Source organism: Neiella holothuriorum, assembly GCF_019457915.1.
Taxonomy (GTDB): domain Bacteria; phylum Pseudomonadota; class Gammaproteobacteria; order Enterobacterales; family Neiellaceae; genus Neiella; species Neiella holothuriorum.
Map to the genome: position 1 here is coordinate 1 of NZ_JAHZSS010000028.1, position 52,305 is coordinate 52,305.

The 52,305-nt window shown below is 48.6% G+C and carries 49 protein-coding genes; 20 read left to right on the plus strand and 29 right to left on the minus strand.

Annotation, left to right across the window (positions count from 1 at the left end; translation table 11 throughout):
- Positions 1 to 151: 151 nt before the first annotated feature.
- Complete coding sequence (locus K0504_RS17025; RefSeq protein WP_220105365.1) at positions 152 to 709, plus strand: hypothetical protein; 558 nt, start codon at positions 152 to 154, stop codon at positions 707 to 709.
- 147 nt (positions 710 to 856) lie between these two features.
- Positions 857 to 1,774, plus strand: a complete 918-nt coding sequence (locus tag K0504_RS17030) for a hypothetical protein (protein ID WP_220105366.1) — start codon at positions 857 to 859, stop codon at positions 1,772 to 1,774.
- A 78-nt stretch (positions 1,775 to 1,852) separates the two neighbouring features.
- On the opposite strand, the gene K0504_RS17035 is transcribed toward K0504_RS17030, so the two are convergent.
- The 12 genes from K0504_RS17035 to rpmH form a co-directional block, all read right to left on the minus strand.
- On the minus strand, positions 1,853 to 2,356 hold the full coding sequence (locus K0504_RS17035) for a hypothetical protein (RefSeq protein WP_220105367.1): 504 nt from the start codon (positions 2,354 to 2,356) through the stop codon (positions 1,853 to 1,855).
- A 40-nt stretch (positions 2,357 to 2,396) separates the two neighbouring features.
- Complete coding sequence (locus K0504_RS17040; RefSeq protein WP_220105368.1) at positions 2,397 to 2,948, minus strand: 3'-5' exonuclease; 552 nt, start codon at positions 2,946 to 2,948, stop codon at positions 2,397 to 2,399.
- Between the two features lie 10 nt (positions 2,949 to 2,958).
- Positions 2,959 to 5,094 carry an AAA family ATPase gene (locus K0504_RS17045; protein WP_220105369.1) on the minus strand — a complete coding sequence of 712 codons (2,136 nt, stop codon included), beginning with the start codon at positions 5,092 to 5,094 and terminating at the stop codon, positions 2,959 to 2,961.
- Between the two features lie 94 nt (positions 5,095 to 5,188).
- Positions 5,189 to 5,902: a Sir2 family NAD-dependent protein deacetylase gene (locus tag K0504_RS17050; protein ID WP_220105370.1), complete on the minus strand. Its 714-nt coding sequence runs from the start codon at positions 5,900 to 5,902 to the stop codon at positions 5,189 to 5,191.
- A gap of 243 nt (positions 5,903 to 6,145) precedes the next feature.
- The gene (gene mnmE / locus K0504_RS17055) at positions 6,146 to 7,507 is read right to left on the minus strand and encodes a tRNA uridine-5-carboxymethylaminomethyl(34) synthesis GTPase MnmE (RefSeq protein ID WP_220105411.1); all 1,362 of its coding nucleotides are present in this window, start codon (positions 7,505 to 7,507) and stop codon (positions 6,146 to 6,148) included.
- Between the two features lie 54 nt (positions 7,508 to 7,561).
- Entirely contained in the window at positions 7,562 to 8,599 is a 1,038-nt protein-coding gene (locus K0504_RS17060) for a DUF2955 domain-containing protein (RefSeq protein ID WP_220105371.1), read from the minus strand.
- A gap of 11 nt (positions 8,600 to 8,610) precedes the next feature.
- A complete protein-coding gene (locus K0504_RS17065) occupies positions 8,611 to 9,720 on the minus strand; it encodes an HlyD family secretion protein (RefSeq protein WP_220105372.1) in 1,110 nt (369 codons plus the stop codon).
- 24 nt (positions 9,721 to 9,744) lie between these two features.
- The gene (locus tag K0504_RS17070; RefSeq protein ID WP_220105373.1) at positions 9,745 to 10,806 is read right to left on the minus strand and encodes an AI-2E family transporter; all 1,062 of its coding nucleotides are present in this window, start codon (positions 10,804 to 10,806) and stop codon (positions 9,745 to 9,747) included.
- Between the two features lie 176 nt (positions 10,807 to 10,982).
- Positions 10,983 to 12,608 (minus strand): membrane protein insertase YidC, encoded by a 1,626-nt coding sequence (yidC, locus tag K0504_RS17075; protein ID WP_220105374.1) that lies wholly within the window; start codon positions 12,606 to 12,608, stop codon positions 10,983 to 10,985.
- Positions 12,609 to 12,612: 4 nt separating this feature from the next.
- A complete protein-coding gene (gene yidD, locus K0504_RS17080; RefSeq protein ID WP_220105375.1) occupies positions 12,613 to 12,864 on the minus strand; it encodes a membrane protein insertion efficiency factor YidD in 252 nt (83 codons plus the stop codon).
- Positions 12,825 to 13,190: a ribonuclease P protein component gene (gene rnpA / locus K0504_RS17085; protein WP_220105376.1), complete on the minus strand. Its 366-nt coding sequence runs from the start codon at positions 13,188 to 13,190 to the stop codon at positions 12,825 to 12,827. Before rnpA ends, yidD begins: the two co-directional genes overlap by 40 nt.
- Before the next feature lie 16 nt (positions 13,191 to 13,206).
- A complete protein-coding gene (gene rpmH, locus K0504_RS17090; RefSeq protein WP_087504358.1) occupies positions 13,207 to 13,341 on the minus strand; it encodes a 50S ribosomal protein L34 in 135 nt (44 codons plus the stop codon).
- Positions 13,342 to 13,776: 435 nt separating this feature from the next.
- Between rpmH and dnaA the strand changes: the two genes are divergently transcribed.
- From dnaA to gyrB, 5 genes are all read left to right on the plus strand, one after another.
- A complete protein-coding gene (gene dnaA, locus K0504_RS17095) occupies positions 13,777 to 15,153 on the plus strand; it encodes a chromosomal replication initiator protein DnaA (RefSeq protein WP_220105412.1) in 1,377 nt (458 codons plus the stop codon).
- Positions 15,154 to 15,194: 41 nt separating this feature from the next.
- Positions 15,195 to 16,298 carry a DNA polymerase III subunit beta gene (gene dnaN / locus K0504_RS17100; RefSeq protein WP_220105377.1) on the plus strand — a complete coding sequence of 368 codons (1,104 nt, stop codon included), beginning with the start codon at positions 15,195 to 15,197 and terminating at the stop codon, positions 16,296 to 16,298.
- Positions 16,299 to 16,466: 168 nt separating this feature from the next.
- Entirely contained in the window at positions 16,467 to 18,065 is a 1,599-nt protein-coding gene (locus tag K0504_RS17105) for a hybrid sensor histidine kinase/response regulator (protein ID WP_220105378.1), read from the plus strand.
- 76 nt (positions 18,066 to 18,141) lie between these two features.
- Entirely contained in the window at positions 18,142 to 19,248 is a 1,107-nt protein-coding gene (recF, locus tag K0504_RS17110) for a DNA replication/repair protein RecF (RefSeq protein ID WP_220105379.1), read from the plus strand.
- 10 nt (positions 19,249 to 19,258) lie between these two features.
- Entirely contained in the window at positions 19,259 to 21,676 is a 2,418-nt protein-coding gene (gene gyrB / locus K0504_RS17115) for a DNA topoisomerase (ATP-hydrolyzing) subunit B (protein ID WP_220105380.1), read from the plus strand.
- A gap of 128 nt (positions 21,677 to 21,804) precedes the next feature.
- Here gyrB and K0504_RS17120 read toward each other — a convergent pair whose 3' ends face one another.
- The 5 genes from K0504_RS17120 to glyQ all read right to left on the minus strand — a co-directional run bounded on the left by K0504_RS17120 (position 21,805) and on the right by glyQ (position 28,178).
- Positions 21,805 to 23,400 (minus strand): methyl-accepting chemotaxis protein, encoded by a 1,596-nt coding sequence (locus tag K0504_RS17120; RefSeq protein WP_220105381.1) that lies wholly within the window; start codon positions 23,398 to 23,400, stop codon positions 21,805 to 21,807.
- A 435-nt stretch (positions 23,401 to 23,835) separates the two neighbouring features.
- Positions 23,836 to 24,318 carry a hypothetical protein gene (locus K0504_RS17125; protein ID WP_220105382.1) on the minus strand — a complete coding sequence of 161 codons (483 nt, stop codon included), beginning with the start codon at positions 24,316 to 24,318 and terminating at the stop codon, positions 23,836 to 23,838.
- 196 nt (positions 24,319 to 24,514) lie between these two features.
- Positions 24,515 to 25,024, minus strand: coding sequence for a hypothetical protein (locus K0504_RS17130; RefSeq protein WP_220105383.1), 510 nt, complete (start codon positions 25,022 to 25,024; stop codon positions 24,515 to 24,517).
- 149 nt (positions 25,025 to 25,173) lie between these two features.
- Positions 25,174 to 27,246, minus strand: a complete 2,073-nt coding sequence (gene glyS / locus K0504_RS17135) for a glycine--tRNA ligase subunit beta (RefSeq protein WP_220105384.1) — start codon at positions 27,244 to 27,246, stop codon at positions 25,174 to 25,176.
- Positions 27,246 to 28,178 (minus strand): glycine--tRNA ligase subunit alpha, encoded by a 933-nt coding sequence (gene glyQ, locus K0504_RS17140; RefSeq protein WP_220105385.1) that lies wholly within the window; start codon positions 28,176 to 28,178, stop codon positions 27,246 to 27,248. Before glyQ ends, glyS begins: the two co-directional genes overlap by 1 nt.
- Before the next feature lie 125 nt (positions 28,179 to 28,303).
- On the opposite strand from glyQ, the gene K0504_RS17145 reads away from it, so the two are divergent.
- On the plus strand, positions 28,304 to 28,900 hold the full coding sequence (locus tag K0504_RS17145) for a DNA-3-methyladenine glycosylase I (protein ID WP_220105386.1): 597 nt from the start codon (positions 28,304 to 28,306) through the stop codon (positions 28,898 to 28,900).
- Between the two features lie 45 nt (positions 28,901 to 28,945).
- On the opposite strand, the gene tusA is transcribed toward K0504_RS17145, so the two are convergent.
- The 3 genes from tusA to fadB all read right to left on the minus strand — a co-directional run bounded on the left by tusA (position 28,946) and on the right by fadB (position 32,694).
- Positions 28,946 to 29,200, minus strand: coding sequence for a sulfurtransferase TusA (gene tusA / locus K0504_RS17150; protein ID WP_220105387.1), 255 nt, complete (start codon positions 29,198 to 29,200; stop codon positions 28,946 to 28,948).
- A gap of 144 nt (positions 29,201 to 29,344) precedes the next feature.
- On the minus strand, positions 29,345 to 30,511 hold the full coding sequence (gene fadA / locus K0504_RS17155) for an acetyl-CoA C-acyltransferase FadA (RefSeq protein ID WP_220105388.1): 1,167 nt from the start codon (positions 30,509 to 30,511) through the stop codon (positions 29,345 to 29,347).
- 17 nt (positions 30,512 to 30,528) lie between these two features.
- Complete coding sequence (gene fadB, locus K0504_RS17160; RefSeq protein WP_220105389.1) at positions 30,529 to 32,694, minus strand: fatty acid oxidation complex subunit alpha FadB; 2,166 nt, start codon at positions 32,692 to 32,694, stop codon at positions 30,529 to 30,531.
- A 236-nt stretch (positions 32,695 to 32,930) separates the two neighbouring features.
- Between fadB and pepQ the strand changes: the two genes are divergently transcribed.
- The 4 genes from pepQ (at position 32,931) to hemG (ending at position 36,967) form a co-directional block, all read left to right on the plus strand.
- Positions 32,931 to 34,253, plus strand: coding sequence for a Xaa-Pro dipeptidase (gene pepQ / locus K0504_RS17165; RefSeq protein ID WP_220105390.1), 1,323 nt, complete (start codon positions 32,931 to 32,933; stop codon positions 34,251 to 34,253).
- A gap of 7 nt (positions 34,254 to 34,260) precedes the next feature.
- Positions 34,261 to 34,878 carry a YigZ family protein gene (locus K0504_RS17170; protein ID WP_220105391.1) on the plus strand — a complete coding sequence of 206 codons (618 nt, stop codon included), beginning with the start codon at positions 34,261 to 34,263 and terminating at the stop codon, positions 34,876 to 34,878.
- A 94-nt stretch (positions 34,879 to 34,972) separates the two neighbouring features.
- Positions 34,973 to 36,424, plus strand: a complete 1,452-nt coding sequence (locus tag K0504_RS17175; protein WP_220105392.1) for a TrkH family potassium uptake protein — start codon at positions 34,973 to 34,975, stop codon at positions 36,422 to 36,424.
- A 9-nt stretch (positions 36,425 to 36,433) separates the two neighbouring features.
- Complete coding sequence (gene hemG / locus K0504_RS17180; protein ID WP_220105393.1) at positions 36,434 to 36,967, plus strand: menaquinone-dependent protoporphyrinogen IX dehydrogenase; 534 nt, start codon at positions 36,434 to 36,436, stop codon at positions 36,965 to 36,967.
- Positions 36,968 to 36,980: 13 nt separating this feature from the next.
- Here hemG and K0504_RS17185 read toward each other — a convergent pair whose 3' ends face one another.
- Genes K0504_RS17185 through def form a run of 5 tightly spaced genes read right to left on the minus strand, consistent with a single transcriptional unit; the run spans position 36,981 to position 42,606 of the window.
- On the minus strand, positions 36,981 to 38,435 hold the full coding sequence (locus K0504_RS17185) for a TrkH family potassium uptake protein (protein ID WP_220105394.1): 1,455 nt from the start codon (positions 38,433 to 38,435) through the stop codon (positions 36,981 to 36,983).
- A gap of 11 nt (positions 38,436 to 38,446) precedes the next feature.
- On the minus strand, positions 38,447 to 39,829 hold the full coding sequence (gene trkA, locus K0504_RS17190) for a Trk system potassium transporter TrkA (RefSeq protein WP_220105395.1): 1,383 nt from the start codon (positions 39,827 to 39,829) through the stop codon (positions 38,447 to 38,449).
- A gap of 3 nt (positions 39,830 to 39,832) precedes the next feature.
- Positions 39,833 to 41,125 (minus strand): 16S rRNA (cytosine(967)-C(5))-methyltransferase RsmB, encoded by a 1,293-nt coding sequence (rsmB, locus tag K0504_RS17195; RefSeq protein ID WP_220105396.1) that lies wholly within the window; start codon positions 41,123 to 41,125, stop codon positions 39,833 to 39,835.
- Entirely contained in the window at positions 41,122 to 42,078 is a 957-nt protein-coding gene (gene fmt / locus K0504_RS17200; RefSeq protein WP_220105397.1) for a methionyl-tRNA formyltransferase, read from the minus strand. The genes rsmB and fmt overlap by 4 nt, the downstream gene beginning before the upstream one ends.
- Before the next feature lie 15 nt (positions 42,079 to 42,093).
- Positions 42,094 to 42,606: a peptide deformylase gene (def, locus tag K0504_RS17205; RefSeq protein ID WP_220105398.1), complete on the minus strand. Its 513-nt coding sequence runs from the start codon at positions 42,604 to 42,606 to the stop codon at positions 42,094 to 42,096.
- A gap of 131 nt (positions 42,607 to 42,737) precedes the next feature.
- Between def and K0504_RS17210 the strand changes: the two genes are divergently transcribed.
- From K0504_RS17210 to K0504_RS17230, 5 genes are all read left to right on the plus strand, one after another.
- Positions 42,738 to 43,820, plus strand: coding sequence for a LysM peptidoglycan-binding domain-containing protein (locus tag K0504_RS17210; protein ID WP_220105399.1), 1,083 nt, complete (start codon positions 42,738 to 42,740; stop codon positions 43,818 to 43,820).
- Between the two features lie 30 nt (positions 43,821 to 43,850).
- Positions 43,851 to 44,933, plus strand: coding sequence for a DNA-processing protein DprA (gene dprA, locus K0504_RS17215; protein WP_220105400.1), 1,083 nt, complete (start codon positions 43,851 to 43,853; stop codon positions 44,931 to 44,933).
- 1 nt (position 44,934) lies between these two features.
- The gene (locus K0504_RS17220; protein WP_220105401.1) at positions 44,935 to 45,408 is read left to right on the plus strand and encodes a DUF494 family protein; all 474 of its coding nucleotides are present in this window, start codon (positions 44,935 to 44,937) and stop codon (positions 45,406 to 45,408) included.
- 16 nt (positions 45,409 to 45,424) lie between these two features.
- Positions 45,425 to 45,985 carry a DNA topoisomerase family protein gene (locus K0504_RS17225; protein WP_220105402.1) on the plus strand — a complete coding sequence of 187 codons (561 nt, stop codon included), beginning with the start codon at positions 45,425 to 45,427 and terminating at the stop codon, positions 45,983 to 45,985.
- 249 nt (positions 45,986 to 46,234) lie between these two features.
- Entirely contained in the window at positions 46,235 to 46,597 is a 363-nt protein-coding gene (locus K0504_RS17230; protein ID WP_220105403.1) for a hypothetical protein, read from the plus strand.
- A 66-nt stretch (positions 46,598 to 46,663) separates the two neighbouring features.
- Here K0504_RS17230 and K0504_RS17235 read toward each other — a convergent pair whose 3' ends face one another.
- Together K0504_RS17235 and purE are read right to left on the minus strand one after the other, a co-directional pair.
- Positions 46,664 to 47,803, minus strand: coding sequence for a 5-(carboxyamino)imidazole ribonucleotide synthase (locus K0504_RS17235; protein ID WP_220105404.1), 1,140 nt, complete (start codon positions 47,801 to 47,803; stop codon positions 46,664 to 46,666).
- 3 nt (positions 47,804 to 47,806) lie between these two features.
- Positions 47,807 to 48,292, minus strand: coding sequence for a 5-(carboxyamino)imidazole ribonucleotide mutase (gene purE, locus K0504_RS17240; protein WP_220105405.1), 486 nt, complete (start codon positions 48,290 to 48,292; stop codon positions 47,807 to 47,809).
- Positions 48,293 to 48,479: 187 nt separating this feature from the next.
- Between purE and K0504_RS17245 the strand changes: the two genes are divergently transcribed.
- Together K0504_RS17245 and hemF are read left to right on the plus strand one after the other, a co-directional pair.
- Positions 48,480 to 49,040, plus strand: a complete 561-nt coding sequence (locus K0504_RS17245) for a Sua5/YciO/YrdC/YwlC family protein (RefSeq protein ID WP_220105406.1) — start codon at positions 48,480 to 48,482, stop codon at positions 49,038 to 49,040.
- 12 nt (positions 49,041 to 49,052) lie between these two features.
- Positions 49,053 to 49,979 carry an oxygen-dependent coproporphyrinogen oxidase gene (gene hemF, locus K0504_RS17250; RefSeq protein ID WP_220105407.1) on the plus strand — a complete coding sequence of 309 codons (927 nt, stop codon included), beginning with the start codon at positions 49,053 to 49,055 and terminating at the stop codon, positions 49,977 to 49,979.
- On the opposite strand, the gene K0504_RS17255 is transcribed toward hemF, so the two are convergent.
- Positions 49,968 to 50,432 carry a group II truncated hemoglobin gene (locus K0504_RS17255; RefSeq protein ID WP_220105408.1) on the minus strand — a complete coding sequence of 155 codons (465 nt, stop codon included), beginning with the start codon at positions 50,430 to 50,432 and terminating at the stop codon, positions 49,968 to 49,970. The genes hemF and K0504_RS17255 overlap by 12 nt on opposite strands.
- Positions 50,433 to 50,516: 84 nt before the next feature.
- Between K0504_RS17255 and aroE the strand changes: the two genes are divergently transcribed.
- Positions 50,517 to 51,341, plus strand: a complete 825-nt coding sequence (gene aroE / locus K0504_RS17260) for a shikimate dehydrogenase (RefSeq protein ID WP_220105409.1) — start codon at positions 50,517 to 50,519, stop codon at positions 51,339 to 51,341.
- 213 nt (positions 51,342 to 51,554) lie between these two features.
- Here the strand turns inward: aroE and K0504_RS17265 are convergent, their stop codons facing one another.
- A complete protein-coding gene (locus K0504_RS17265) occupies positions 51,555 to 52,112 on the minus strand; it encodes a gamma carbonic anhydrase family protein (RefSeq protein ID WP_220105410.1) in 558 nt (185 codons plus the stop codon).
- Between the last annotated feature and the right edge of the window lie 193 nt (positions 52,113 to 52,305).

The following is a 52,305-nucleotide window of genomic DNA, read 5'->3' on the forward strand; positions in this document are numbered from 1 at the left end:
GTTCGTCAGCAAGTTGGCTAATCGGCAGCATCACCTAGGATACTTGCGTCACAAGCAATGAATTGATCAACAACGCCTAACCATACAACTACACCAGCACTTCTTGTTGGGCTATATTACTGTTAAATAAGATTTTTACTGTGGATATTATATGCCTTTTAAGTACATAAAGTACGACATGCCCATCACGGAAGCAGAAGCGTTTGTTGAGCAATATGCAGATGAATTGAGTTCGATCTGGAGGGCGTCTTCTCCTGCATCGGGAGATAAAGGATGGGCTTGGCGTCAATTGTGGGGGAGACCACAAGATATAACGCCAATTACTCTATTTCTCCGCCAGCAAGTGGAATATTTAAAAGGTGATCGGGATCAACTAAGTAAAGAAGAGCAAAAGCAGCGGCAGAAGCTGCGAAGGCAACAGGCTGAATTTGCTAAGAGAGAGTCTGAGCAAGAGCGAAAGTTGGCTGAGCAGGCAGATGAAATAGCCCAAAAAGATAAAAAAATTTCTCGTCAGCAAGACCAAATAAAAGACCTTAAAGCAGAAATAAAAGAAATGATTGATGAGAGCACCTGTGCTGCTTTGGTTCAATCTATAGACTATTTAGTAAAGCTAGTGAACTCACCCATTGATCTGCGTAAGTTACCTCATTATCAGAAGTTATCTAAGGAACAACTGGCATATTTGAAGAAAATAACCCCCAAGGAGTAGCTTCTTTTTTAGGTACTTTATGATGAGGTCATAAATGTAGCGGAGTGCCTCGGCTGTAGCCGTAGATAAATATATAGGCAAAGGCCGTAACAGTAATTGACTTGGGAATATCTTGGGATATCTATTTTAAAGAGGATTAGGTAACCGATGAAAGGGTTTAATAAATTACCAGTTGCTTTGGGTTTAGTTAATTCGTTAGATAAAAAAGAAAGGAAAGGGTTAATTGCTGCAGTAACATTAATACGACGACATCTTAAAGGGTTTGATATTTACCCTGCGTATAATATGGGAGGTGGGACTCACAAAATCAGGGTTGGAGTTAAGGATATTGAGACTCAAAAGGCGCTCCCCGGCTCACTTTTCACTTTTCGTCAGACTAAAGGCAGTGAGAGTGCTCACATAGGTGTAAATTTGGAGTTTAGCGAACTTTGCGAACTCATTGAACAGAGGAACTTAGAGGAGCGTTATTACCTAGAGAAATTAGATGAGTCGAGCTTTGAAGCATCTCTTCTTGCGATTGCTGAGTCTACTCTGTATCAAAAACTAAAAAGAGAAGAGGGCGAAGGTTACCTACCGGATGATTACTACGAAGAAAAAGGTGAGACAGAAACAAAAGAGGATTTACCAGAAAAGGCAAGGATTAAGCGGGTTTATCAACATAAAGAGTTTTATGCCAACGATGCCGAAAACGATTTAACTATAGATTTTGTTAAATGGTGCAATACCTCTAAAGATTTTACAGTGAAGGAGTTAGAGAGTAGAACCTCTGAAAAAGACAGAATAGATGTTGTCTTAGAGGGTAAAAGCGGAACGGTATATGCGGAGCTTAAATCCATATCAAGTTATAGAAATGTTAAACGGGCTATCAGAGCTGCCCTAGGGCAACTAATAGATTACCAATACTATGATGATAAAATCCAAGCAAGTGAGCTTTGGATTGTTCTGGACGCTGAAGTTGATAATGAAAATGACATAAGATTTATTAAGCGGCTCAACAATGAATTTAACAACTTAAATTTAAAATTGGTGTGCAAAACTGGAAGTGCTAAATTCAACATCAATTAAATTATATCAAAATAATATAATACACCTCATTCTTACTCGGCAGTCACCTTAATTTTATACGGTGACTGTCGGGGTCCCCTACAAATAATCAATTCTCGCTAGTTCTACATCCACATTGTCATCGGCGGTTACAGTTAAACTGGCAGCCATACCTAAACAATAAACAACTTTGTCTTGGCTAAATTGGGTTGAGTGATAAAAGCGGGTGATGGCCAACCACTCCATTGTTGAAGTCGCCAACGATTCGGCCTCTGTCATACATTTTACTGCACAGTGCTTATCATCAAGTAACTTTAGCCAATCATGGGCGCAGCAGATAAGTTGGCAAGTATTAATGCTATGCACCATTGCATTATTAAGTGATGAACGACAGCTTTCCCAATTGCTCAGCTTGTTTGCATAAAAACCGGCGCACACTCGCCAGTCCCAAGAGTTTTTGGCAAGTTGCTCCGCTCGTATGATTGCTCTGAGCGCATTGTCATGAGAGGTATCAATGTTGAGCAGGTTGTTGGCAAACCATACCCATTCTGAAAAGTACTCAGGAGGCCGTTCAGATACCATTGTTTGATATTGGGTTCGCATTTATGTATTAAAAACAGCCTCTTGCTCCAATGCTGAGCTATTAACCGGAGTAAGGGATTACGCTATTTTGCTGGCAAACTCGCCAAACATGACGGGTCATCTCACAGTCTGCGACTGCTCGGTGGGCTGTTAATTCTGGCAGTTGTATGTTTTGCTGAGCAATGGCATTGACTAATGTTTGGTATCGGAAATTGCCTCTGCTGTTGGGTTGTCGGTAAAGATCTGCATATTGGAGCATTACGCAGTGGGTACTTTCTAGCGCTTGTATTAGCTCATCATTGACTAAGCCGAATTTGTTCGCCGTTTGGTAGATTAAGCGTGTGTCGAATTTTTTATTGTAAATGTGTACTTCACCACCTTGTAGAATATCTAAAAGCTGTTTATGCACCTTGTCGTAACTTGGAGCATCGAGCAGCATTGAACCGCTAATACCATGAACCTCTTGAGCTTTTGAACCTATCTCAACAGTAGGTTTTACCAGAGTTTGGAGTACAACTTTGCCGGTATCCGCTTCAATTACTCCTATCTCAACTATTTCTGCTTGATCATCCAATCCAGTTGTTTCGGTATCTAATATGTAGTGTTTTGTCATCTCAAATCCTCTATTGAATAAATCCCATGGGGTTGTGTTGGGTTGTTTTGGCTGACTGCTCTTGCAGCAACCATTGGGTTAATAGGTCGACATCCACCTCTGCTCGGAAACGCATCTTACGTTTGAGCTGAGAGAAGTCTCCTGGAGTCAACTGGCTTAGTGCAGCAAACTTTCGCTTAATATGTGCTGGTAGGCGCTTTTTGCCGACAAGTTTCAGAAACATTTGCTCAGCCTGATGTTGAGTGAGGTAGTTAAAATCAAGGCTGAAATCGAATCGGCGACGCACTGCCGGATCGAGTGCATCAGGCCGGTTGGTGGTAGCAATAAGAATACCGCTATAACGCTCCATGCGAGATAGCATTTCATTGACCTGAGACGTTTGCCAGTTGGCATGATGACCAGCTCGATTGCTCAGCAGACTGTCGACTTCGTCAATTAGTAAAATAGCGCCTTGTTGCTGAGTGTCGTGAAACATTTGAGCAATGTTTCGTTCTGTTTCACCTATAAAAGGGCTTAGTACGCTTGATGCTGTAATTTCCACCAGTGGCTTGTTGGTATATTCAGCTAGGTGGTGAGCGAAACCTGTTTTGCCGCAGCCAGGGGGGCCAGACATCAATAAGCGTCCTTCATCGTTTGCAGCAAGAGCGTCACGGATTAGGCCTAAATCATCACCTTGGGTGTTAGTAAATTGAGTGTTGTAATTAAGCTCCATTGAATACTGGCTAGGTGAAAAGTCGCAGCCGATTGCTTGCATTTTTTCTGAAAGAATTTCGCTGAGCGCTTGTTCTGCTCGATCGCCTGCCAGTTGCAATGAGTTTAAAACCTTGGTTGCGCTAGCGACTTGGGCAACCGTCATATCGGCATGGGATGCCAGCTTATCAACGTATTGCTTTGATACAGCATATGCATTGAGTTGCTCACGAAACAGCCGAGCCTTCACCGATTTGGGCGGGATTGGTACCTCAAGGATCAGGTCGAAACGACGCATAACAGCTTTATCAATCGAATAGATGTCGTTTGCTATCCAAATAATGGGGACCTCATTAGACTCAAGTAGCTGATTTAAAACGTACTTAGAGTTCAGCCCATCGAGAACGTTCTCGCACTCATCAATACTTAAAACAACATTGCTATTGTGTGTAGCCAACAGTTTTAGGCCAAATCGAGTTGCTTTTAACCGGTTCTCACTTTCGTTAGGAAAAATGTTTCGATCATTTGCAAATTTCAACCCTTCATTTACTTCAAATAGCGTCGACTTTGTTGCTTTTGCCAGCCAACGACTCAACTGTGTTTTACCCGTACCTGGAGGGCCATAGAGTAAAATATTGGTTCCAATGAAGTTGTTGCTAACACTTGATTTTAAATGTTTTTTTAATAAGTCAGTGTTGAGGTGTTTAAAGTCTTGAGCTGTCATCAATGGTTCAGGTGCTGCGATTAGCGCTGACTTTATCAAATCTTGCTGGGAAACATTTTTGCGATGACGAATAGCCCAAGCCACATGAGTATTTAACTCAAACTTCTCTGTTATTGGAGACTTCGAGCTTAATAATTCCTCTGGGCTAACATCAAATATGATGATGCCTGATTTGACTAGTGCGCTTTTCTCGCCACACGTGTTGAACAGTTGTTCTTGGGAGCAATTGAGCCACTCAGCAACTATTAACTCGTTCGCTTCGAAACAATCAAAAAACGGCCTTCCAAAATGAGTGTCTTTTGCAACAAAGAGAAATTGCGTGAAAGCTAATTCTTCGGGGGTTAGATTGAATGACTGGAGTGCATGCTGAGCAAAAGATACCAGCTTCTGGTCTAATTGCGGCCGAACAACCAGGCTGAACGCATATTTCAAGTAATCGAAATCGTTTAACCAATTCAGCTCGTGAGCTTCATAGGCAAACCCAAGCAATTGCGTCACCCTATCGATAAATTCCTGCCGTGAGAAATTGCACCCTTGGCGCCAAGATGAAGCAGCACAAGACGTCGACATAAACTCAGTACAAATCGACAATGCGAGCCTTTCTGGGGCGGGAAGGCTTGATAACTGTTTCGGACTCACAGCAGCTAGGGCCTGACGGATTGTTCTTTGCTCTTCACTTGATACCTTCTTTTGCTTGAACAGTCGGCTCAAGGTTAAGTTGGATTGAGTCAAATTGCTTCTCCTGTGAAAAGTCATTTAGTTAACTAACGTGACTTAGTGATTAGCTTTTACTCTAAGTCTCGGGGCGACAGCTAATGTCGCTTCGCTAGTTGTTACTTCGATCGTTAGATGATTCGAACTCTGCTAGCCATTTCTTTACCAATAAAGGCACAAGCTCTGTTGCATCTCCCGGCCGATACTTAAAGCCAAAGGGGATTTTGGCTATTGATTTGGTCACAAGGACTTTCTCTGCATCATAGCGGGCATGTTTTAGTAGACTCGCTGCTGGTTGAACGGTTAGAGAGGTTCCTATTACTAAGACCTTTTCCGCTGTTTTCATGTGATGTTTCGCTTGCTCAATGTGTAATGGGGCTTCGCCAAACCAAACGACATCGGGTCGAAGCGGATGCCCATCGGGAGTGGCAGAGTTGAGGCATAAATCCGAATTTAGTCGAAGCCTTGACTGGTCTTTCCCTCGGCTACGCGCATGGTGAATTGATCCGTGTAGGTGGAGCACCTCGGTGCTTCCTGCCTGCTCATGTAAGTCGTCCAGATTTTGGGTAATAACTATTACTTTGTAATTGGTCTCTAGAGCAGCAATTGCCGTGTGAGCTGCGTTTGGCTTGGCCTGAGACATCAATTGTCGACGCTGATTGAAATGTTTGAGAACAAGCTCGGGATCTTCTTTCCACGAGTGAGCTGATATGGCCGGTTGCATTCGTTGGCCATCGTTACTTTGATAAGTTGGTATCCCACTTGCCGCACTAATACCTGAGCCGGTAAACACAACGATCTGTTGGTGGTTAATAGGCGGCTTCATTTTAGCTCTTTGCAATCCGCTTGGTGTGGAAGTCAGATATTACTTTTCAAGCCGACAAAGGCTGTCGATAACCCTAGACCTTTCAAATTGAGATTTACATTTTGGAGTTTGGGCTCTGTAGTCATGGTCATAAACGTGGAGCCCGATTGGGGTCCAAAGTTGGCTAATAAAGGCAATTACTAGAAATTAATGACAAACCCGATCTAATCAAATCAGTAAGTTAGCTGTCCTTAATTGCCTACTTTACTTCCCGATACAGAAACTACCAAAAATGCGACCAAGCAAATCATCGGAGCTGAATTCGCCAGTGATTTCATTTAATGCTTGTTGGCATTGGCGTAGGTCTTCTGCGAGTAGTTCGCCGGCACTAAACCCTTGCAGTTGCGCAAGCCCCTGATCAAGGTGTTCGTGGGCTTGGCTCAGTGCTTCCAAATGACGCTGGCGGGCCATGAATTTGCCCTCAGTGGCGCTTTGGTATCCCATGCTGGTTTTCAAGTGGGCGCGCAGCTGTTCAATCCCTTCACCTGATTTAGCCGACAACGAAATGACCGGCGATTTGTTCTCGGCGGTGTGCTGAATTTGTTCGCCTGATAAATCGGCTTTGTTGCGGATCACGGTGATTTTCATGGTGTCTGGCAGTTTGTCGATAAACTCTGGCCAGATGTCGTGGGGATCGGTGGCATTGGTTTCGGTACTGTCGATCAGGAACAGCACTAAATCGGCTTCATCAATCTCTTGCCAAGCGCGCTCAATACCGATTTTCTCTACGGTGTCTTCGGTATCGCGTAAACCTGCGGTATCGATGATGTGTAGTGGCATGCCGTCAATATGAATATGTTCACGAAGTACATCGCGGGTGGTGCCCGCAATTTCGGTCACAATCGCCGATTCGCGGCCAGCTAAGGCATTCAACAGGCTGGATTTGCCGGCATTGGGGCGGCCGGCTAAGACGACTTTCATGCCTTCTCGCAGTAGGCTGCCTTGCTTGGCTTCCTGCTGAACCGCTTCAAGTTGACTAATGATGGCTTGCAGCTTTGATTCGACGTTGCCTTCGCTAATGAAGTCGACGCCTTCTTCATCAGGAAAATCAATGGCGGCTTCCACATAGAGGCGCAGGTTAATGACTTGTTCTACCAGCTGATGCACTTCATTGGAAAAGGCACCTTGCAGCGAGTGCAAAGCGGAGCGAGCGGCTTGCTCAGAGCTGGCATCAATTAAGTCGGCAATGGCTTCCGCTTGCGCTAAATCGAGCTTGTCATTTAAAAATGCTCGCTCTGAAAACTCACCGGGGCGAGCCATACGCACGCCTGGAATGTTGCAGATAGCTCGGATCAGCATATCAATGACCACTGGGCCACCGTGGCCTTGCAGCTCCAGCACATCTTCGCCAGTAAAGGAGTTGGGCGCTACAAAATACAGAGCAATGCCCTGATCTAACACCTCACCATCGGCACAAAAGGGTAGGTAGTCGGCATAGCGGGGCTTAGGTACTTTGCCGAGCAACTGCGCGGCAACGAACGACGCCTTTTTGCCGGAAACCCGAATAATGCCTACACCGCCGCGGCCCGGAGGTGTTGCCTGCGCAACGATAGTGTCTTGATCCAGCATGTACCTTAATCTCGCTGATGAAATGACTGCGGCAGTATACCAGCAGTTCGGCTAAGCGGATTCGTTGAGCCCCAATCTATCGGCAAATTTGGTTTTCCAGCGGCGGAATAGCCAGCGTTCGAGGGAGTGCGCCACGATCACGATGTAGCTGCAGGCGAATAGAATTTGAATCAGTCGATCCCACGACTTGGTATCAATACTGTTGTCATTCGATAGTGCGAGCCCGCTAAATAAGACTAAGTAACCGGCAATGGCGCCTGCGTAAACCTTGCCTAGCTTGGAGCCGATAAATATCTCACGTCCAAAATAGATTCCGACGGTTGCCATAAACAGCATTAGGTAAATCAAGCTAGGGATCATGACAAATAGCTCATAGGTCGCGATGGCAAATATCGCAGAGACGATGTTGACGATGAAATAGAGCTTTAAGGCCTTGAGCGACTCTTTGGTTGATACCTGCATTAAGAACATGGCGGAAAAAATTAATACCAGCAATGCATGCGACGGCAGGAAATAGAGATAAAACAGCAATAGCGGTAGCAACACAATGACACTTTTAATCGCAATCAAGGCGCGGGCAAACTCTGAATAGGGGCTTGCCGGCAGTTGAAAATCTTGACGTTTTTCAGGAAAAAAAGTGTGGGCAATGATGTAAATGAGCAAAGCAATAAACGTGGCTTTAATTAAATTCTCGGTTAAAGCTGTGACGGCAACGCCATTGAGCACGCCAAAGAAGCTGATCAACACCAAAAACACAATGCCAAAGGTAGCAAGCAACACGAATTTTTGTTCGGTGCCTAAGTAGTAAAACCACATCAGTATGAGCGAGAGCATGATCACCATGATTTGTGGTTCAAAGCCAAACAGCATGACAAAGGCCGAAAACAGTAGCGGCATAATGATCAGGCTGATCACTAATACCAAGAGGCCTTTGAGGCTTGGTGCGGCGGGAACGGTAAGGAATTTTGCGGCCAGCACCAAAATTAGATTACTGAGTGGAAAGTCTAAGGTAAATGCCGCGTAGCAAGCCACCACCATACCAAATGTCAGGCGATAGACGCGCTGCTTTAGCAGTTGCTCGGGCGACATGTCCTTGATCATCAGCGGGCGTAAGAGAGCAAAGCCACAATATGAATCCAGATTGAGCCTAAGGTGTTGAGGATCCAACTATCACTGGCATAAATAATGACATCAACCTGACCGCCGTGGCGCATTAATCCTTTTAATTCATCTTTGTCGTCAAATGTGATTGTGACGGGGAAGCGCTGTGGGTCGCGCATCCAGCCCTTGGCTTGTTGTGACTTGGCCAACTTGGACGGATCGACATTGTCGCCAAAGTCTACTGCCCAAGAAATGTTCGACACTTTGCCGTCAAACACCCGCCCAGGTGCATTATCGAGCACCATGGCCACTGCATCACCAATATTGATGTGTTCTAAGTTATTTTCTCGAAAGTAAGCTTCAACCCAAACTTGCTCGGCATTGATGTAGCTGGCGATGGGTTGGCCTGCTTGGGCGTAGTAGCCTTTTTCAACTTGCAGGTTGGCAATGCCGCCAACGGTTTTGGCGTGTATTCGAGTTCGTGCTAAATCGAGTTGAGCATCTTCTAACTGTAATAGGGCGGCTTTGATATTGGCGTTATCGGCACCCGTTGCCCCAAGTGCTTGCTTGGCTTTTTGTAAGTCAGCTTCGGCTGTAATGACTCGGGCTTCGGCCGCATCAAGTTTACCTTGAGCGTTGTCAGCATCGGCTTGAGAGACGATGCCTTTGCCGGCCATGGAGAAAATCCGATTGGTTTGTTTCACCATGGTTTCAAGCTGGGTTTTGGCATCCGCAAGGCGGCTTTGGGCCACCTCAACATCGGTCATTTGTGCACCCACTTTACTGCCGGCTAAACGTAAATTTTCTTGTGCTTGTTCGACGGCCACAAGGTAATCGGTTGGGTCGATGGTGAACATGATGTCACCCTCTTGCAACCGCTGACTTTGTTGAACATGGATTTGCTTAATATGGCCAGAAACTTCAGGAGTCACCGGCGTTATGTACACCTTAACGCGCGCTAATTCGGTGTCTGGTGCAAAGCGGTCCATGATCAAATACAAAATAAAAAAGACCACGCATAACGCCAGCAACACTTTGCTGATTTTTTGCAGCACATCGCTTTTTGCCGGCGCAGGCTCTGGTTGCTTCTGTTCGGTTGTGTCCGTCATTTAAGTCGTTACCTCGTGAGTGACTTAACTTTGTTTTTCTAAGTTCAACCAGTGAACGAAAATTTCATAGGTAATCACTAAGATAACCGCGCCGGTAAATAAGCCAATAATGCCAGAGCTGATAAAGCCACCGATGGCGCCAAGGAAAATCACCAGCATTGGCACGTCGACGCCGCGGCCCATCAATATTGGTTTCAATACGTTATCGGCCAGAGCAACGACGATCATGGCAACGGTATAAGCAATGGCCGCTGCCATGGATAAGTTGGAAAACGCCCAGCTGGCGGTGGCAATCACAATTAAGGTGATACCAATACCAAGTTGAATGGTACTTAAGATCATGATGGCTAATGCCCACAAACCAGCAGCAGGTATGCCAGCAAGAATCATCACTAAGCCGCCGGCCATGGCTTGAATGAACGCCACACCAAGTACCCCTTGTGCCACGCTTTTAATGGTGGCGCTGGCGAGCTTGGTAAACTTGGTGCCAGATTTTCCTGCCAGTCGATCGCCAACTTTACTGACGGCGGACTCACACCCTTGAGCAAAGGCCATAAACACGCCACTAATGATAATGGCCACTAAAAACATACCAATGCCCGCACCTGCGCCAGATACTGCGGCAATGGCTTTGTCTTTGAGCGGTTCAATGGTTTTCTGATGGCGCTCTAGTGCCATGTCTAAGTCTTGCGAAGCGTCATTCCAAATTTCATAGACTTGCTCGCCAATCACCGGCCAGTCTTTTACGCCTATATCGGGCTTGGGAACGTTGAGTTCGCCCGCTTCGGCTTTGGCATGCAATTGTTTTGCTGAATCTACTGTGGAGTTAACCAGCATTGCCGTAGGTGTTAGCAATATGGCGAGTGCGATTAAGGTGAATAACACGGACGCAAGTTTATTGTTGCCGCCCAGCAAGTTCCGAAACTTGAGAAATAATGGGTACAGTGCCACTGCAATAATGGCGCCCCAGACAACCACCAAAATAAATGGCTGGATAATGGTGAATGACCAATAAATCAGTAGCGCGACTATGCCAATTCTTAAAGCTGCTTCGACATAGGTAGATATTTGTTGTTGGGCAGACATGGCGGAATCCTTGTTAAAGCGACAAACAAGCCAATGGTGTTGGGCTCTGGAAATCAATACGGGTTGAGCAGGCGCGTAATTCACTGCTCAATTGAGCCTAATAGTAGTTCACCGTCAGTTGTTAGCAAACATAAAAAAACCGCCATAGCGGCGGTTTTTCAGAGGCTTAAGTCAAATTACTCGGCGGCTTTTTTAGCCTCAATCGCGCGATTGATCATTAGCTGTTGAGCAATTGAAATCAGGTTCGATACGACCCAGTACAACACCAAGCCCGATGGGAAGGTGACGAACAAGAAAGTCATAAACACTGGCATCAACATCATGATTTTCTGCTGCATTGGGTCGGCAACAGTGGTTGGCGACAACTTCTGCATCAGGAACATGGACGCGCCCATCAAAATTGGCAGTACGAAGTACGGGTCTTTGACCGACAAGTCAGTGATCCACAACATAAAGCCTGCATGGCGTAATTCCACACTTTCGAGCAGCACCCAGTACAAGGCGATGAAAATTGGCATTTGCAGCAACAATGGCAGACAGCCACCCAGTGGGTTGACCTTCTCTTTCTTGTACATTTCCATCATGGCTTGCTGAAGCTTTTGCTTGTCTTCGGCGTAGCGCTCTTGCAATGCTTTCATCTTCGGCTGGAGTACTTTCATACGGGCCATGGATGTGTATTGCTTTTTGGTCAGCGGATACAGCAAGGTTTTGATAATGATGGTGACCACAATAATGGCCAAGCCCCAGTTCACCACAAGGCCTTGAACCAGTGTCAGCAGCCAGTGCAGCGGTTGTGCTAACCACCACAAGAAGCCGTAGTCCACGGTCAGGTTTAAGGTTGGCGATAAGGCTGACAGTGTTTCTTGATCTTTAGGGCCAGCATAAAACGATGCAGTTACCGATTTGGTTTCGCCTGCAGCGATCACCAACTGCTCGCCCTTCATACCAACAATGCCGCTACCGCGTACGTTGTTGGTGTAGAGCTGGTTGCTGCTAGCAGCTGCTGGTACCCAAGCGGAAACAAAATAGTGTTGCAGCATTGCAACCCAGCCGCCCTGAGTGGTTTTGTTCAGCGCTTTATCAGACAAGTCATCGAACGTGTACTTACTGTAACGCTCGTCTTCTGTTGAATACGCTGGACCACGGTAAGTCGGCATCATCATGCTACCGGACTCGCCTTCCATGGTTTGTTTCAGCTGCATGAACGGTTGCATCACCAAGTTCTGGCTTGAAGTATTGATGACTTCAATGTCTTGCTGAACGGTGTAAGAACCAGCGGTCAAGGTCAAACGCTTAACAACGGTAATACCGGCTTCAGTGACGTGCTTAAGGTTCACTACCAAGGTGTCGCCATTCATAACGAAGCTATCACCATCGGCTTGGTAACTTGGGCGCCCTTTTGAATCGGGGCCATCGTTGCCAATCAAGCCGCTCTGAGCGATGTACTCAAAATGACTGTTGCGATGCAAAATTTGAATGGGCTCGTCACCGCCTTGTTCAACTGGGTAAGCCAACAATTGCGTTTCAACAATGTCACCTCCAGCTAAATCAATTTTCAGGCGCAACACATCACTTTCTACGGTGATGATGGAGCCGCTTGTTGCATTGACCGACGGAACAGCAGACTGCGCCGAATGTGATGCTTGAGGAACATCATCAGAAGTTGCCGGAGCATCAGAGCTAACGGTTTCCGAGGCTACCGTTTGTACGGGCTGAGGGCCATACATGCTTTGCCATTCTTGATAAAGCAGTACGCTGACCAACATCAGGCCGACGAGTATAAAAATACGTTGTGATTCCATAGTGTTATTGATTCTTTGATGGCTTTTCCGGTACCGGATCGTAACCGCCGGGGTTAAAAGGATGGCATTTTAATATGCGCCGTGAGGCCAGCCAACTTCCTTTTATTACACCGTGGGTTTCAATGGCGCCAATGGCGTAGTGAGAGCAACTCGGATGAAACCGACAGCGTTGCCCAATGAGCGGACTAATCAACCATTGATAAAGCTTTATGGGGACTATTGCGAGTTGCGACAGCGTTTTTTTAAACGAGGCCATAGCTGCTTTACCAGTTGCTGAAGTTCGGGTTTGGAGAGTGTACCAACTCCTGGCTTACCGATCACCACGATATCAACGCTTGGTAGCTCATGTTTGAGCAATCGAAAGCTATCGCGGAAAACTCGCTTGATACGATTTCGTTGTACGGCCAACTTGGCTGACTTTTTAGAAACCGCGAAACCTAACCGAGGATGGTCAAGATTGTTTTGGGTTGCGAGTAGGGTAAGGTGAGACGAACCAACGCGAATTGGCTTGCCTTGAAAGACAGAATTAAAATGGGCGGGAGTTAACAGTCGTAACTCCCGCCCATATGAATAAGACGACACTGTAAGAAGCGTGTGCTTATTTGCTTAACTTAGCGCGACCTTTAGAACGGCGACGTGCCAAAACTTGGCGACCGTTTTTAGTGGCCATACGAGCACGGAAACCGTGGTTACGCTTGCGCTTCAATACGCTTGGTTGAAATGTTCTTTTCATGGTTCTACCTAAACTATTTTGCTTGGCTATTGAAGCCTGGACAGACCACTATGTTCAGTAAGTACAATTAGCAGTCCCCTAAAAAATGAGGGCGAATTTTATGCGACCGCGACGGCAGAGTCAATCACTATCACTGAACAAATTTTGATCGCGTTATTAATCGATCCCTGTGCGATCCCTGTTCAATTGTTGTTCAAAACAGTTTTATAACCTGTTGATAGTGTCGTTATCCTTATTTTATTCAATTAGTTATGGTTGTTGATAAGCTCTTAATAAATGATCCAAAACGATCTGGAAACGGGCAGCCAGATCCCGCATAATGTCAGCCCTGCTAATCACGACGATCCCTCCCTTTTTCGACTGCTGTTGTCAGTTGAGATGCGCCTGTCTTACTCAGGCCATGGTGGTGATGTTGACTTATCAAAGGAGAAGGCATTGAGCGCGTCTTTATGGCAAACCTGCGTTGAAGCCCTCAAGCACGAGTTGCCTGCCTCACAATTTAGTACCTGGATTCGTCCGCTACAGGCGGATTATGACGGCGAGCGTTTAGTGCTTTTTGCGCCGAATCGTTTTGTGCTGGATTGGGTGAGCGATAATTATCGGACCCGCATCAATGAATTACTCGCCCAAGCTTGTGGGGCAGATGCTCCAGCGCTGCATTTAGATATTGGCAACATTGCGCCTCCTGCCCCTGTGGTTGATACCAGTGTGGCACCAGCGCCTAAGCCCGCTGCGCCAACAACTAGTAATCCATGGGATCGCGGCAATAAACCCAAACCGGAAATTCGTCACAAGAGCAACATTAACCATACTTACATTTTCGATAACTTCGTTGAGGGTAAGTCCAACCAGTTAGGCCGCGCGGCTGCAACTCAAGTTGCCGAAAATCCTGGCGGCGCCTACAACCCGTTATTTTTATACGGCGGCACTGGTTTAGGTAAAACCCACCTATTGCACGCGGTGGGCAATGCCATTTTACAAGGCAAAGACAACGCTAAAGTTGTTTACATGCATTCTGAGCGCTTTGTGCAAGACATGGTCAAAGCGCTGCAAAACAATGCCATTGAAGAGTTCAAGCGCTACTATCGTAGTGTTGATGCCTTGCTCATCGATGACATTCAGTTCTTTGCTAATAAAGAACGCTCGCAAGAAGAATTCTTTCATACCTTCAATGCACTGCTCGAAGGTAATCAACAAATCATCCTCACATCTGATCGCTACCCGAAAGAAATTGATGGCGTTGAAGATCGCTTGAAATCTCGTTTTGGCTGGGGACTGACCGTTGCTATTGAGCCGCCAGAATTAGAGACGCGGGTGGCTATTTTGATGCGCAAAGCGCAGGAAAGTAATGTTCACCTTCCTGATGAAGTCGCCTTCTTTATTGCTAAGCGTTTGCGCTCGAATGTGCGTGAGCTCGAAGGGGCACTTAATCGGGTGATTGCTAATGCTAATTTCACCGGTCGAGCCATTAATATCGATTTTGTGCGAGAAGCACTGCGAGATCTCTTGGCTTTACAAGAAAAGTTGATCACCATAGACAATATTCAGAAGACGGTTGCTGAATATTACAAAATCAAGTTGGCTGACTTACTGAGCAAACGTCGTAGTCGCTCGGTGGCACGGCCAAGGCAACTCGCCATGGCGCTAGCCAAAGAGCTAACTAACCACAGCTTGCCGGAAATTGGCGATGCATTTGGTGGGCGCGATCATACAACTGTGTTACATGCGTGTCGTAAGATTGAACAGTTGCGCGAAGAAAGTCATGATATTAAGGAAGATTATCAGAACCTCATACGGACTCTGTCTTCCTGATAATCTGTCTCATGAGTTAAGGTGCGATAAAGGGATTGAATATGAAATTCACGGTTAATCGTGAGCAAATTCTAAAGCCGCTTCAGGCGGTGTCCGGGGCAGTAGAGCGCAAGCACACACTACCCATACTTGCCAATATTTTAATGCGCGTAAGTGATGGCTCACTTACCATGATCGGCACGGATTTAGAGGTTGAGCTTTGCGCAACATTGCAATTGGCTGACCCTGACCTGACCCCTGGTTCGATTACTGTACCGGCTAAAAAGCTGGTAGATATATGCCGTACATTACCCGATGGCGCGGTGATCGAATTAACCTTAACGGGCGAACGCCTCATTATTAAGTCTGGCCGTAGCCGCTTTAGTTTAGCGACGCTACCTGACACGGACTTCCCGCAAATTGACGAATCTACATCGTCAATGCAGTTCACCACCACGCAACAAGAAATGCGTCGGTTAATTGAATTGTCGCAGTTCTCCATGGCTAACCAAGATGTGCGTTACTACCTAAACGGCATGTTGTTTGAAATTGCTGATGGTACGCTCACTGCGGTTGCAACCGACGGTCACCGCTTGGCGTTATCGCGTATATCGGTGCCTGAATTACAAGATGCGTTCCAGTGCATTGTGCCGCGTAAAGGCATTCTGGAGTTGATGCGCTTGTTAGAGCAGGACGACAACCCTGTCACGGTGCAGCTGTCAGATAACCATATTCGAGCTGATATTGGCGACTACCTGTTTACATCTAAGCTGGTGGATGGTCGCTTCCCGGATTACCGTCGTGTATTGCCTCGTGGTGGTAATAAATTGGTGGAAGGCGATAAAGAAACCCTCAAACAAGCTTTCTCTCGGGTCGCTATTCTATCCAATGAAAAGTTCCGCGGGGTTCGATTGCAATTGGCTACTGATGAATTAAAAATCAGCGCCAATAACCCTGAGCAAGAAGAAGCTGAAGAAGCAATTGCCGTTTCTTACCAAGGCGAGGAAATGGAAGTTGGCTTTAACGTCAGTTACATCCTCGATGTGCTCAACACCGTCGATGGCGAAAATGTTCGTTTCACCCTCAACGACCCCAATAGCAGCGGGTTGATTGAAAACGCAGACGATGACAGTGCGCTATACGTGGTAATGCCAATGCGACTCTAGTAGAGGCTCGTGATGGTAATAAAAAGGTCGCTTAGCAAGCGGCCTTTTTTTGTTTAAAAACAACGATCTCGTCGTTATATTGTCAGGCTAATTTAGAATTAGTAACTACACTTCATCTACATCTTTTGTAGTCGTATTTGGCGCCGCCATGCGTCGTAGGGTCAGGTTATGTTCAAACAGAATTGCTTAGCGTTGGTTGTTGAAGACATGGAAGCCATGCGCAAAATTACCGCGCAACAACTACGTCAGTATGGCGCCAAAGAAGTGTACCAAGCGAGCAACGGTGCCGAAGCACTGCGAATTCTTCGCAATCATCGCATTGAGTTGATTTTGTCAGACTGGAACATGCCAGTGATGACCGGCATTGATTTTCTGAAAGCGGTGAAGGCCGATGAAAACTGGCAACGCATTCCTTTCATTATGGTGACCGCAGAGGCAGAGCGAGATAAGGTTCGGGAAGCCATACGTTTTGGTGTGAGCGAGTTAATCATTAAGCCGTTTACGCCGAATATGATGCGCGAACGTATCGAGCGTGCATTTAAACGCCCTGTACGAATTCCATCTGAGATAAAAATCAGCGAGCCCGCGGAGGCTCCCGTTGCCGTTAAGCCTGATTTAGATATTACCTCGCTTGATGACCCCGGTAATGCTGAAGACGCCGCCAAATTAAAAGATGGCAACATTCTGATTGTTGATGATACCCCCGACAACCTTCGTTTGATGTCCGACTTGCTGAAAGACGATTACCGCGTTCGGCTAGCCAATAATGGCAAAAAGGCGCTTGAGTTATGTCAGGGCGACACGCCGCCCGATTTGGTGTTGCTCGACATTATGATGCCGGAAATTAGCGGATACGACGTGCTTGAGCAGTTGCGGGAAAACCCTGCCACAAGTCATATTCCGGTGATCATGGTAACGGCAATGACCGAACAAGAAGCTGAAGTTAAGGGCATTCAAATGGGCGCCATTGAATTTATCACCAAGCCCATACAGCCTGAGTTGTTGCAACTACGGGTTCGCAATTTCATGCGGCAGGTGTGGCGTATTCGCGACATCCAAGCCAGTTACGATGACATGATTGAAGCGGCACAAGCAAAAGAAGCCGCAGAGCAGATTGTGCGACACGATATTAAAGGCCCGATAGCTGGGATTTTAGCGGCCGCGGAACAAATCTCAGCGAATGCCCGGCGCCCCGAGTTGGTTGCTGATCTTGCCGGTGATGTCGATAGCATGGCGCGGCAGTTGTTAAACCTGATCGAGTTGACCCAAATCGTCTACAAGATTGAAAGCAACCAATACGATTTAAAAGCCGTGCCGGTGAACACCGTTGACTTACTCCAAGACGTCACGGCGAGTTGTAAGCGGATATTCGATGCCAAACGCATTACTTGCAACGTATTCTGGCCAAAAGCACAGGGAGCCGAACTGCTCGTTTGCAAAGGCGAGGAAGTATTGCTGTTTTCGGTGTTCAATAACTTAATTAAAAACGCCTTTGAAGCCGCGCGACCGAAAAGTGCCGTGCGTGTCCATATTGAAAAAACGAACGCCAATCAGATCGAAATTTTAATCAGCAACGATGGTGTTGTGCCTGAAACCATTCGCGAGCACTTCTTTGAGAAATATGTTTCTGAAGGAAAGGCCGGCGGTTCTGGGATTGGCACGTACTCCGCTAAATTACTCACCGAAGCCATGGCGGGCGAGATCGATATGCACGTCGATGACGAGGCTAACTTGACTACTATGACGGTTACGCTTCCTTGCCCTTAACCGGGTAGGGCGGTTAGGCACGAGGGCTGAAACAAGGTACACTAGCCCTTTGTGTTAACGAGTAGCTTTTGGCTGAATGACCATTTCCAGGCTTGCCATTCAGGCGGTACGAAATCTCTCTAGCGTTTCTTTCGATCCGAGTCCCGGCTTTAACTTTATTTACGGTAAAAACGGCGCAGGCAAAAGTAGCGTGCTGGAAGCGATTCATATGCTCGGCTCTGGTCGCTCGTTTCGAACGCATCGCCACAAACAGCTGATCCAGTACGAGCAAGCCGACTTCACCATATTTGCCGAATTAGAGCGGCGCAATCACCATTATCGCGTTGGCATGAAGCGCACTCGTAGCAGTGAGCCGGAAATTCGAATAAATGGTGAATCAACGCAGCGTTTAGCCGAATTAGTGGGCTTGCTGCCCATTCAGATCCTTACGCCAGACAGCCCTGTGCTGCTGACGAGTGGTAGTAAAGTGCGTCGGCAATTTCTCGATTGGGGCCTGTTTTACCGGCAAGAATTGTTTTATCCGGCATGGCGACGCTATGCCCGATCACTCAAACAGCGCAACGCCCTCGTGCGGCAACAACTGCCTTATCGGCAGGTCGGCCCGTGGGAGCATGACTTTGTTGAAAACGGGCGTCTGATCACTCAAATGCGCACGGAATTTGTTGCTCAATTGCAGGCTGCCTTATTAACATTTACCGATCAATTTTTGCCGGGTAGTGACGTTGAATTAAGTTATCAATCAGGTTGGCTTGCTTCGGCTGCTGGCAACGATGATTACCAGGCACAATTGCAAGATCATTATGACCGCGATATAAAAGTTGGTCATACCCAGCTCGGCCCACATCGAGGTGGTTTTAAATTGAAAGTTGATGGCGTTGCTGCAGAAGAAACCTGCTCGCGCGGTCAATTAAAGCTGCTTGTGGCAGCTCTTTTATTAGCGCAGGGATCGCTGTTATCTGATTCTCAGGGAACTTCCTGCATTTATTTGATTGATGACTTCGCCGCGGAGCTAGATGAAGCCCGCAGGGCACTATTAATTGAGTGCCTAATCGCGATAAAATCACAGGTCTTTATCACCGCTACGGACGAACTGTTTGTAAAACAAGTTCGGCCACAGTTGGAAGCGGCGAAACGGCCCTTTAAGCTGTTCCACGTGGAACGCGGGCAATTAGTAACTTCATAAGAGTGACCCTATGTCTAACGAGTATGACTCTTCCAGTATTAAAGTATTGAAAGGCCTCGACGCCGTCCGTAAGCGTCCAGGCATGTATATCGGCGATACCGATGACGGCACCGGTTTGCACCACATGGTGTTTGAGGTTGTTGATAACTCAATTGACGAAGCACTGGCGGGGCACTGTAGCGACATCATTGTCACCATCCATGCTGACTCATCGGTCAGTGTTAGCGATGACGGCCGTGGTATTCCTGTGGGAATGCACCCAGAAGAGGGCGTATCCGCAGCCGAAGTGATTATGACCGTGCTGCACGCTGGCGGTAAGTTTGATGACAACTCATACAAAGTCTCAGGCGGCTTACATGGGGTAGGTGTTTCGGTTGTAAACGCCCTGTCAGAAAAGCTCGAATTACACATTCGTCGCGAAGGCAAATTACACGAGCAAGTTTATAGCTTAGGTGTGCCAAATGCACCGTTGGGCGCGATCGGCGAAACCGAGAAAACCGGTACGCGCATTCGCTTCTGGCCTTCAGATGTAATCTTCACTGACACTAATTTCCACTACGACATTCTTGCGAAGCGTTTACGCGAGCTGTCGTTCCTTAACTCAGGTGTTTCCATCAAGCTTAAAGATGAGCGCGATGGCCGTGAAGATCACTTTCGTTACGAAGGCGGTATTCAAGCGTTTGTTGATTACCTCAACCAAAATAAAACGCCAATTAACCCCGACGTATTCCACTTTACCCATACTCGTGAAGAAGACGGTATTGCGGTAGAAGTTGCGATGCAATGGAATGATGGCTTCCAAGAAAACATTTACTGTTTCACTAACAACATTCCTCAGCGTGATGGTGGTACTCACTTGGCCGGCTTCCGCTCGGCGTTAACTCGTACTCTCAACACCTACATGGACAAAGAGGGCTTTTCTAAGAAAGCCAAAACCACCGCGAGTGGTGATGATGCGCGTGAAGGTCTCACCGCTGTCATTTCGGTGAAAGTGCCAGATCCTAAGTTCTCTTCTCAAACCAAAGACAAGCTGGTTTCGTCAGAAGTGAAGCCTGCGGTAGAAACCGCCATGGGTAGTCACTTATCTGATTACCTGCTAGAAAAGCCAAACGAAGCCAAAATCATCGTTGGCAAAATCATTGATGCCGCGCGTGCGCGGGAAGCGGCGCGTAAAGCCCGTGAAATGACCCGTCGTAAAGGCGCTTTAGACTTGGCTGGCTTGCCCGGTAAGCTGGCGGATTGCCAAGAAAAAGACCCTGCACTATCTGAACTATACATAGTGGAGGGTGACTCAGCGGGCGGTTCTGCGAAGCAAGGCCGTAACCGTAAGAATCAGGCGATTCTTCCTTTGAAAGGTAAGATCCTTAACGTCGAAAAAGCACGCTTTGACAAGATGCTCTCTTCGCAAGAAGTAGCAACGCTGATCACTGCGCTCGGTACCGGTATTGGCCGCGACGAATACAACGCCGATAAATTACGTTATCACAGCATCATCATCATGACCGATGCCGACGTCGATGGCTCGCACATTCGTACGCTGCTGTTGACCTTTTTCTATCGTCAAATGCCAGAGCTGGTTGAGCGTGGCCACATTTTCATTGCGCAGCCGCCGCTATACAAAGTTAAAAAAGGTAAACAAGAGCAGTACATCAAAGATGATGACGTGCTTAATGAATACCTTACATCGCTTGCGTTGGATAAAGCGTCATTGTTCGTCAACCCTGATGCGCCAGCGATTGCTGGTGCGCAGCTCGAACACTTAGTGAAGCAATACCAAGACGTGCAAGTTATCCTCAAGCGCCTTAAGCGCTTGTGGCCAACCGAAGTTCTAGACCGTTTGATTTACACGCGCCCAGTATTGCAGGCCATGCTTGATAACCAAGCCGGTATGCAAGAGTGGGTTGATGACTTCCAGGTAGAGTTAGACACCTTGGCAGCCGGCGGTACTGTGTATACAGCAAGCGTGGTTCAGGACGATGAACTGCATCAGTTCTTGCCTAAAGTAACGGTTCGCCAGCATGGTATTGATACAGACTATTTGTTCTCTTCTGACTTTATTAAGTCAAAGGACTATCAGCAAATCACCTTGCTCGGCGACCAAATCTCGACCTTAATCGAAGACGGCGGTTTTGTGCAGCGTGGCGAGCGTACGCGCCCTGTCACAACGTTCCTTGAAGCGCTTGAGTGGTTGATCAGCGAATCGAAACGTGGCTTGAATATTCAGCGCTACAAAGGGTTGGGCGAAATGAACCCTGAGCAGTTGTGGGAAACCACCATGGATCCAGGCACGCGCCGGATGCTGTGTGTCACTATTGAAGACGCCATTGGCTGCGATCAGCTATTCACCACCTTGATGGGCGATCACGTTGAACCACGCCGAGAGTTCATCGAAAACAATGCATTGAATGTAGAAAACCTCGACGTTTAATCGCGTCGGATGGGGGAGGCCTCGTCCAAGTTGAAACGAAAAAGGCAGCCAATTGGCTGCCTTTTTATTGCGAGTTTTGAGCTTAAGGTGAAAATATATAACTCATAGGCTAGGGTAGCGGGTACCCCTTATTGCTGCTGAGTAAATTGAGCAACGTTTGTTTTCAACGTGGCTGACATTTCTGATAATGCGTGGCTTGCGTTCGTTGCATTGGAAATGTTGTCCACCGAGCTATTCGACATATCGTTGACGCGAACAATGCTTTCGTTAATTTCCTCGGCAACGCGGCTTTGTTCCTCTGATGCGCTGGCGATTTGGTTACTCATGTCGTAAATGCGCTGTACCGCGCCGGAGATGATTTCAAATGCATCGCCGGTGTTTGAGGCTTTTAGGATTGCTACCTCCGCGTGAGAGCGGCTCTTTTCCATAAGCTCTACGGCTTGCCTTGAGCCAGATAACAAGCGCTCAATCATCTCATTGATTTCACCCGTTGACTGCGCTGTTCGGCTCGCTAAGCTTCTCACTTCATCTGCGACTACCGCAAAACCTCGCCCTTGTTCGCCTGCGCGCGCGGCTTCAATGGCGGCATTGAGTGCGAGTAAATTAGTCTGATCGGCAATGCTTTTGATGACCTCTAATACGCTCGCGATCTCATCACTATCTTTACCGACCTGGGAGATGGTTGTAGACGCATCGTCAATCTGCTGAGACAGAGCGTTAATGCCCGATATTGCTTCACCTACAACGTCTAGGCCGCTGCCAGCAGCAACATTTGCCTGTTTTACTGACTCGGCGGTTTGGGTCACGGTGTCAGCAATTTGATGGCTCGAAACCGTCATTTGATTCATTGCGGTCGCCACTTGCTGAATCTCTGAGAATTGTTGTTGAAAGTTAGAGTTTGTGGTTTCGAACAAGTGATCGAGCTCGGCCGATGTATCACTAAGCTCTTTAGTGGAAGTTGTAATACCTTTGACCATATCAAGCAGCCTATCTCGCATCGATTGCATTGAGTGCATGATGTCACCCACTTCATCGGTCCGAGTAATGTCGAAGCGGCTGGTGATGTCGCGCTTGGCCATGTCAGCAACAAGTTTAGGAATGGCGACAATTGCTTTGGTCACGCTCGTCGCTATATATGCCAAGAAACCGATGATTACGATAAAGCTGAGCGCGGCAATGAGTTTCGTGTACTCGATGGATTCCTGTTGCAGTTGGGTTGAGTCATTTACTCGAACCTGCGAATTTTCGAGGAACGGATCAATTTGAGCATTCAGCGATGCCGCCGCTGTATCAAACTGTGCCATGGTTTTGTTGCCTCCCGCGGGCCCATGTTCAACATAGGCTGTCGCCATCATTTTCCCCACGCTGTAATATGCCTCGAATGCAGTGGATATTTGGTCGTACTGACTTCGGTTGTCGGCGTCTAGCTGCTTTAGCTCCTGCACAATACTACGAAACAATTTGGCGTTGTTTTCTGCTTCCTCAAAACCGTCATTTAAGCCATCTTGACCGCGCGTTGCGCTAATATCTGTTAGCCACTGTTGCACTTGTACAACGGCTAGTTTCAATTTATGGGCGTGGTTAAGGATTGGAATTTGCACTTGGCTAATGTTGTTGGCATTACCCAGGATCGCTGAATTACTGGAGAATAGAACAGCGCCTTGGCTGGCGAGCACTACTGCCATGATCGCTGACAGCAACAGCATACGATTTTTTAGAGACATCATTTTCCTATAAGTGTTCGTTACAACGACATGAGATATGAATTATTAGCTATCTAGTAGGTGGCGCAGCAGGAGTGACTTCCCCAAAGCCCTAATCGAAAGGGTCATACCATCTAGCGGAAAGTAGTAATTTTAACTCATTTGATTGCTTGGGCGTTGATCACCGCCCATTGTTTTCCAGTTAAATCGTTGTTTGCTTATGTCACTGCGTTACATAAGTAAGAGCGGGTGAGGGACGCGTGTTTATGTGAGATTTTCTTCTGTTGGTTTTACCTGTTTTTATGGGTTCATTTGAACAGGCGGCGAGTTGTTGTGGAGCTTGGAATTTTCTAGTGGCTAGAATTTTAGACTAGCTAGCCACTAAAATACTTAACGATGTTTCACGTGAAACAGTATAACCCTAGAACTCACAAAGAAGGCTCCAAGTGTCGTTAACTAGGCTTCCGCGTTGTTGACCTCTTGAAGTAACTGATCCATCAACTCAGCCAGCGAGTCCTCGCTTAAGCCATACGTTTCTGCAGTCGCTAAGAAAATATCACTGACAGTTTTTGCCACTCCAGCAAAAAACTCCTTTGACTCTTCAAGTTCGCTAATCATCAATTCGCGGCCACTGCTATTCATTAGCTCGATGGAGCGGTCAACAAAATATGTATTCACCAGCCAATTTCTGGTGGCTTCTGCTTTTTCGAGATCTGTTTTTAACTGGTCAGTAGATACCCCGAGTTTTTCGAGTAACTCTGTCAGTTGTGATGCCACGGATAGGGATTCGTCGGACGTGGTTGTTTGCTTTTTGTCGCGGGGAAAGTTTTGCAGAAAGACGAGCGTTCGGGCAACACCTTGATCCAAGCTTTGAGCATAATATGATGCCAAACCATAGTAGGCGTATACGTCTTTGTATTGCTGTTCTTGTTTGTCCATTCGTTCCTCGGGGCGGTAGTCAACTGAGAAGCTAATTAATGCCCTGATATAAACATATTTTGACCAGCAATTGTGTGGTTGTGGTCAAGAAGATACTAACAGTCAATCTCGAAGGTCAAAGACGAAGAGCGCAGGGGAATGTTTCATGTGAAACAATTGGCTTTGAGCATCAAAGCCTGTGTGAATTGATGCGGAGTTATAGTCGTTTAATATAAACCTGTGGGGTTTCGTTACGCTGATCGAAGTAGAAGCCAAAGGTACCGGTTTTCGTAGGCTTGAATCGGAAGTAGGAGCCATTAGAACTGCAGTTGGCGTTAACGGGCGCTGCGTCTTCTAGTACATTCTCATCGGCTTTAGTTAAGAAGCCGCAGTTGGTGCCTGGTGACCAGCCTGCGTCAGCAAATTTAAAATCATAATATTCGCCATCCGCAACCAGCCTGGCTTGTGCTTGGTATAGATCTGGACCGACACGTTTGACCTTGTACGGCTCCTCTGCATCCCACCAAGTAAATACGCCGCGCAAATATAATATCTGATCCATGGAAGGTTTTGATGGTGCTTTTGGCGGCGCTACTTTGTTGGCCGACTTAGCACTGGAAGGCGAACCCTCCTCTTGCTTATCGGTCTTGGCTGTACTTTGACAACCACTAACGACGCATAGTGCTGCAGTGATTGCCAACGACGGAACAAGGTGACTTAAACGCATGGGAAAACCTGTTCAAATTAAAAAACGAGCAGGATGAATTAGTTCAGCCTGATGAAGATAAGGCTAGCCAAGTTGGGTGAAAAAGTCATATGAAAAAGCCCATGCTGTTCACAGCATGGGCTTTTAGTTGGTTCAGTGTGATCGGGCGGTTATTGTAACAGTGAGATATCTGCTGAATAACTGAAGACCTGATGTAACTGCTGAAGAATAGCCTGTCGGTTAGCGCGCACTGCAGCATCGTCAACATTGACCATGACTTCATCAAAGAACGCATTAATGACCGTATTTAAATCGGCTAGCTCAATTAAGGCTTGCTGATAATTGCCTTGGTCAAACAGTGGCGTGACCGTACTTGTTGCTGAAACCAACGCGTTGGCTAAGGCTACTTCTGCGGTTTCACTGAGCAGGGCATTATCAATGTCTGCTGGAATGTCGCCTTCAACTTTCGCAAGAATATTACCAACACGCTTGTTGGCTGCGGCAAGATCGGCTGCTTGTGGCAACGTTTTAAAATGACTGACGGCTTTGATGCGAGCATCAAAATCAGCTGGCCTTGTTGGGCGTTTGGCTAATACAGCCTGAATGACATCTGCTGTGACGCCTTGTTCTTGATACCAAGTGCGGAAGCGACCGAGAGCAAAACCAACCACATCATTGACCACGTCGGCGTTTGACAGTTGTTTGTCAGCGTAGGTCGAAAGCGCAAATGTTGCTAAGTCAGCGAGATCCAATGGCAGTGACTTTTCGACCATAATACGAAGTGCGCCAATGGCAGCACGGCGTAAGGCAAACGGATCCTTATCACCTTTGGGGGCTTGGCCAATGCCAAAAATACCCACAAGCGTGTCAACTTTTTCTGCAATCGCCAGCGCACAACCGATTTCTGTTGATGGCAATTGGTCGCCAGAGTAGCGCGGCATATATTGCTCATTAAGAGCGATTGCCACTGATTCAGGCTCATTGTCATTGCGCGCATAATGCATGCCCATTACACCCTGAACATCAGGGAACTCCATGACCATTTCGGTCATTAAGTCAGTTTTGGCAAGCAATGCTGCACGTTCGGCTTCGAGCTTGTTGGCGTTTAGCGCTTCGGCAATGTGACCGGCTAATAGAGCAACGCGTTCCGATTTATCTTTCAGCGTGCCTAGTTTTTGTTGGAAAACCACGGTGGCTAAACTGGCGATGCGAGACTCGAGTGTTTTCTTTTTGTCAGTTTCCAAGAAGAAGCGCGCGTCGGCAAGGCGAGGGCGAACGACTTTTTCGTTACCAGCAATGACTTGAGATGGATCGGTACTTTCAATGTTCGATACAAAAATGAAGCGCGGCATGAGCTCGCCTTCTTTGCTTAGCATCGGAAAGTACTTTTGGTTATCCTTCATGGTGTAAATGAGGGCTTCTTTTGGCACCTCGAGGAAGTCATCTTCAAAACTACCCACAAAGGTGACTGGCCACTCTACTAACGCCGTCACTTCATCAAGTAGCGCCTCGTCAATGTCAGCAACCCCGCCTTCTGTTGCCGCTGCGGCTTCAACTTGCTGCTTAATAGTGGCCTTACGTGCCGCGAAGTCGGCAACGACTTTGCCTTCAGTTTCGAGCTGCGCTAAGTAACTATCGGCGTTGTCGATGCTGATTAAGCCTTCACTGTGGAAGCGGTGACCTTGTACTAAGCGATTTGATTGGATGCCCAATACGTTGGCCGGCACGATGTCGGCACCATAAAGAATGGTAATGGTATGCACCGGACGAATGAACTCGGTGTCATAGGCGCCCCAACGCATTGGCTTTGGAATCGGTATTTGTTTAACGGCCAGATTAACCAGCTCGGGTAATAAGGCTTGAATGCTCGCACCTTTCACCTCTGCACGGTGAAGTAACCACTCACCTTTGTCCGTTTTTAAACGCTGAGCTTGATCTATGGTGATGCCATTACCGCGCGCCCAACCCAGCGCTGCTTTGGTTGCTTCACCATTTTCATCAAATGCGACGGATACTGATGGGCCGCGTTTCTCTTCCACGCGATCAGGTTGCGCTGATTCTAGCGCGTCAACCAACACACCAATACGGCGTGGGCTGGCAACCCATTTTACGCTGCTAAAACCGAGGCCGGCTTTAGTTAACGCAGCTTCAAAAGCACTCGCAAAAGATGAGGCGAGTTTAGGTAACGCTTTCGGTGGCAGCTCTTCGGTGCCCAATTCAATCAGGAGGTTTTCGGTGTTCATTAGTTGTCTCCCTTGGTGGCACTTGCATCGGCCGATTTGCATAGCGGGAAGCCGAGGGCTTCGCGTGCTGCGTAATAAGCTTCAGCAACAGCTTTGGCTAACGCCCGAACGCGTAAAATATAACGTTGACGCTCAGTTACTGAAATTGCATGGCGGGCATCGAGCATGTTGAACGCATGGCTTGCCTTCATCACTTGCTCATAGGCAGGAAGTGGCAAACCCGCTTCAATCAGTTTGTTGCTCTCGGCTTCGCACTGATCGAATTGGGCAAATAAAACGTCTGTATTGGCGTGTTCGAAGTTATAGGTTGATTGCTCAACTTCGTTCTGATGGAACACGTCGCCGTAGGTCACTTTACCCAGTGGACCGTCTGTCCAAACCAAGTCATAAATGGAATCTACGCCTTGCAGGTACATCGCAATACGCTCGAGTCCGTAGGTGATCTCGCCGGTGACAGGCTTACACTCAATACCGCCAACTTGTTGGAAGTACGTAAATTGAGTTACTTCCATGCCGTTGAGCCAGACTTCCCAACCAAGACCCCAAGCACCAAGCGTTGGCGATTCCCAATTATCTTCCACGAAACGAATATCGTGAACGTTGGTATCTAAGCCAAGCGCACGCAGTGAATTCAAATACAGATCTTGAATATTGTCTGGTGATGGCTTCAGTACAACCTGAAATTGATAGTAGTGCTGAAGGCGGTTTGGGTTTTCGCCATAGCGACCGTCGGCTGGACGGCGGCAAGGTTGCACGTATGCGCTGCTCATTGGCTCGGGGCCAATTGAACGCAAAAAGGTTTGAGGGTGGAAGGTGCCAGCACCTACCTCCATGTCCAATGGCTGAACTATGGTACAGCCCTGCTTAGCCCAATAATCCTGCAGCGCGAGGATCAGGCCCTGGAAGGTTGAAACGTCGTATGCCTGTGTCATGCCTGGATGGTTCCAAGAGAGTTAACGAGAGATTAAAAAAAGACCGTAAGTATACCGTTTGAACGGCGATGAATGTAGGCTAACTTCAACTCCAAGGGTGGTTAATTAGTAATTTGAGGTGAAAAATGACCGTATTGCACAATCAAGGTGACTGCCATTGGCCCGGAACAGACTCACAATATCGGGCCTACCATGATCAACATTGGGGTGTTGCCGAATACAACAGCCAGCAGCTGTTCGAAAAATTGTGCTTAGATGGTCAGCAAGCAGGCCTTTCGTGGCTAACGATTTTACGGAAACAAACGAATTTCCAACTCGCTTTTGCCAATTTTGATCCGGCCATTATTGCCAAATGGGGCGATGCTGAAGTCGATGTCTTGATGACCAATGCGGGCATCATTCGCTCGCGCGCAAAAATCAATGCGATTCTAACGAATGCCCGCGCTTACCTTCAGATCGAAAAGGGCAACGGCGAATTTGCTAAATGGCTGTGGGGATTTGTCGGGCATCGGCAGATTGATATGGCGCTGATAAAAGAGAGCGAGATGCAAACTGAGTCGGCTGAATCTGTCGTTATGGCTAAAGCGTTAAAGAAAGCAGGCTTCAAATTTGTAGGCCCAACGATCTGTTATGCCTTTATGCAAGCGGTTGGAATGGTCAACGATCACCTGGTGACATGCCATTGTTACGAATCTTGCAAACCCAGTGTTTATCCTTGGTAAGGCTATGTTTCACGTGAAACACAAGGCTGCAAAAAAGAGCGTGAGCTAGCTGGCGCCTTTTTGAATCCAATACCTGTAGGGCGCGGTCGCAACGTCTTTCTGAATGAGACGATGCTCCATAAATTCGCAGAAACTCGGAATGTCGCGCGTGGTGGAAGGATCATCGGCGGTTACCAATAATATTTCACCTGCAGCCATATTCCGCACTGTTTTACGAACCATCATGACGGGCTCCGGACATCGTAAGCCGATGGCATCAAGGCGTTGATGTTCAGTTGGGAGAGGTGATGTTTCAGTCATGGCTCAGTCGTTCAGCTGAAAGGGAACCCGATCATATCAATTTGAGATCAGAAGAAAACTGAAGCAGCGCAAAAGCAATAGAAAAAACGTAAACAAAGCAGCGCACTGTAACGCCTGCTGGCGAGAAGTGCGCTAAATGCAGTGTTATTTTACCCGTTCAAACACAGTGGCTATGCCTTGTCCTAAGCCAATGCACATGGTGGCTAAGCCAAATTGGGCATCTTTTGCTTCCATCAGGTTAAGTAACGTGGTGGAGATGCGTGTACCTGAACAGCCCAGCGGATGACCCAAAGCGATGGCGCCACCGTTAAGATTGATCTTGTCATCAACCACATCGAGCAAGCCCAAATCTTTTACGCAAGGTAAGCTTTGTGCTGCAAACGCCTCGTTCAATTCAACGACATCCATGTCGGCCACGGTAAGACCTGCACGGGCCATTGCCTTTTGCGTGGCGGGCACTGGGCCGTAACCCATGATTGATGGATCGCAGCCAGCCACTGCCATGCTTCGTATTTTCGCTCGAACAGGAACGCCAAGCGCAGCGGCTTTTTCAGCTGACATGACCAACATGGCTGAAGCGCCGTCGGACAACGCCGAAGATGTACCCGCGGTAACGGTGCCATTAACGGGATCGAAAACAGGTCGCAACGCAGATAAGGTTTCGACAGTTGTTTCTGGCCTAATCACTTCGTCGGTATCGAATAGGCTCAATGCGCCATCGGCATTGTGACCTTCGGTGGCATAGATCTCTGCGGCAAAGCGGCCTTCAAGGGTCGCTGCATGTGCGCGTTGGTGAGAGCGCGCGCCAAATTCATCTTGTTGTTGACGACTAATACCATGCATTTTGCCGAGCATTTCTGCGGTCAAGCCCATCATGCCCGCCGCTTTGGCAACTGATTTTGCCATGCCGGGGTGGAAGTCGACACCATGACTCATTGGTACATGGCCCATGTGTTCGACGCCCCCAACAATAAACACATCGCCCATATCAGTCATGATGGCGCGTGCCGCATCATGCAACGCTTGCATGGAGGAGCCACATAAGCGATTAACCGTGACGCCTGCTACCGACTTGGGCAGTTCGGCGAGCAAGCTGGCATTGCGCGCAATATTGAAACCTTGCTCTAAGGTTTGTTGCACGCAGCCCCAAATGACATCTTCAACATCGTTTGGGTCGAGATTTGGATTCCTTACGAGCAGCCCCTTAATAAGGTGAGCTGACAAGTCTTCGGCCCGGACATTACGAAACATGCCTTGTTTAGATCGGCCCATCGGTGTGCGAATGCAGTCAACAATAACAACATCTTTCATGATTAACGTTCTCCGAATTACTGTTTGTTGCTGGCTGCTTGAGCCGTTAAATAAGTGCGACCACTGGCGGCGAGTTGACGCATACCTTCGGTGACTTGATACAAAGGACCTAAGTCGGCTAATTCATCGGCCATGGCGATAAAGGTTTGAAGCCCAACGGTTTCCAGATAACGGAACACGCCGCCTCGGAATGGTGGGAAACCTAGGCCGTAAACCAAGGCCATGTCGGCTTCGGCAGGGCTGGCCACAATCCCTTCTTCGAGGCAACGAACAGTCTCGAGCACCATAGGGACCATCATGCGCGCAATGATTTGTTCGGCGGAGAAGTTTGTCGGCTGAGGCTGTTGCACCAGCTCGATTGCATCCTGACAGATCTGCTTTTTAGGCTTCCCTTTACGATCGATGGTGTATTGATAGAAACCGGAGCCATTTTTCTGACCAAAGCGTTGTTGTTGGTACATCAAGTCAATCGCATTGCCCGGTGTTGCACTCATGCGTTCAGGAAAGCCTTCTTCCATAACCGCTTGGGCGTGGTGGGCAGTGTCGTTCCCGACCACGTCCAGTAAGTAGGCAGGGCCCATAGGCCAGCCAAACTGATTTTCCATGATCTTGTCGACCTGTTGAAAGTCGGCGCCGTCAGCCAATAATTTAGTAAAGCCGCCGAAGTAGGGGAACAGGACTCGATTGACAAAAAATCCAGGACAGTCATTAACCACGATAGGCGACTTGCCCATCTTGGCGGCCCAAGCGACAACGGTGGCGATTGTTTCTGCTGACGTATGTTCGCCTCGAATGATTTCTACCAAGGGCATACGGTGCACGGGGTTAAAAAAGTGCATGCCACAGAAACGACTCGGGTCGCGCAAGCTTTGTGCTAACTGGTTAATTGAAATTGTTGAGGTATTCGAGGTAATCACACAGTTGTCTGTAACATTGCCCTCGACTTCAGCAAGGACGCTCGCTTTGATCTTCGGATTTTCAACCACGGCTTCAACCACAATATCGGTATGCTGCAACGCCGCGTAATCAAGCGAAGGGACGATATTATTGAGCACTGCGGCCATCTCGGAGCCGGAAATTCGACCTCGCTCCAATTGCTTATTCAGTAGCTTACTCGCTTCAGTGAGGCCGAGTTCAAGCGCACTTTGCTGAATGTCTTTCATCACCATTGCGGTACCGCGGCTGGCGCCTTGATAAGCAATACCACCGCCCATAATACCGGCACCCAGCACGGCGGCTGACTTGACTGGCGTGGCGAGCTTGGTCGCCTGTTTGGCTAGGCCTTTAATATGCTGATCGCTGAGGAAAATGCCAACCAAGGCTTGAGCAACTTCACTTTTAGCCAATTTGATAAAGCCAACCTGCTCATTAGCGAGTGCTTGCGTGCGGTCGCATGAGGCCGATTGTTCAATGGTTGAAACGGCCATCATCGGAGCTGGGTAATGGGGACCGGCTTTCATGGCGACCATCCCTTTAGCCGTAGTAAAGCTCATTACCGCTTCGGTACGACTCAAATGAAGGGGCGTCAGTTTGGCCTGACGCCGAGTTTCCCAGTCGAGCTTTCCTGCGATGGCATCTTGCAGCATGGCGGTGGCCACTGCGGTCAATTTTTCGGGGCGGGTTACGGCATCAACGGCGCCAACTTTTAATGCGTCGGCGGCCTTGTAGTTCTTACCCGTGGTGATCCATTCAAGGGCATTATCAGCGCCAATTACGCGAGGTAAGCGAACGGTGCCGCCAAAACCGGGCATGATGCCCAGTTTGGTTTCTGGTAGCCCGATCTTGGCGGATTCATCGGCCACCCGAAAATCGGTTGAAAGTATGGTTTCCATGCCACCGCCCAAGGCAAAACCTGACACCGCACTGATTGTTGGAACCGGCAAATCTTCGAGCTTATTGAAGATGTCGTTGGCCATAGTCAGCCAGCCGGCAAGCTCTTCATCGGGCAGGGCGAAGAGCCCTAAAAACTCAGTAATATCTGCGCCGACGATGAAGTTATCTTTGTTGCTGGTGAGCAGCACACCTTGTACATCATGATTTGCAGCAATGGCATCAATGGCTTGGCCGAGCGTATTTAAGGTGGCTTTATCGAGTTTATTGACCGATCCGGGAGCATCAAAGCATAGCTCAGCAATCCCTTGCGCAAGCAAGGTTACCCGGATTGAATCCGATTCAAATATCATGCGTGTCTCCAGCATTTTGCAGTGCCTGTTTCAGGCTTATTGTTGTGTAGGGGGAGCGTACCAAATTAACTGGTCAAACCAGATGTTTGGTCGTTAGTGTTGTTGAGTGTGGTCGAAAATTCAACTGCTTTTTAAACGGCTGTTTAATTTTTTGATCGGGGTAACATCAAATAACAAGGGGCCGTTGCTGTGGTATGGTATGCCGGTTTCTTCTCGTTCTGTTTTTGGAAGCGATTATGTCCAGTTTAGAGGCGACTTACGCCAATCACATTGAAACCTTGCAACGTCGTACTGCTGAAGCCCTAGCGCGTGCAGGCTTAGACAAACTCATCATTCACTCTGGCCAAACAAAGCGACAATTTTTGGATGATATGGATTACCCGTTCAAGGTGAATCCGCATTTTAAAGCTTGGTTGCCGGTGGTTGATAACCCCAACTGTTGGCTGGTCGTTGACGGAGTGAGCAAGCCTAAACTTATTTTCTATCGGCCCGATGATTTTTGGCATTTGGTGCCAGAAGAGCCGCATCAATTCTGGGTCGAATCGTTTGAGTTAGTGCTGTTATCGCAGGCCGACCAGGTGTTTCGTCATTTACCGCGTGACATGGCCAACATGGCATATATCGGCGAGTATGTTGAAGTTGCCGAAGCGCTCAGTATTGGTCATTTCAACCCTGACGCGGTGCTGAGTTACTTACATTATCACCGTGCCTATAAAACAGATTACGAACTGCTATGCATGCGCGAAGCCAACCGCATTGCGGTTAAAGGGCACGAAGCGGCACGTCAGGCATTTCTTGATGGTGACAGTGAGTTTGATATTCACTTGTCTTACCTTGAAGCGGTTGGCCATGCAGAGCATGAATTGCCTTATGGCAATATCATCGGCCTTAACCAAAATGCGGCTATTTTGCATTACATGCATCAACAGCACACGGCGCCTAAGGAGCACTTGTCGTTTTTGATTGATGCAGGCGCAACCTATAACGGTTATGCCGCAGATATTACCCGAACCCATTGTTACCGAGGCCACGGCACTTTTGCTGAGTTGCTGGCAGCAATGAATGAGCTTGAACGTGGCTTAGTGGCTCGCGTTAAACCAGGTCAAAGTTATGTTGATTTGCACATTGACGCTCACCGTCGAATTGCCGCGTTACTCAATGCGTTTGGTATTGTCGAAATGGAACCCGAGCAGATGTTGTCTGAAGGTTTGAGCCGAACCTTCTTCCCCCATGGTTTAGGCCATTCAATTGGTTTACAAGTGCACGATGTTGGCGGCTTTATGGCTGACGATCGCGGCACTCACGTTTCTGCACCCGATGAACACCCGTTTCTGCGCATGACCCGCAAAATAGAAACGCGCCAAGTGGTGACAATTGAACCTGGGCTGTACTTTATTGACTCGTTGTTAGAAAAACTCAAAGCGACCAAACACGGCGATGCGGTGAACTGGAAGTTGATTGATGCCTTGCGCCCTTATGGCGGCATTCGCATTGAAGACAATGTAATTGTCCATCAGTCTGGCCCAGAAAACCTCACCCGTGATTTGGGCTTGAATTAACCCGCCCGTGTCGAAACTTACTTACTGGCGCCCCGTGGCGCCAGCTGAAGCTGAAATTGAAGTCAAAAACTCCCGCTTCATTGCCTATTTAGAGCCTGTTGAAAATTTACAACAAGCTGATCAGGCCAAGGCAAAAATTCGCGAACTTCACCCCAACGCGCGCCATCATTGCTGGGCGCAATTGGTCTCTGCGCCGGATGACGTTCATGGCGCTGGCGCGAGCGATGACGGCGAGCCCGGTGGCACTGCTGGTCGCCCGATGTTAGCCGTGTTAACCGGTAAGCCGGCAGGCTACTTGATGGTCATGGTGGTGCGCTATTTTGGCGGCGTGAAATTAGGTACCGGTGGTTTGGTGCGCGCCTATAGTGGGGCGGTGCGAGCCGTGTGTGATGTGGCCCAGTGGCAGCAATGCTTACCGATGGCTAAATTTCAGCTGGTACTTTCCTATTCCCAGCACCAAAGTGCGCTGCATTTGTTGAATCAGTTGAAAGGTGATGTTTGCACAAGTGATTTTACCGAGTTGGTTCAATTGAGTGTGCAATTACCGCAAACTGAGGAGGTTGAATTCACGCGTCAATTAGAAGAAATGGGCGCTGGCTCGATACAAATTAAGCGACTCGACTAAAGGCCCCTTGCTTGCGGCTGCAATTGTCTTCACACTTGCTACTAATAACTAACAAGACCAACAAACTGGCGCACCGCCTCTGTAATTGAATTTAATGGATTTTCGTTCTCTTGGCCGCATCTTAGGGATCCTCGTCACCATCTTTAGTGTGACCATGATTCCGCCCGCTCTGGTTTCCCTCTATTTCAAAGATGGTGATGGCCTGGCGTTTACGTTGGCGTTTTTCATCTGCTTGATCATCGGCTTTGCCTTTTGGTTGCCGAATCGCAAAGCCAAAGCGGACTTAAAAGCGCGCGAAGGCTTTTTGATTGTGGTGCTGTTCTGGACCGTACTGGGCGCCGTGGGTGCCGTTCCCTTTTTAATCAGCAACTCTGTTGAAATGAGCACTGCTGATGCCTTTTTCGAATCATTTTCTGGCTTAACCACCACTGGCGCAACGGTATTGTCGGGGCTCGATGAGCTGCCCAAAGCGCTGTTGTTCTATCGCCAGCAGCTGCAATGGTTCGGTGGCATGGGGATCATCGTGTTAGCGGTGGCTATCTTGCCGTTGCTTGGTGTTGGTGGCATGCAGCTTTATCGTGCAGAAACGCCGGGGCCAGTGAAAGATTCGAAAATGACCCCGCGAATTGCCGATACTGCGCAGTATCTTTGGTACATCTACCTGTCGCTTACTGTGGCATGTGGCTTGGCCTACTACCTTGCCGGTATGACATGGTTTGATGCCATTTGTCATAGTTTCTCAACCATTGCGATTGGTGGATTTTCAACGCACGACGCCAGCATGGGCTATTTCGATAGCGCGGCCATTAACCTGATTTGCGTGGTGTTCTTGTTAATTTCCGGCGTTAACTTTGCCTTGCACCACGCTTTTGTGGTGACGCGCTCGCTCGGTATGTACTGGCGTGATCCAGAGCTGCGTGGATTTTTGGCCATTCAAGGCGTATTGGTGCTGACCTGTTTCTTGGTTCTTTTTGGCGACCGGGTGTATGGAAGCGTTGGCACCACCATCGATCAGGCACTATTCCAAGCTGTTTCAATTAGTACCACGGCAGGTTTCACCACCACCGACTTTGCGGCGTGGCCGCTGTTTTTGCCTATCTTGCTGATGTTTTCATCGTTTATTGGCGGCTGTGCTGGCTCGACTGGCGGTGGCATCAAAGTCATCCGTATTCTATTGATGAACTTGCAGGGCATGCGCGAATTAAAACGATTAGTGCACCCAAAGGCGATTTATTCCATTCGGTTAGGGCAAAAACCTGTTTCTGAACGCGTGATGGATGCGGTATGGGGCTTTTTTGCAGCGTATGCCTTGGTATTTGTGGTGATCATGCTGGCGTTGATGGGCAGCGGCATGGAAGAGGTTAGTGCATTCTCGGCAACGGCGGCAATGCTCAACAACCTTGGGCCTGGGCTGGGGGAAGTCGCATTGCATTATGGTGAAGTGGCTGACTCCTCAAAATGGCTGCTTATCATTGCCATGCTATTTGGCCGTTTGGAAGTGTTTACCCTGCTGGTGCTGCTGACACCAACGTTTTGGCGCAATTAAGGATTTACTATGCCGTTAAAGGTGTTGCTGATTTTCACCTCAAGAGAAGGTCAGACCGATAAAATAACTCAGACTATGGCCGAGCAACTTGAAGCGTTGGGGCATCACGTGGAGCGTCGACTGCTTACGGCCAACACGGCGCCGATGAGTGATTTGTCTTCATTTGACTGGGTTGTGGTGGGTGGCTCCATTCACTACGGCAAGCACGAAGCGTTTTTAGCGAATTTTATTCAGCGCCACTTGAGCGGTTTAAGCCAAACGCAAACGGCATTCTTCTCCGTAAATTTAACAGCCCGAAAAGCTGATAAAAACACGCCTGAAACTAACCCTTACCTCAACAAGTTTTTGTCTCAAGTTGGCTGGGTGCCAACGCGCACGCAAGTGTTTGCAGGTGCGCTGTTGTATAGCCAATACAATTGGCACGACAAGCTGATCATTCGCTTTATTATGTGGCTGACCAAAGGCAATACGGACACCAGTAAGGATATTGATTACACCAACTGGCCATCCGTTAAAGCTTTTGCCAGAAGCTTGGTCGAATAGCGCGAGCTTGGCGTTATTTCGCCCAAAACCTTGGTAGCAATAAGATAACCACCGTGGTTATTTCCAGTCGTCCAGCTAACATGCCAAAACCGAGCGCCCACTTGGCTGGATCGGGCAGGCTGGCAAAATTACCTGCTGGCCCAATAATCTCGCCTAACCCAGGCCCAACGTTGCACACCGCGGTAACGGCACCAGTCAACGATGTCATCACATCAAGCCCTTGTACGGCTAGAAATAGCGCCAAAATTACAATGGTGAACACGAACAAAAACAACAGCGTGAGTACCGATGTGATGACGTCATCATCGAGCACGCGCTGGTTGTAACGGGCAACGAATGTACCGTGAGGGTGGATTAGGCGCCGCAAGTGCCGCGCCATGACTCGCCAGGCCACCTGAAAGCGGAATATTTTGATGCCGCCTGCGGTTGAGCCAGAACAACCACCACAAAAGGTCAGAATGAAAAACACCATGGCGGCAAATTGGCTCCAAGCACTGTAGTCCGTTAAGGCGAAGCCTGTTGTGGTAATGACTGAAATGGTATTAAACAGACTCAGCCGAATAGCGTCTAACCAATTGAATTGTTGCGCCCACGAGAGGTGAATAGCCAGCATTAAACTGCTAATTAATACGAGCTTGGCGTAGCCAAGGATCTGTTCGTCGTGCCACGGCCGCCAACTGCGGCGGCGTATGGACTGCACGAAAATCAACAATGGAATTCCACCAACAAACATGAACAAACTGCCCACCCAGTGGCAAGCCTCGGGAAAGGCCGCCATGGAGCTATCCGACGTTGAATAACCGCCGGTGGATAATGTGGTTAGTGAATGATTAAACGCATCAAACCATGACATGCCAGCGAGCCGATAACAGAGCAAACAAAGCAGGGTAAGCCCACAGTACGCGCCAAACAGCAGCCGAGCATATTGCTTCAGGTGAGGGATTTGTTTGTCGCTCCAATCTGACGATTCGGTTTGAAACAGCTTCATCCCGCCAACATTTAAATACGGCAAAATGCCGACGCCCATGACGATAAAGCCAATGCCGCCAGCCCACTGCAGCAACGAGCGCCAGGCTAAAATTGCTGGCGAGTGATTAGCCAAATCAGATAGTACGGTTGAGCCCGTGGTTGTCAGGCCGGATATGGTTTCAAAAAAAGCGTCAGTAACCGAAATGTGTTCCACCAGTACTAATGGCACTGATGCCACTAAAGCCATAAACAGCCAGATGAGGGTGGTTAGCAGAAACATATCGCGCGGCCGCAACCGCGAATTAAGTGGCGTTGGCCGAAACTTGGCAATGCCTGCCAAAATACCACCGAGTGCTGCGGTGAGGCCGGTAGCAATTAGAAAATCGAAGCTCGAATGGTCGTCGAAATACCAGCCGACCGACACTGGCACTAGCATGAGCAGCGCCAGCTTTGAGAGAAACAACCCTTGCACCAAGATCAGCAAGCGAAGGTTGAGCATGTTGGCCTCTGCTAGAAGAAGAAAAACGGGCTAGGTTCGAACAGCCGCTCTACATCGGTAATGTACTTCTTATCAACCAAGAACAAGATCACGTGATCATCTTGCTCAATGCGGGTGTCGTCGTGGGCAATGAGTACCTCTTCGCCACGCACAACTGCGCCAATGGTTGTGCCCGGTGGCAGTTTGATTTCACTGATCATCCGGCCGACTACTTTCGATGTTGATTTATCGCCATGGGCAATGGCCTCAATGGCTTCTGCTGCGCCGCGACGTAGTGAATAAACGTTAACAATGTCGCCTCGGCGAACATGGGTAAGTAGTGATGAAATGGTGGCTTGCTGTGGTGAAATAGCAATATCAATATCGCCACCTTGCACCAAATCGACGTAAGCGCCGCGTTGGATCAGCACCATCACCTTGGCCGCGCCCATCCGCTTGGCGAGCATGGCCGACATGATGTTGGCTTCATCGTCATCGGTTACGGCAATGAATAAATCCGTTTGATCAATGTTTTCTTCGCTGAGTAGCTCTTGGTCTGACGCGTCACCGCAAAAGACCGTGGCCTTTGCCAGCTCTGAGGCAACGTATTCGGCGCGCTGAGGATTACGTTCAATCAGCTTGACTGACGGATGGGTTTTCTCCAACGCTTGCGCTAGCCCTAAGCCCACGTTACCGCCGCCAACAATAATTATTTTCTGGTACGTTTTTTCCAGCCGCTGTAACTCGGCCATCACGGTACGGATGTATTTGCTATCGGCAATGAAAAAGACTTCATCATCGGCTTCGATAATAGTCGTTCCCTGCGGCCGAATGGGGCGCCCTCGCCGGAAAATGGCGGCAACTCGGGTATCAATGTGCGGCATGTGTTCACGCAGCGTTGATAGCGCATGGCCCACTAGCGAACCGCCGTAATAGGCCTTTACTGCCACTAAGCTAGCCTTGCCTTCGGCAAACTCCATCACCTGCAAGGCGCCCGGACATTCAACCAAGCTACGAATGTAATTGGTGACCAATTGCTCTGGCGCAATAAGGTAGTCCACGGGTACGTCTTGGCTTTGGAATAACTTTTCTTTGTACTTTAGGTAGTTAGGTGAACGGATCCGAGCGATTTTAGTGGGAGTATGAAACAACGAGTAGGCAACCTGGCAAGCGGTCATGTTGATTTCATCGCTGTTGGTCACGGCAATCAGCATGTCGGCATCTTCGGCACCGGCTTTTTCCAAAATATCTGGATGAGAGCCGTGGCCTTCAATGACTTGCAAGTCAAAGCGATCCTGCAGTTCACGTAGGCAAGTTGTGTCGCAGTCGACCACGGTGATTTCATTTTTCTCACCGACTAGGTTTTCTGCCAGCGTACCGCCAACTTGGCCAGCGCCCAAGATGATAATCTTCATGCGTTAAGGGGTATCCATTTTTTGCAGGCGCGCGTAATAAAACCCATCCATTTGCTGTTGCCCCGGCAATATTTGCCAACCTGGTGCATCCGGCGTTTCATGTGGCTGTATGGGGATGAGTTTCGCATCCGTATGTGATGTAAGAAAATCGCTGATTTGCAACTGATTTTCAACCTTTAATACGGAACAGGTCGCATATACTAAAGTGCCGTTTGGCTTCAGCATAGACCAAACATTGCGAATGATTTGCGCTTGTAACTCGGCTAATGCTGCAATGTCTTGTTTCGTGCGCAGCCACTTAATGTCTGGGTGGCGGCGGATCACGCCGGTGGCAGAGCAGGGCGCATCGAGCAAAATGGCATCGAATAATTCCCCATCCCACCAATCAGCGCTGCTGGCATCGGCGGTAACAACGTTGGCGTTCAGCTGCAGTCGCTGCAAGTTATCACTGACGCGCTGTAACCGGCTGGCATCAATGTCGATGGCCGTCATAGCCAGCTGATTGTCATTGGCTTCAAGCCAGTGGCAGGTTTTACCACCCGGCGCGGCACAAACATCGAGCACTTTCAGCCCGCTACCTTTGGGTAGCAAGTGAGCCGCTTGTTGCGCGGCTAAGTCTTGTACGGCAAACCAGCCTTCGTCATAACCGGGGAGGCGAGTCACATCGGTGGGCTGCGTCAATAACAATGCATCTGGCCCACTTTCCGTCGCTGTCGCTTCAATCTCCGCGTTAGCTAAAGCCTGTTGAAAGCTGGTGGTGGTTTGCTGGCGTTGATTTACCCGCAGCCACATAGGCGCACGCTCATTGTTGGCATTGAGTACCTGCTGCCATTGTTCGGGGTAGTCAGCTTGTAGTGCTTTAATAAGCCAATTGGGGTGGGCGTACTCAACGGTTGGTGCGGGCCACGCGTTGTTATCATCCTGTCGAATGACGGTGCGAAGAACCGCGTTAATCATACCGCTAAATGCTTTGCCGTTAAGTTGACGACTTGCCGCGACAGTTTCTGACACGGCGGCATGCTCGGGAATACGGGTATGCTTGATTTGATAAATGCCAACCAAGATCAAATGATGAATGACTCGGTAGCGGCCTTTTAAGGGCTTTGCAATACAAGGTTGGGCGAGCGTGTCCAGTTGCGGTAGCCAGCGCAAGGCACCGTAACTGAGTTCGGCCACTAACCCCTTATCTTTGGGGTTATCCAGTTTGGCTTGTGCCGATTGCAGTGCGTCGGTTAATGAGCGGCCTTGCTCCAGCACCCAATAAATAGCCTGAGCTGCGCAGGCACGGGCATTCATGACTGACCTGCAGCACTGAATTGATTGCCGGCAGAAAACCAATCTGCGCGAGCATTAAGTACATCTGCAGCCGGCATGGCTTTTTTGCCCGGCAATTGCACCATGGTTAAGCGCAGAGCCCCGTCACCAGTGGCAACATCAATGCCTTGCTTGCTGGTGGCGATAATGGTGCCGGGAGCCGCTTGAGTGGCTTGGTTCAAGGGCTCGACTTGATGCACTTTAATGGTCTGTTGGTTGAGCGCAGATTGGCTACCGGGCCAAGGCGTAAAGGCACGAATTTTTCGATCAAGTACAGCGGTTGGCAGTTGCCAATCAATCACCGATTCTGCTTTGGTCAATTTCGCTGCGTAGCTCGCTAATTCATTGTCTTGTGGTTCGGCAACTGCGGCGCCTTGGGCCAGAGGGATTAGCGCATCGAGCAGTGCCGTTGGGCCTAATACCGCAAGCTTTTCGTACAGGCTGGCACTGGTGTCGTTCGCTTCGATCGCACATGCGGCCTTGAGCAGCATGGCGCCGGTATCTAAGCCTTCATCCATTTGCATGATGGTGACGCCAGTTTCGCTATCGCCAGCTTCCAATGAGCGTTGAATCGGTGCTGCACCGCGCCATTTAGGCAGTAGTGAACCGTGAACATTAATACAGCCCAGCGCCGGTGTGTCGAGTACCGCTTTTGGCAGTAGTAAGCCATATGCAACCACCACCATGATGTCGGCGTTGAGCGCAGCAAGCTCCTGTTGGGCTGCTTCATCTTTTAGGCTAATTGGCTGAAAAACGGGGATGTCAGCTTGCAGGGCCAATTGTTTGACCGCGCTAGCTTGTAACTTTTTACCCCGACCAGCAGGGCGGTCAGGCTGAGAGTAAACCGCAATCACATTGTGATCGCTATCGAGCAGGGCTTGTAAATGGCGCGCGGCAAAATCAGGGGTGCCGGCAAATACAATGTTTAATGGCAAGGGAGTGTCCTTCAATTAGGCCTGTCGATCCGCTAAGCGGGCTTCTTTTTCCAGCTTCTTTTTAATGCGTTCGCGTTTTAGCGGCGATAAGTAATCAACAAATAATTTGCCCTGAAGGTGATCGAGTTCGTGTTGAACGCAAATCGCAAGTAAACCTTCAGCTTCTTTTTCGTAGGGGGTGCCATCGCGATCCAGCGCTGTAAACTTGATGGTTTCTGCGCGTTCGACATCGGCGTAGTGAGTGGGGACTGACAAGCAACCTTCTTGATTGATCATGCTGCCGTGCTTCTCGGTAATTTCCGGATTGATCAGCACCAAAGGCTCATCACCTTCGTCACTAACGTCCATCACCACAATGCGTTGGTGGATATCAACCTGAGTGGCGGCCAGGCCTACACCTTGTTCGTGGCGCATGGTATCAAACATGTCGTCAACAATTTTACGAATGTTATCATCTACTTCCGCCACAGGTTTTGCCACTGTGCGGAGCCGTTCATCGGGAAATCTTAGTACTGGTAGTAATGCCATAACCTTGCCATTAAATTCTGTGAGCCGGTAGGGCTGCGCTAGAGATTGTGTTGTAATAACCTGTCAGTTTAAATGGTAGCCTGTTGTTGGAACAAGGTTTTGCCGTACTTTGCTAAAACAAGGAAGCTTGCATGAGCAAAAAATGTTGGCCTGCGCTACTTCTCGCGCTGCTGTTAGCCCCTATTGCCCTCGCTACAGAGCTACAGGTGCGCGACGACTACCCTGAAGTTTATGTAGTGAAAAAAGGTGACACCCTATGGGATATCTCGGAACTTTTTCTCGCCACCCCGTGGCTGTGGCCGCAATTGTGGCAGGCAAACCCGCAAGTTGATAACCCTCACCTGATATATCCAGGCGACCACCTGTATTTAAATTTTATCAATGGTAAGCCGGTTCTGACCAAGAAAAAGCGCATTAAATTGTCGCCAACGGTTCGCAATGTGCCGCATGACCAAGCTATTCCAGCACTGCCACTGGCCGATGTGAGATCGTATTTGAAACGTGAGCAGGTGGTAAACCAGAAGCAACTTGAAAAGCTACCTACAGTGCTTGGTACCAGTGATGGTAACAAGCGCGGCTACGCCTCGCAGCTTTGGTATGCCGAAGGTAAATTAGCCGATGCTCGCCAATACGGTATTTATCGGGTGCTTGATCCTTTTCGCCGTCCAGGTACGCACGAAGCATTAGGTATTCGCTTAGCCTTAGTTGGCATTGCCCACGCTAGCCCTGCTGAAGGTGAGAACATGATTGCGCTGGAGATAGAAACCAGTTTGCAAGAAATCAAGCAGGGCGACCGTTTGCTGCCATTGTACCCAGCTGAAAATTTTGCCGCCGTTTTTCAACCTGCCTTTCCTGAGCAAGAGATTGAAGGGAACATCATCGCCACACATAGTGGTGCAGATTACTTCGTGGCGCACGAAATTGTGGTGATCGATCGTGGCACAGAAGATGGTCTAGCGGCCGGTCATTTGTTGAATGTGATTCAAACCGGCAAAGTGATTGTTGATGGCGACTCCAGCCCGGTTTATTTAGAAGACACCAGTAGCTACGACAAATTGGAAGGGGCGGTTATTAATGTTGGTAAAACCAAGCTGCCCGATGAGATACGTGGCCACCTTATGGTGTTCAGAACTTTCGACAAAGTAAGCTACGCTATGATCATGGTTGCTGATCGTCAGTTACAACGGTTCGATAAAGTGGTCAGCAAAAACTAACCTTTATTTGTTAGACACAGGAGGTTGTTCATGGATGAACAACACCAGTGGCTGAACTTGCTCACGGTACCGCGCTGCGGCGCCATGACTATTGCTAAGTGGTACCAGCAAAATCTCATGGATGAGGTGTTCAGCCAGAACCCAAAGACACTCCAAAAGCTCCGACTGCGCCCAGAGCAACAACAGGCGCTGCTTCACCCGAATCAAGATTTCATTCGCCGTGTTGATCAGTGGTGCGCACATAGCGGCGGCCAAATTATTCACCGTGCTTCGCCTGATTACCCAGAATTACTTGCCTGCATTGACGATCCGCCGCCAGTACTATTTTGTCTTGGCGATCGCGCAAGGTTGTACGATCCGCAGCTTGCTATGGTGGGAAGCCGTCATGCGAGTCCTGCAGGCCGAGCGCTAGCGCGCCAGTTCGCCAAAGAAGTAACAACCGCAGGTTATTTAGTTTCGTCTGGCTTGGCGCTAGGCATTGATGCCTGTGCCCATGAAGGCGCACTGCAGGTAGGAACCACATTAGCTGTACTTGGCTCGGGTTTGGCGCAGGTTTACCCCAAACGTCATCAAGGGCTGGCACAAGCGATTATCGACAGCGGAGGCTTATTGTTAAGTGAGCAGCCGCCATGGGTGAAGCCTCAAGCTTTCTTATTTCCTCGGCGTAATCGTATTTTAAGTGGTTTAGCCGAAGGCGTGCTGGTTGTAGAGGCTAGCGAACGTTCGGGTTCGTTAATCACCGCACGACTCGCGGCTGAACAGGGGCGAGAAGTGTTTGCACTGCCGGGCGCAGTAGGTAATCCAAATGCCAAAGGCTGCCATCAACTGATCAAAGATGGCGCCACGCTCGTTGACCAAGTCGAAGATATTTTTTCGACGCAATGTTTAAAAGCGGCAAGCGTGCCCCCAAATAGTTCTGAACAAGCGTATCAACAAACATTGCCAAACAGTGTTTTGTTGGATAACGTTAGAGACAGTGCTACATCAGTAGATGAATTAGTCCAACAAACCGGTCTAGCCGTCGATGTAGTGCTGTCAGAGCTGCTGACACTTGAGCTTGAGGGTCGAGTAGCTGCCGTTCCGGGAGGTTTTATCCGTTTACGGGGGAGCTGACATGTTCGATATTTTGATGTACCTGTTTGAAAATTTTATCCACAGTGAAGTGGAAATTATGGTCGACCATGAAGAGTTGACCGATGAGCTCACCCGCGCAGGTTTCCATAAAGAGGAAATCCTCAAGGCGTTGGCTTGGCTTGAGCGTCTTGCCGACTTGCAAGATAGCGACAAGCACCCGTACCTGTACAAGCAAACTCAACCAGCTGTTCGTATTTACACGGCCGATGAAATGGCCCGAATCGATACGAATTGCCGAGGTTTCCTGATGTTTCTTGAGCAGGCGCAAGTGCTAGACAATAGCACTCGTGAAATGGTCGTTGATCGTGTGATGGAGCTTGATATGGCTGAAATCACACTGGAAGATCTAAAGTGGGTGGTACTCATGGTGCTGTTTAATGTACCGGGCAAAGAAGGTGCCTATTCACAAATGGAAGATCTGTTGTTCGATATTAACGAAGGTTACCTCAACTAAATGCCGCATTCTCCGAATGAGTAGCGGCATTGACCACAAACTATTTAGCCAGCATGAGCATGCGTTAGAGCAGGATCATGGTGACTGTCCTCAGTGCGGCCACAAATTGCTGTTAAAACATGGCAAGCGTGGCCCATTTATAGGCTGCAGCCAATACCCCGGTTGCGACTACTTACAATCACTTCATCACCACTCCGACTCCAGTATTAAACAAGTGCTTGAAGGCACTAGCTGCCCAGAATGCGGCCAACGTTTAGCGCTAAAGCAAGGGCGGTACGGCATGTTTGTCGGTTGTACTGGATTTCCAGACTGTCATCATACCGAGCAAATCGATGAAACCCCGTCCACAGAGTTGACTTGCCCCGCCTGTCAACAAGGCCAATTGATTGAGCGGACATCGCGCTATGGCAAATCATTTTACGCGTGCAGTTGTTACCCGAAATGCCAGTTTGCCGTGAATCATCCACCACAGTCCGGAACATGTCAGTTTTGCGGATTTGAATTGTTGGTGGAGCGAAAGTTAGCGGGTGGCCGCCAACTTCAATGTGCCAATAAAAAATGTGGTAAAAAACAATAGATTTTAAGTTCGTTCGAGCTCAAACATCGAGCCTTCATCGCTATGTAGGCGCCTGCAAACCACAACACGTTTATTTCTTCTTTCGTTTTTTATTACAAATGCTTAGTATCTCTTTCCTGTTGTAGGCAGGTTCGATGTGCGGCTTGTTTCAGCGGTTTTCTAAAACCACGTTGTTGTTCTTAGTTATTGATTCAGGATGAATCGAATTAAGCGATGTAGCTGGTTTTCTTACATTTCAAGGGGTTTAAAATGGCGCGTTATATGAAATACGTTGCGGCTTTGGCTTTCACATTATTATTAACAGCCTGCGGTGGTCATGGGTATGAAGGCACTTACAAATTAGAAGCTGAAGGGGCGATGGCTGGGCTACTGAAAATGGCGCAAGGCATGAGTGGCCAAGAGGGCGACATTACCATCGAAATCGGATCTGATTACCTCATTTCTGAAGGCGAAAAAATTGAAGTCGATGAAATCACCACGCGCGTTTCAAATGGAAAAAAATATTTGGTGATTGTCGATGAAGGCAGCAGTGAAGACGCATTTGAGATTGGCGACAATGGCACGCTGATTCAAAATGTTGGTTTTGGCTCGTTGGTCTACACCAAGCTTTAAAACGCTTTGTGCCTGCTTGCGGGCGCTGCAGCGATAAAAAACGGCGCGATATCGCGCCGTTTTTGTTTAGTGAGTTACTGCTTTTATCGCGTTGGCCAAGCCGGGAAAGTCGTGTTCTGGCAACAGGGGTTGTAACGCCTGTAGCTGCTTGAACATACTCGTGCTATCTAAGCCTGCCACATTAATATGCCCCATTTTTCGGCCGGGGCGCTTATCTTTGCCGTACCAGTGCAGATGCACGCCAGCCAAAGCATGGGCGTTGCTATCAATATGATCGCAGCCGAGGATGTTAATCATCCCGGTTGGCCGAACAAGCTCAGTGCTACCAAGTGGTAGGTCACAGACTGCACGCAGGTGGTTCTCGAACTGACAAACGTCGGCACCTTGCTGAGTCCAATGACCGGAGTTATGAACGCGCGGCGCTAATTCATTCACTAATAACGAGCCTTGAACGTCAAAGAACTCAATGGCTAGAACGCCAACATAATCGAGTTCATCTGCAATCTTGCTGAATGCATCGACGGCTTGTTGCTGCAATTCGCTCGACGCTGCGGGTGCAAACGAAAAGCTAAGTACGCCGTTTTCATGATGATTTTGGGTGATAGGATAGACATTCACATCACCATTTTTGTTGCGAACGCCAATCACCGACACTTCGCGATCGAAAGGTACCCACTCTTCTGCAACCATCGCTTGATTCGGCGAACTGTCACCTAAGAATACTTCGATTTCTGCCCAGACCGCGTCGATTTCATCGGCTGATTTCAACCGCCACTGGCCTTTACCATCGTAGCCTTCAAGCGCGCTTTTAAGCACTAATGGCAAGCCGATGTCGACGGTCGCTTGTTGCAAATCGGCTTTGCTGGCGAGCACTTTGTATTTGGCGTTGGCAACAAAAACCTGATCGAGCAGCTGCTTTTCCAGTCGGCGATCGCCGCCGACTCGGATGGCGCGCTCGCCCGGCAAAAATTTCCCGCTGGCTTGGCTTTCAATCAGAATATCATTCGGGATGTGTTCAAATTCTGCAGTAATCACATCACAATCTGCTATGCCGCTTGCCAAATCTTGTTGATAATCGGCCAGAGTAACCGGATGAACGACTGAGTGGCTGCGTACATCATAAGCGCGAACAGATATCCCTAGCGGCGCACCGGCTAGAGCCATCATGCGAGCCAGTTGCCCAGCTCCCAACACCAAAACCTTCATTTATTAACCCTCAGATGGATCAGGTTGACTCAATACCGTATCGGTCTGAGCCTGGCGGAAAGCGTCTACTTTAGTCATGACTTCAGGATCAAAGGCACCAATGATCTGTGCCGCGAGTAAGCCAGCATTCGCCGCGCCCGCATCACCGATAGCCAGCGTACCGACAGCAACACCTTTTGGCATTTGTACAATCGATAGCAGTGAGTCGATGCCCTTGAGCATACGTGATTGAACCGGTACGCCAAGGACTGGCAGGCTAGTGAATGCTGCACACATGCCCGGCAAGTGCGCCGCGCCGCCTGCACCACCAATAATCACTTTCAAACCGCGCTCGTGGGCGGAGGCCGCATAGTCGGCTAACAGTTGTGGGGTGCGGTGAGCGGAAACAACTCGGGTCTCATACTCAATGCCAAACGTGTCTAACATATCGGCGGCGTGCTTCATGGTGGGCCAATCTGATTTTGACCCCATGATGATTCCAACTTGCATGGTGTTTTCCTGCTCTGTCTGCAACGGTGTAACAAAAGTGGCGGAATTATAGCGATTTTAGTCGATAAGTTGAATTGATATGGGGAATCAGGCGTTCAGCCTTGGCCCATACGTTGGTGGAGTACCCTAAATATGCGATTTGCGGTAAGCTCCGGCACATCTAAGTGCAAATAACTATTACTTCGGAATGACCAAGCAAACTCCTGATCCAATCGCGGCGCTGCACCAAAGTGGCGTTATTGCTTACCCGACAGAAGCGGTATTTGGGTTAGGCTGCGACCCTGATAATGAAGCTGCCGTCATGGCACTCTTGGCGATTAAACAGCGACCTGTTGAAAAGGGATTAATATTAGTTGCGGCTAATCGTGAGCAGTTGGCTGCTTATGTCGATTTCGCTGCACTGACCTCGGCGCAATTAGCGCGCGTTGAGGCAACATGGCCGGGGCCTCACTCGTGGGTAATCGCCAAGCAGCCAAAAGTACCGACCTTTTTAAGCGGCCAATTTGATTCGCTAGCGGTGCGTGTGAGCGCCCACCCCGAAGTGCAAAAACTCTGCTTAGCATTTGGCAAGCCCTTGGTGTCGACCAGTGCTAATTTCACAGGCCAGCCACCTTGCCGAACCACGGCCGAGGTAGATACTCAAATGGGGCACTTACTGGCCGCCATTCAGCCTGGCGACTGTGACATCAATGCGAACCCCAGCCAGATTCGAGATGCCAAATCCAATCAAATTCTTCGCCCCAGTTAAAGGAATAGGCCAATGAGCAGTATTCAAGTGGAATCCGTTAAACAATATTTGCTGCAATTGCAGGACACTATTTGTCAGCAATTGACACAAATGGATGGCAGCGCTGAGTTTTTAGAAGATGCGTGGCAGCGGGATGAAAAAACTGAATCACTTGGCGGTGGAGGGCGCAGCCGAGTGTTGACGGGCGGCGCGGTTTTTGAACAAGCTGGGGTTAACTTTTCCCATGTGACCGGTGCGCAAATGCCAGCATCTGCCACGGCTCATCGGCCTGAGTTAGCGGGTCGCCGTTTTGAAGCGCTCGGGGTGTCGCTCGTGGTGCACCCAAACAACCCGTATGTGCCAACGTCACACGCGAATGTTCGCTTTTTTATTGCCGAAAAAGACGGTGCCGAGCCCGTTTGGTGGTTTGGTGGTGGTTTTGATTTGACGCCGTTTTACCCGTTTGATGCGGATTGCCAGCACTGGCATCAAGTTGCACATGATCTATGCGTCCCATTCGGGCCAGATGTTTACCCGCGCTACAAAACATGGTGTGACGAATACTTTTTCTTAAAGCATCGCAACGAGACTCGCGGTGTGGGTGGTTTGTTCTTCGATGATTTAAACCAACCCGGATTCGAGCAAAGCTTTGCTTTTATGCAGGCTGTCGGTAACGGTTACCTCGATGCTTATTTACCCATTGTGGCGGGTAGAAAAAATACCGAGTTTGGCGAGCGCGAGCGTCAATTCCAGCTATATCGTCGCGGTCGCTATGTTGAGTTTAATTTGGTGTTTGACCGTGGCACCTTGTTTGGTTTGCAGTCTGGCGGTCGTACCGAGTCGATATTAATGTCGATGCCGCCATTGGTTCGTTGGCAATACAATTACCAACCAGAGGAAGGCTCCGCCGAAGCGCGTTTGAATGACTACCTGAAACCGCGAGAGTGGCTATCCGTCTAAATCCGCATTGCGCATATGATCGGCTAATTGAAAGAACGACTGACGCAGTTGCATGCGAGTAAGAGGGCAGGTTACGTGGGTATCTAACGCTCGGGTCATGCACAGCATCCATTGATCACGCATGTTCGTATCAACAGTGAATGGCAAATGACGAGCGCGTAGGCGCGGGTGGCCATACTTTTGCTCAAATAAAGGCGGGCCGCCAAACCAGCCACTTAAAAACTCGAAAAAGCGTTGGCGTATTGAATCCATTGGCTGTGGGTGCATAGCGAGCAGTTCTGCGGCTTCTGGTAATTGCTCCATATTGTCGTAAAACGCGTCAGCCAGACGTCGCACTCCAGCTTCACCACCAAGCGTGTTGTAAATGGATGATTGTGTCGGTACTTGCGATTTTGTTTGCCCAGATTCGCTGGTTTGAGCGCCGTGCTTTAACTTGTGTTTGAGCCAATTCATCACTATCGTGTCCTCAGTTTTCCGCGCGCAGTGTAGCAGAACTGATTGCTCGCCGGCGCCTACCGATAAAATCGAGGCCTAACTATGGATCAGTACGCCGTTTTTGGTCGTCCTATCAAGCAAAGCAAATCACCTTTTATTCATCGCTTATTTGCCGAACAAACCCATCAACAGCTGACCTATGGCGCTATCGAGCCGAGTGAATCGGAAACCTTTTCTCAGGCCGCTGCAAATTTCTTCGAACAAGGTGGCAAAGGTTGTAACGTCACCATGCCGTTTAAGCATGATGCCCACGAATTTGCGACACAGTTATCTGAGCGAGCTAAGATCGCAGGTGCGGTGAATACCCTTAAATTGCTTGATGATGGCGGAATTCTCGGTGACAACACCGACGGAGCCGGCTTAGTTGCAGACTTAAAGCTCAATCATGTTGAGCTGAACGATGCGCGTATTTTGATTATTGGAGCGGGTGGTGCAGCGCGCGGAACACTCCTTCCGCTATTACAAGAGCAACCCAGCCAGCTCGATATTGTTAATCGAACAGCCAGTAAAGCTCAGGATCTGGCAGACTTATTTCCTGACCATAGCAATATTGCCGCGCTGGGCTTTGGGCAACTTGCTGAAAGTTATGATGTGGTGATTAACAGCACATCTGCCAGCATGACCGAGCAGCTACCACCCGTGCCAGGCTCCATTATCAGCCAACAGACCGCTGTTTATGACATGGTGTATCGCCAGCAACCAACGGTGTTTATGGCGTGGGCGAAGCAACAGGGAGCCCGCAAAGCGATTGATGGCTTAGGCATGTTGGTTGCACAAGCGGCCGAGTCGTTTGCTGTTTGGCGTGGCATTCGCCCTGGTATGCGGCAGGTATTGCGGGAGTTGAATAAGAATTTAGGGCGAATTTAGCCTTTGTTCTAAATGCGGTAACGTCGTTGCCTCCTCAAAATTACGTCAGTCACTTAGTCAGCTACGCCTTAGGCTAAACTGGCGAGATTAAATTCGTTTGCCGTCTAGCCACACTATTTAATAGCCTTGGTTAAAACGGCGGAGCGAGCGACGAGCTAACAACCGTTCCTATTGAGCCTGTCGAAATACGAACGGTTGAACAGCTTTTCTACTTTATTCTTCTAAATAATCATTCTTCCACTGCACATAGTTATCAGCTGATTTCTGCAGGCCTGCAATTTCTTGTTCTGTCAGCGGACGTTTTTTGTGAGCAGGGCTACCTACATATAAGTGGCCACTTTCGAGACGCTTACCTGGAGGGACGAGGGTGCCCGCACCGATCATCACATCATCTTCAACAATGGCGCCGTCTAAAACAATTGCGCCCATACCGACTAAAACACGGTTACCAATCACACAACCATGCAGTACAGCTTTATGCCCAACTGTTACGTCGTCGCCGATAATCAGCGGATAGCCTGCGGGATTGCTTGGGTTTTTGTGGGTGACGTGAAGAGCTGAGCCATCTTGTACGTTCGAGCGTTGCCCTATGCGAATAACATTCACATCACCGCGCGCAGCAACAAGGGGCCAAATGCTACTGTCATCGCCTATATGAATATCGCCCATCAGCACACAGCTCGGATCGATATAACAATTCTGACCGAGGGTTGGTGTAACACCTTTATAAGGACGTAATGGTCCTGATTGAATACCTGTCTTATCTTGCATAAAAATCCCCTTGGTTAATTGCTGGCCTAATTTCACGCAATTTTTACAAATTTGTACGTTTGATCGCCTATAAACACAGGCTTTTCAGTATAAATGAATTAAAACTAAAAAAGTTCAAAAAAGCCCTTGACCGAATTCAAAGACTCCCTATAATGCGCCCCCACAGCAACGGGGAACGGCAACGAACTAAAGT

Coding starts and splice junctions, on each gene's coding strand:
- dnaN (WP_220105377.1), top strand. CDS start 15,195: ATGAAATTCACGGTTAATCGTGAGCAAATTCTAAAGCCGCTTCAGGCG.
- pepQ (WP_220105390.1), top strand. CDS start 32,931: ATGTCCAGTTTAGAGGCGACTTACGCCAATCACATTGAAACCTTGCAA.
- yidD (WP_220105375.1), bottom strand. CDS start 12,864: ATGGCCTCGTTTAAAAAAACGCTGTCGCAACTCGCAATAGTCCCCATA.
- K0504_RS17210 (WP_220105399.1), top strand. CDS start 42,738: ATGAGCAAAAAATGTTGGCCTGCGCTACTTCTCGCGCTGCTGTTAGCC.
- rpmH (WP_087504358.1), bottom strand. CDS start 13,341: ATGAAAAGAACATTTCAACCAAGCGTATTGAAGCGCAAGCGTAACCAC.
- K0504_RS17105 (WP_220105378.1), top strand. CDS start 16,467: ATGTTCAAACAGAATTGCTTAGCGTTGGTTGTTGAAGACATGGAAGCC.
- rsmB (WP_220105396.1), bottom strand. CDS start 41,125: ATGAATGCCCGTGCCTGCGCAGCTCAGGCTATTTATTGGGTGCTGGAG.
- K0504_RS17125 (WP_220105382.1), bottom strand. CDS start 24,318: ATGGACAAACAAGAACAGCAATACAAAGACGTATACGCCTACTATGGT.
- glyQ (WP_220105385.1), bottom strand. CDS start 28,178: ATGACACAGGCATACGACGTTTCAACCTTCCAGGGCCTGATCCTCGCG.
- aroE (WP_220105409.1), top strand. CDS start 50,517: ATGGATCAGTACGCCGTTTTTGGTCGTCCTATCAAGCAAAGCAAATCA.
- trkA (WP_220105395.1), bottom strand. CDS start 39,829: ATGAAGATTATCATCTTGGGCGCTGGCCAAGTTGGCGGTACGCTGGCA.
- K0504_RS17070 (WP_220105373.1), bottom strand. CDS start 10,806: ATGTCTGCCCAACAACAAATATCTACCTATGTCGAAGCAGCTTTAAGA.
- dprA (WP_220105400.1), top strand. CDS start 43,851: ATGGATGAACAACACCAGTGGCTGAACTTGCTCACGGTACCGCGCTGC.
- K0504_RS17145 (WP_220105386.1), top strand. CDS start 28,304: ATGACCGTATTGCACAATCAAGGTGACTGCCATTGGCCCGGAACAGAC.
- yidC (WP_220105374.1), bottom strand. CDS start 12,608: ATGGAATCACAACGTATTTTTATACTCGTCGGCCTGATGTTGGTCAGC.
- fadA (WP_220105388.1), bottom strand. CDS start 30,511: ATGAAAGATGTTGTTATTGTTGACTGCATTCGCACACCGATGGGCCGA.
- K0504_RS17030 (WP_220105366.1), top strand. CDS start 857: ATGAAAGGGTTTAATAAATTACCAGTTGCTTTGGGTTTAGTTAATTCG.
- K0504_RS17230 (WP_220105403.1), top strand. CDS start 46,235: ATGGCGCGTTATATGAAATACGTTGCGGCTTTGGCTTTCACATTATTA.
- fadB (WP_220105389.1), bottom strand. CDS start 32,694: ATGATATTTGAATCGGATTCAATCCGGGTAACCTTGCTTGCGCAAGGG.
- K0504_RS17130 (WP_220105383.1), bottom strand. CDS start 25,024: ATGCGTTTAAGTCACCTTGTTCCGTCGTTGGCAATCACTGCAGCACTA.
- K0504_RS17220 (WP_220105401.1), top strand. CDS start 44,935: ATGTTCGATATTTTGATGTACCTGTTTGAAAATTTTATCCACAGTGAA.
- K0504_RS17235 (WP_220105404.1), bottom strand. CDS start 47,803: ATGAAGGTTTTGGTGTTGGGAGCTGGGCAACTGGCTCGCATGATGGCT.
- K0504_RS17120 (WP_220105381.1), bottom strand. CDS start 23,400: ATGTCTCTAAAAAATCGTATGCTGTTGCTGTCAGCGATCATGGCAGTA.
- K0504_RS17255 (WP_220105408.1), bottom strand. CDS start 50,432: ATGAATTGGCTCAAACACAAGTTAAAGCACGGCGCTCAAACCAGCGAA.
- tusA (WP_220105387.1), bottom strand. CDS start 29,200: ATGACTGAAACATCACCTCTCCCAACTGAACATCAACGCCTTGATGCC.
- K0504_RS17025 (WP_220105365.1), top strand. CDS start 152: ATGCCTTTTAAGTACATAAAGTACGACATGCCCATCACGGAAGCAGAA.
- purE (WP_220105405.1), bottom strand. CDS start 48,292: ATGCAAGTTGGAATCATCATGGGGTCAAAATCAGATTGGCCCACCATG.
- K0504_RS17245 (WP_220105406.1), top strand. CDS start 48,480: ATGACCAAGCAAACTCCTGATCCAATCGCGGCGCTGCACCAAAGTGGC.
- K0504_RS17050 (WP_220105370.1), bottom strand. CDS start 5,902: ATGAAGCCGCCTATTAACCACCAACAGATCGTTGTGTTTACCGGCTCA.
- K0504_RS17175 (WP_220105392.1), top strand. CDS start 34,973: ATGGATTTTCGTTCTCTTGGCCGCATCTTAGGGATCCTCGTCACCATC.
- K0504_RS17035 (WP_220105367.1), bottom strand. CDS start 2,356: ATGCGAACCCAATATCAAACAATGGTATCTGAACGGCCTCCTGAGTAC.
- def (WP_220105398.1), bottom strand. CDS start 42,606: ATGGCATTACTACCAGTACTAAGATTTCCCGATGAACGGCTCCGCACA.
- K0504_RS17225 (WP_220105402.1), top strand. CDS start 45,425: ATGAGTAGCGGCATTGACCACAAACTATTTAGCCAGCATGAGCATGCG.
- K0504_RS17185 (WP_220105394.1), bottom strand. CDS start 38,435: ATGCTCAACCTTCGCTTGCTGATCTTGGTGCAAGGGTTGTTTCTCTCA.
- K0504_RS17060 (WP_220105371.1), bottom strand. CDS start 8,599: ATGTCGCCCGAGCAACTGCTAAAGCAGCGCGTCTATCGCCTGACATTT.
- K0504_RS17065 (WP_220105372.1), bottom strand. CDS start 9,720: ATGACGGACACAACCGAACAGAAGCAACCAGAGCCTGCGCCGGCAAAA.
- K0504_RS17265 (WP_220105410.1), bottom strand. CDS start 52,112: ATGCAAGATAAGACAGGTATTCAATCAGGACCATTACGTCCTTATAAA.
- recF (WP_220105379.1), top strand. CDS start 18,142: ATGACCATTTCCAGGCTTGCCATTCAGGCGGTACGAAATCTCTCTAGC.
- hemG (WP_220105393.1), top strand. CDS start 36,434: ATGCCGTTAAAGGTGTTGCTGATTTTCACCTCAAGAGAAGGTCAGACC.
- glyS (WP_220105384.1), bottom strand. CDS start 27,246: ATGAACACCGAAAACCTCCTGATTGAATTGGGCACCGAAGAGCTGCCA.
- hemF (WP_220105407.1), top strand. CDS start 49,053: ATGAGCAGTATTCAAGTGGAATCCGTTAAACAATATTTGCTGCAATTG.
- gyrB (WP_220105380.1), top strand. CDS start 19,259: ATGTCTAACGAGTATGACTCTTCCAGTATTAAAGTATTGAAAGGCCTC.
- K0504_RS17040 (WP_220105368.1), bottom strand. CDS start 2,948: ATGACAAAACACTACATATTAGATACCGAAACAACTGGATTGGATGAT.